This window comes from Algoriphagus sp. AGSA1, assembly GCF_021390545.1.
In the GTDB taxonomy this organism is placed as follows: Bacteria; Bacteroidota; Bacteroidia; order Cytophagales; family Cyclobacteriaceae; genus Algoriphagus.
On record NZ_JAJUWR010000021.1, the window covers coordinates 1 to 57671 of the forward strand.

The following is a 57671-nucleotide window of genomic DNA, read 5'->3' on the forward strand; positions in this document are numbered from 1 at the left end:
TCTTTGCGCTCGATTTGACCCACAATCTGTTTGCGTAACCCTTCACTAAAGGAACGCTTTTGCTTAATTTGATAATCATTTTTCATCCTCATTGGAGTTGTGAACAACAACAAATTGTGACAACTTTTTCAGGTACTATCAATAAATCCTCACTTCCTTAAAATGTGCATAGGAATCCGTCGCTCCCTTAGCCACCAATCCAAGTCGGAATCCCATCCCCCAGGGGACTAAATGCCTCACATCCTGGGTTTCTCCAATTTGAATGGTTTTGCCGTCTATCAAAGCTGAAGTGGTCATTTTATAGCCATCCTTCATGCTCAGAATCAATTTGACTTCTTTGCCTGTTGGTATGGTTTCAGAGGCTATTTCTCTGGTCTTTTGATTGATTGTTTCCCAGAGTATCAGCTGATTTCCTTTTATTGAAATCCCCATGCCAGCCGGGGGTGCCCCAAAACCGTTATTTGCTCCGCCAATTACTGCCAATCCAGCAGCAGCTTCTCCATCTGGCTTCACTGTAGCTTCGTATTGATAATCTAGGGATTTTGTGCCTTGCACCAATAATGTCCCAAGGGTTTCATTTTCCTCCGAAGCCTGAAGCTTAAGCCCTTTTTTTCCTGTTTCGTATTGGATATCCTGTGTTACCCTCCATTGCCAGACTGGATCTAGTCGTTTTTTGAAATTGTCCTTGAATTCTAAAGAAGCTTTACTGCGTTCATAGCCCGCTTTATTTGCCAATATAGGCCAGTTGTCGTCTGTCCAATCGATTTTTTCCAAGACTCCCTGCCGACCCACATACACGCTTCCTTCCGTATTATATGCGTGGTACAGCATCCAAAAATCTCCGTCTTTCTCCACGACGGTTCCATGGCCGGCACATTTCCAGTTGTCATTGTCTTTCAATACGGGGTTCATGTCGTATTTTTCCCAAGGGCCTAAAAGTGTTTTGCTTCTGGCAACTCCGGTCACATAATCACAGGTGATCTCGCAGCATCCACGTGCAGAATAAGTGGCATAGAAATATCCGTTTTTCCGGAAAATCGCCACCCCTTCTACTAATCCTCCTTCCCAAGGCTGGTCATTTTGGAATAGCTCATGCTTTTTTCCGATCAATCTTGTGCGTTCCTTATTTATTTCCTGTGCCCATATGGGGGTTTTCTGCCCCTTGCTATTTCCGTCTTCTTTCCAAAGCACATAGATTTTGCCGTTTTCGTCGCGTGCCTCAAAAGCATCAATGGAACCAAATTCCTGAGCAACTAATGGCCCATGATCGGTAAATTTGCTTTCAGGAGAATTTGCGCTTGCTACAGCTACACTGAGTCTATTACTAACCTTATCTCTAGCAGTATAATAGGCGTAGATTTTTCCCTGATCCTCATCGTAAGCAAGCTCTGGGGCCCAAAAGTTGTTTTTGGCCCAGTCTGGAGCTCCATCTGGAAAAACATAATTCACCAGCTCCCAACTGATCAGATCAGTTGACTTGAAGATAGGAAAAAGAGGTGCCCATTCATTTGATGTGGCAGAGGCATAATAGTGTTTCCCGATTTTGATGACTGTGGGATCCGGACGATCTCCGGCCAAAACCGGATTGTCAAACCCTCGGTTTTGGGCAAGCCCCATATGTGTTATCAAAGCTACAAGCAGTAGAAGCATCGCTACTCTCGGCACTCTAATTGAGGTGTTCATAGGGTTTAGGTTATTTGTCAATTTAGTCAGAAGGACTTTGCTGGTTTTACTTAATACGCTCCGTTTTGATTTTAAATACCAATTCTAAAGATTTGTATCCTCTATTCAGTCCATTAGATCCAGAAACTTTTTTCAAATCCAGGTATAAATATTTTCCTAGTTATTAGGAAGTCGGTTATTCTGAATAGTCTGATATTCCTTTACCAGAATACGAGCGCATAGAAGAAACCTTAACAAAGGTAATACTAAGGTTAAAATGACAATCCAAATAGGCGAAAAGTCAGATTATTTGAAGGATTTGTTCCAGTGCTACCGGGTATGGATTAGTCCTTGGGGTGGGGAGATTCCCTTATTTCCAAACTTGCTCAATTCGGCTAGGTAGAAATTCCCTATAAAAAATCCAATAGACGGGTAAGATACATCTGAACAATGTGAAGTCACTTAATCAGTACGTATATCCTTGCAAGTTTTAGATGGAACACATGATATGCTAAATTTTTAATACTAAAAATCCGGTCATGATTTCATGACCGGATTAGCATATTCATTCTGTGTTCACCCAGTGATTGGGCAAGTAAGGCTTTTTCGGCCCATTTAAACGGGCTTTTTTAGGTTTTTAGATGGTTTTGGAACAATAAAAGTTCCAGAAATGGCTACAGATTGCTTCAAACTAGGTTTGATTTTAGTTGTGTTTCTCGTGTAGGTCTTTTTCATAATAGGCTTAGGTTTATGTTAATAAAACTTCAATGTAATCGACAATATACTAATGAAAATTTATAAAGTACTTGATTTCAAAGGGGAAAGCACAACATTTCCTGTCTTTTATTGAAAAAATGTAATTCCTACGTTATTATGCCTTGCAAAGTAGGTTTAGTTTTTTTGATTCTTTTTCTGTTTTGCTGCAAGCATTTGAGGGTTTGTAAGCCTGGATCTTTCCAGAAAGTAAATGTCTTGCCTCTCAAAATATTTTCTGATAAACCTCCTCCAGTTTGCTCACAGCCATCACTTCGATTTTGTATTTGCCTAGATCGAGACCTTTGACAGCATATTTGGAAACAATTATTTTTTTGAATCCCAATTTCTCAGCTTCTGCGATGCGGTTTTCTATACGATGGACTGCCCGGATTTCTCCCCCCAAGCCTACTTCAGCCGCAAAGCAAACCTGCTCCGATACAGGAGTGTCCTCGTAGCTGGAAATCAATGATGCGCAGACAGCCAGATCCAATGCGGGGTCATCCACCCGGAGGCCTCCCGCGACATTCAGAAAAACATCTTGCTGACCAAGGCGCATTCCCCCCCGTTTTTCTAAGACTGCCAAAAGCATATTCAACCGTTTGGCATCGTGCCCGGTACTACTTCGCTGAGGGGTTCCATAGGTTGCAGGGCTTACAAGGGACTGGATTTCAATAAGCAAAGGCCGATTCCCTTCCATCATGGCTCCTATGGCTACGCCGTTGAGCACTTCTTCCCGCTGCGTTAGGAGAATTTCGGAAGGATTTGCCACTGGACGAAGGCCCTCAACCCGCATCTCGTAGATCCCAAGTTCATGGGTGGAGCCGAAGCGGTTTTTGGAAGTTCTCAGGATCCTATAACTCATATGTCTGTCCCCTTCAAACTGCAAGACTGTATCCACCATATGCTCCAATACTTTCGGGCCTGCAATAGAACCATCCTTTGTGATATGCCCGATCAGGAAGACAGGTGTCCCGGTTTCTTTAGCGAACTTCATGAGTTCGGCCGTACACTCCCTTACCTGAGAGACTGAGCCTGCTGCTGATTCTACATATTGACTTGTTAAAGTCTGAATGGAGTCTATGATCAGCAAATCAGGTTTGAGTGCTTCAATCTGCTGAAAAATCTGCTGTGTATTCGTCTCCGAAAGGACGTAGCATTCCGGATTCTTTGCTGACATCCGATCCGCACGCATTTTTATCTGGGCTTCACTTTCCTCTCCGGAGACATATAAGATTTGCTTTTCTTTGAGAATCAAAGCTATCTGAAGCATAAGTGTGGACTTGCCGATTCCAGGTTCGCCACCGATCAGCACGAGGGAACCAGGCACGATTCCACCTCCCAAAACCCGGTCTAGTTCCGCATCTCCTGTGATATACCGTGGCTGTTCCTCATAATTCACCTCTTGGATTTTCTTGGGGACACTGGCTTTTTTGGTGCCGGAGGAAGGAGTCTTCCACGTCCCTTTACCCGATTCTTCCTTCTGGACAATTTCCTCTACATAGGTGTTCCATTCCCCACAGGAGGGGCATTTTCCTAGCCATTTAGGACTTTGTGCGCCGCAGTTTTGACAGAAGAAGGAGGTTTTTATTTTGGCCATTTTTTAGATTTTAGACGCTAGATTCAAGACCCTAGACATCATCGGGTTTAAAAGGTAGTAAAACGCAGAACAACTTATCCCGAGAATCTAATGTCTTAAATCTTGGGTCTAGCGTCTAATCAATGCGCCTGCAGCCAATCAGTTCCCGTACCCACTTCTACTTCCACGGGTACAGACATTTTGATGGCATTTGACATTAGTCCCGGGACATTGGACTTGAGGATCTCCACCTCGTCCTTGTGTGCGTCAAAGACCAATTCATCATGTACTTGAAGGATCATTTTTGATTTCAACTTCTCCTTTTTCATCCACTTGTGCACATCGATCATAGCTACTTTGATCAGGTCGGCAGCGGAGCCTTGGATCGGTGCGTTTATAGCATTTCTCTCGGCAAATCCACGCATTGTGGCGTTACGGCTGTTGATATCTCTTAGATATCTGCGCCGGCCTAGGATGGTTTCCACATATTCATGGGTTTTGGCTTTTTCTATTGCGCCATCCATATATTGTTTTACAGCTGGAAATTCCTTGAAATAGGAATCAATGATCTCTTTGGCTTCTCCCCTCGGTATAGCTAAGCGCTGGGAAAGCCCAAAAGCAGAGATACCGTAAATAATCCCAAAATTCGCTGTTTTGGCTTTTCGTCGCATATCCGAAGTCACTTCCTCCAGTGGCACCTGGAATATCTTCGCGGCTGTGGTGGCGTGGATATCCCTACCTGTGCGGAAGGCTTCTATCATGGATTCATCTCCGGAGAAAGCTGCCATTATCCTCAATTCGATCTGTGAGTAATCTGCCGCTAAAAGAATGTGGTCTTCGTCCCTCGGTACAAAAGCCTTACGGATTTCACGTCCCCGGTCGGTACGGATGGGGATGTTCTGAAGATTAGGGTTGATAGAAGAAAGCCTTCCCGTGGCAGCCACAAACTGGTTATAAGTCGTGTGGACCCGTCCCGTTTTGGAATTGATCATAGTAGGCAAGGCATCCACGTAAGTTGATTTCAGCTTGACCATCTGGCGGAAATCGAGGATGTGTTGGATGATTTCGTGCTCATGGGCAAGCTTGCTGAGAACTTCCTCTCCGGTAGCATATTGGCCTGTTTTGGTCTTTTTAGCTTTGGGATCGAGTTTTAATTTATCGAACAGCACATCTCCAAGTTGCTTTGGCGAAGCCAGATTAAATCGTACTCCGGCCAGTTCATAGACTTTGTTTTCTATTTCCTTGCTTTCTTTTTCCAGAAGAAGGGACATTTCTGCCAGGCTCCCCATATCGATGCGAACCCCTTCAAATTCCATATCAGCAAGCACATTGATCAGAGGGTTTTCTACTTCATCAAACAGTTTTTGCAGGTTATTTTCCTTGAGCAGGGGATCAAATTCTGCTTTCAATCTGAGCGTGATATCCGCATCTTCAGAGGCATAAGCAGTTACTTCATCCTCATCCACATCCCGCATATTTCCCTGATTCTTCCCTTTTTTGCCGATCAGTTCCGTGATGGAGACAGGCACATAATTCAGGTATTGCTTGGCAAGCCAATCCATGGAATGCTTTCCATCGGCATCAATCAGGTAATGTGCAAGCATGGTGTCATAGAGGACTCCTTTGACTTCTACATCGTAGTTTTTCAATACAAGGATATCATACTTGATGTTTTGCCCTACCTTGACGATGCTTTCATTTTCAAAGACCGGCTTTAACAACTCCAATATTACCAATGTCTCTTCCCTGGTTTCAGGACAAGGAATGTAATAGGCCTCTCCTGGGACATAGGCAAATGAAATTCCGACGAGTTCTGCTTCCATAGGGTTCACGGAAGTGGTCTCTGTGTCAAAACAGAGTTCTTTCTGAATCTCCAGAAACTCCACCAATTCCAGGATTTCTGCCTTGCCTTTCACTTTGTGGTAATTCTGGATGTTGCTATGAATAGTATCAGGCACTTTTTGCTCGGCTACATTCACAGTTTCTTCCGCAAATTCAATTTCTTTAGCAGTTGGGGATGTTGCAGGCGGAGCTTCGCCAAAAAGTCCCAATTGCTCATTTTTTTGAACCCCTGCTTTTTTATCGCTGCCTTTGAATACCCGTGCGGCTAGGGTTCTGAATTCCAGTTCGGTGAATATGGCCCGTACCTTTTCCTCATCTATACCTTCATACTCCAGATGCTCTTTTACATATACGATAGGTACATCGCATTTAATAGTGGCGAGTTCTTTAGACAGAATTCCCTGCGCACCAAACTTCTCCACATTTTCCCGTTGCTTGCCTTTCAGATCAGCTGAATTTTTTATAAGCTCTTCCACTGTACCATAGGTTTTTAGCAACTTTACAGCGGTTTTTTGCCCGATTCCGGGTATTCCAGGAATATTGTCCACAGCATCTCCCATAAGGCCAAGAATATCCCTTACCTGATCTACCCTTTCGATATCCCACTTGGCACAGATTTCTTTAGGTCCCATGATATCTACCCCATTTCCCATAAAAGCGGGTTTGTACAGGAAAATATGGTCATCTACCAGTTGGCCGTAATCCTTATCTGGTGTCATCATATAGACGGTGAAGTTTTCCTTCTCGGCTTGCTTTGCCAGGGTGCCTATGATATCATCAGCTTCGTAACCATCGAGTTCCAAAATCGGGATATTGAATGCCTTCACAATTTCTTTGACCCAAGGAATTGCCACAGCGATATCTTCTGGCTGTTCCTGTCGGTTTGCTTTGTAGGCCTCGAACTGTACATGACGGAAAGTAGGGGCATGGGTATCGAATGCCACCCCAATATGGGTAGGTTTTTCCTTGTCAACGATTTCCAGGAGCGTATTGGTAAAGCCCAGCATCACGCCGGTATTGAGTCCTTTGGAATTTATTCTAGGGTTTTTGCTGAAGGCAAAATGCGCTCGGTATATAAGCGCCATGGCATCAAGTAAAAAAAGCTTGCAGGGCTGTTTTTGGGACATTTCTGGATGATTTTTGGTAAAAAGGTAATCGTGTAATAGCTGCGTAAGTTACAAATTTTCGGCTAGTGGCAGCCCAAAATCCGGCGATATCAAATTTCCTTTGACAGAGTTTGGCGGCAAATTTGGTCTTTTGGAATACCTGACTTTAAACAAACAATCTATGAAAAAATTATTCGTGATTCTTGCAATGATGTTTTCAGCTCAAATGCTGATAGCAGCTCCTGTAAAGGACGAGAACTCTAAGAAGGATAAGACTGAGTTAACTGATGCTCAAAAAGAGCGTCTTGCGGAAATTGAAGCAAGGGTGGATGAAATCAAAGCGATGGACTTTAGTGCCATGAGCAATGAAGAAAGAAAGGATGTACGCATGGAGCTGAAAGAAATGAAGAAAGAAGCCCGACGTGCTGGAGGTGGCGTTTATATTTCCGTTGGGGCTATTATCATTATTTTATTGATCCTGATTCTGGTGACCTGATCAACAGCGTTTAGTCACTTTTTTTGAAGGAAAGCCCACCATAGCTTTCCTTTTTATTTTTCCAGGTTTTCTGCCAGGTAGCTTTTCACCTGACACCCTCGCAGGAAAACCATTATTAACGGGATAAGCCAAAGGATTTCATTGAAGATCAACTGAAATGCCGTGCGCTTGTTCCAGCCTAATTCAGGGATGAAGCCCAGGCCAAACCAGATGGCTAGAATGATTTTTCCGGTAATGCCCGCAATAATCAGATATACCCAGCTGACAGGATAAAAAGCGCTAAAAAAAAGCAAAAGACCTACTACAATTCCAAGGCCTCCATAATAGTTGGTCGGTAAGGAACCTTCGAAAGCATTTCCGTCTGCAAGCCATTCCACTAATGAAGCTCCCATCAGTTGGAAGATAGCAGCCCAACCAATGGCATACATGCCTGCAAGTAGGAGAATTCCACGAAAGTGCATAGGAAATACTGGAAAGGGGGATTTTTGATCCATAGGTTGATTATATTGGGTGATAGGGATTGATGCCTTAGACTGAATTATTACAAATCTATTCAATGGAATCAAAAAACACAGTTACATCAAGGGCTTTTATATGGATAGCTGCGGTATCCTGCTTGCTTCTCGGTTTTACATTGGGGCATAATACAGGCGAAATCACCCCTCTTTCCATCCAAAGAGCTTCTGAGATCTTCGGCTTGTCTTTTACTCTTGCCGAAAAAGATAGTATGATCGGGGCATTACAAAGCCAGCGTAGTAGATATGAGTCACTGCGGGAGATCACCGTGGATAATTGCGTCTCGCCTTCCCTGGTTTTCAATCCCCTTCCTGTAGGATTTCAGCCTGATCTATTGCAAAGGCCACTGGAATGGGGATTAGCCAAAGAAGTAATTCTCCCGGAAAAAGACGCTGATATCGCATACCTACACTTGCATGAACTTGCAGTGTTGATACAATCAAAGAAACTTTCCAGTGTTCGGCTTACTCAAATCTATCTCGACCGAATTGATTCTTACTCAGATACTCTTCAGTGTTTGATTACTTTGCTGGAAGAATCAGCGATGGAAAAAGCCAAAGCAATGGATGAAGAGATCGCAGCAGGCAATTATCGTGGTCCGTTGCATGGTATTCCTTACGGGATAAAAGATCTTTTGGCGGTGAAAGGGACGAAAACCACCTGGGGAGCAATGCCATACAGGGATCAGGAGATCGATATGACTGCGACTGTGGTGGATAAACTGAATGATGCAGGAGGGGTTTTGGTGGGAAAATTTACACTGGGAGCTTTGGCCATGGGTGATGTGTGGTACGGAGGCGTGACTAAAAATCCATGGAATCTGGAGCAAGGATCCAGTGGTTCTTCTGCAGGGTCGGCTGCAGCAGTGAGTGCGGGATTGATTCCTTTTGCCTTAGGAACAGAAACACTCGGCTCCATTGTTTCCCCCTCCACCAGAAACGGAGTGACAGGATTGAGACCGACGTATGGCCGGGTGAGTAAGAACGGCGCAATGGCTTTAAGTTGGTCTATGGATAAAATAGGGCCAATTTCCAGATCAGCGCTGGATAATGGGATTGTCCTTTCCATCATCAATGGGAAAGATGCCTTTGATGCGAGTACCATACAGGCAGCGTTTAATTATTCTTCTAAGTCGGAGGTGAAAAAGCTGAAAGTTGGCTATTTCAAAGAGTACTTTGAAGAAACTGATGCTGATATGCAAAACAGCAAGGAGGTGCTTGACTTGTTGAGAAATCAGGGATTTGAGCTGCATCCAGTAGAGCTAAAAACAAGCGTAAATCCCAGAGCCATACAGATTATGCTTTCTGTAGAAGCTGCTGCAGCATTTGATGAATTGACTAGATTGGGTTGGGATGATCAGCTGGTAGCCCAGCATAAAAATGCCTGGCCGAACACCTTCCGAGCGGCAAGATTTATCCCTGCGGTGGAATACGTGCAGGCAGCTCGACAGCGCACTATACTTATCCAGGAGATGCACGAGATCATGAAGGATTATGATGTGATAGTCACCCCGAGCTTTGGAGGGGCGCAGCTTCAGATTACCAATCTTACAGGCCATCCAGCTCTCTGTCTTCCCAACGGATTCAATGAGGAGGGCGGACCAACCTCAATTACGCTACTGGCGAATCTTTTCGAAGAAGAAAAATTGGTGATGCTGGGGAATCTAATCCAGTCAAACAGCGATTGGCAGGAGCAGCGGCCTCCGATGTTTGATAAATAAATAAAAAGGCAAGAAATGAAGATGTCTTCCACTCTTGCCTTTATTTATTTGACCTGTTAACCTACCTTACAAAAGCGAGTTCATAGTCCGGGTTAAGCTTATCCTTTCACTACCACTGTTCCTTCGATTCTCATGTTGTTTTGTTCCAAAAACCAAATCTTCTGGCTTGTCTGGATGGAATAACTCTCAATCAAATGGGTAACAGCATTTAAATTGATCTCTGCCAGCGTAGTAGCAGAATAGAACAGATTGTCCTCAGCTATTTTAATGGAAACCCCAGAGACTTCACCATTGTAATAGGAGATTTTGAGGTATTTCAGTTTTCCTTTTGCCTTTGGCAATAGCTCATGGGCGAGCAGATCATCGGATTTGGTAGTGCCGTAGGATTGTAGCATGGAGGCTTTATTGATGTCGGCATCTTTAAATATGCTGAATTCCTCTGTCCAATCCTGGATAGAATAAATTAATCTTACCTGATTTTCCTCTCCCTGGATTTCTGAGCGTTTCAGCACTTCCAGACTATCGACTTCTTGGACTTTCTTTTCGATGAATCCTTTGAGGTCAAAGTATGGTGTGGTTTCAATTGTGCCTGTGGATTTCTCTGCACAGGAAAAAAAACCGGCGATCAGTAGCAAGAAAATCCCGAAGGAAAGCCCTTTTTGATAGTTCATTAAGTCAGTAGAATATTCCCACTCATATCTTCAGGCTTCTCTATACCCATCAGCTTAAGTATAGTAGGCGCCAAGTCACCTAACTTACCGTCCTTGATTGAAAGCCTGTCATTTTTGTCTACCATGATGCATGGCACTAGGTTAGTGGTATGGGCAGTATTTGGTGTCCCGTCCTCGTTGATCATCATGTCACTATTGCCGTGATCCGCAATGACAATGGTGGTATAATCGTTGGCCAAAGCCGTGGTAATCACACTGTCAGCACATGCATCTACCGCTTCACATGCCTTCACGGCAGCATCGAAATCTCCTGTATGACCGACCATGTCTGCATTGGCGAAGTTGAGACAGATGAAATCGGCACTTTTCTTTTTTAGCTCTCCGTTGATTTTGGAGGCGATTTCAAAGGCACTCATTTCAGGCTTCAGATCGTAAGTCGCCACTTTAGGGGATGGACAAAGCAATCTACTCTCTCCGACGAATTCTTTTTCCCTGCCTCCTGAAAAGAAGAAGGTGACATGTGGATATTTCTCTGTTTCCGCTATTCGTATTTGTTTTTTGCCTGCGCGTTCCAGGACTTCGCCAAGTGTGTTGTTCAGATTGTCCTTTTCGAATAGCACCTGTACACCTTCAAAAGTAGCATCGTAATTTGTGAATGTGATGTACTCCACATTCAGTTTTTTCATATTAAAGTCTTCGTAATCCTGTTGGGTAAGTGCCTGGGTGATTTCCCTGCCCCGGTCAGTGCGGAAGTTGAAGCAGATCACCAGATCTCCCTCTTCTATAGTGGCCAAGGGTTTATTATCTGGCCCCACATGGATGATTGGGCGGATAAATTCGTCAGTTACTCCATTTTCATATGATTTGCGCATGGCAGCAAGGATGTCTTTGGATTTTTCACCTTCGCCCTTCACCATGGCATCATAGGCCAGCTTCACACGTTCCCATCGATTGTCCCTGTCCATGGCATAGTATCTACCTACCACAGAAGCTACCTTGCCACTGGAATGGGTTAAGTGTGCCTGTAGATCCTCCAAATATCCTATGCCGCCTTTGGGATCGGTGTCTCTTCCATCTGTGAAAGCATGGATGAATACATCCTCTAGGCCGTGGAATTTGGCTGCGTCACACAGGCCTTTTAAGTGTTTGATATGGGCATGTACTCCTCCATCTGAAAGTAAACCCATAAAATGAGCCTTCTTTTTAGAAGCTTTGGCTTTGGCAAAAGCAGCTGCCAAAACCGGATGGGAGTTCAGCTCTCCGTTTTCCACAGCGAGATTGATCTTCACGAGATCCTGATATACCACGCGTCCGGCACCTATATTCATATGGCCTACTTCAGAGTTGCCCATTTGGCCTTCTGGCAAACCTACCGCAAGACCGGAAGCTTCCAAGGTAGCATGGGGATATTTGGTGTAAAGGCTGTCGACAAAGGGTGTTTTCGCTTTGTCAATAGCAGAAACCGCGGGGTTGGTGGCGATTCCCCAACCATCCAAAATCATTAAAAGTACTTTCTTATCCATACCGCAAATATATTATAATTCAGAGTAAAGTAGTCCCGAAATCGCGATTAGACAAAACTTCATGGACCTACACCTTTTAAACTTAAAAACGAAGGACATAATTCCTGTTTTGGCTTAGTATTTGCCTAGCATGGCCAATGACCTCAGTATTAAGTTTAATCATTTCCATTTTCTTTCTAGTCCAGCCATCTGAGCTGGAAATAGCCATTCCGGACTCCATAGAAATAGTTATTGCGGCCATCGATAGCGGTTCCAGCAGCGATTTGGCAAAATATTTCGATTCCAGTGTTTCTCTTAATGTTAACGGTTTACAGGGGGATTATTCTAAAAACCAGGCAGAACTTGTGTTAAAAGATTTTTTCAAAAAGAACCCTTCCATGGGCTTCAATCTGGTATTCCGGAGTGAAAACAATCCGAGTTTGAGTTCTTATATAGGTGATTACCAGACAGGCCAAGGGGTTTTTAAGGTCTTCATTAAAGTTTCTCAGCAGGCTTCTGATTTTAGGATTTATAGCCTTGAATTTGTCAAAGGGTAAGAAAGCATTTTACGGAATATTCCTGCTGGTAAAAGAAAATTGCTGTTTTAGGACTTTGCGGGAGCTCCAAATGCCTATTTTTGGGCATGAAACCTTCCTATCTAACAGAAGAAGCCATCTCTTCTTTTATAGCCACTGCCTTGGCCGAAGATATCGGACCAGGGGATTATTCTTCTCTATCGGCTATCCCGGCAGGCAAAACAGGCCAGGCGAAATTGTTGATTAAAGGCGATGGGATCATTGCCGGAGTGGAATTGGCTGAACGGATTTTTAAGACTTTCGATGCTGATCTTCAGATTGATCTGTTGGTTCAAGATGGGGATAAAGTTGCTTATGGAGACCTGGGGCTTGTCGTATCAGGTTCCTCAGCCTCGATCCTTTCTTCAGAGCGTTTGGTGCTGAACTGTATGCAGCGGATGAGTGGTATCGCTACCGTTACTCACAGCCTGACTGAGAAAATTCTGCACACAAAAGCCCGCCTGATGGATACCAGAAAGACCACCCCTAATTTTCGGTTGATGGAAAAATGGGCAGTCCATATAGGAGGGGGCGTAAATCACCGTTTTGCACTATATGATATGGTGATGCTGAAGGACAATCATGTGGATTTTGCAGGAGGGATACGGCAGGCCATTGAAAGCTGCAAGTCGTATCTAAAAGCGAACAACCTGAATCTCAAAATAGAGGTGGAAACAAGAAATCTAGATGAAGTAGCCGAGGTAATTGAAGTTGGTGGAATAGATTTTGTCATGTTAGACAACATGGATTATGATACCATGAGAGAGGCGGTAAAAATGGTTGGGGATAAATTTAAAACGGAAGCCTCAGGAGGGATCACCGAGGAGACCTTGGTTGATGTGGCTGAATGTGGGGTTGATTTTATCTCCATGGGTGCTCTTACTCACTCCATAAAAAGCCTTGACATCAGTTTGAAGGCTATCTGATCCTCTTAAGTGACCATTTTGAATTAATCGTGTCTAAAAAGTATGAACCCCAGTATGTGCATGGTATTTGCTGCGTAGAGCTGAATGGCTATAAGGGACAATCAATTGAATTGATGAAATTGACCGCCAGTCGCTAAGGATGGTTTCTTATACTTTCTGCTCATCCTGAGAAGTCTAATGCATAATGCGGGATAAACAAAACCAACTATGAAAAACGTATTGTTAATCTTATCTCTTTTTATTTTCGCAAGCTGTAGCCCCGATTCTTTTCCGAATAGCAAGTGGTATGGGAAACATCTCACCGTAGTAGAGATGATGGGAGCCCCCGTACAGACTTCCGGTTCCACGAGTGACGCACATCTGATATTCAACGCTGAAAACGGGGTTGTCAATGGCAGTGGCGGTTGTAATAGAATCTTTGGACAGGAAAAACGCTATCCGGTTCTCAGAAGTCGGTGCCACCCGCATGGCCTGCCAAAACATGAATTTCGAAAACAGGTTTCTCGATTTGCTCGATCAAGTGAGGTATTATGAATTTAAGGATAACATGATGCTGCTGAAAAACGGAAGGAAAGATGTGATTCTGAAGTTGCAATAATTCTAGATCCAATTCTTCCTTTTAAAAAAATACAGCATTCCAATAATTACAAGCCCCATTCCCCCCAGCACATAGAAATAGCCATATTTCCAGTGGAGTTCAGGCATATTGTCAAAGTTCATTCCATAGACACCTGCGACAAAGCTCAGGGGAATAAAGATCGTGGAGATGATGGTAAGGACTTTCATGATGTTGTTCATGCGGTTGGAAAGACTATTCATATATAGATCCAATACTCCAGAGGACATATCCCGGAAGACTTCCATAGTCTCAATGACCTGGATTGTGTTCTCATAGAGATCACGGATAAATGGTCTTGTCTCAGCACTGATTTTGTCGTCTGCATATTTGTCAAAAGAGCCGATTACTTCCCGAAGTGGATAGACTGTTCTTCTCAAATCCATCATCTCTCGTCTTTGACCGTAAAGCGCATTCAGTGTTTCACTGCCAGGGGCGGTCATCGCCTGGGATTCCAGGTTTTCGATCCGCTCACCTACATTTTCCATGACGATAAAGTAGTTGTCAATGACCGCATCGAGAAGTGCATACAGTAGGTAGTCCGTCTTGCGCTGACGTATGGCACGCTTGGGATCCGTCAGACGGCTACGTACAAACTCAAATACATCGCCCTTTTTCTCTTGGAAAGTCAACAAAATCCCGTCTTTGAGGATAAAGCTGATCTGCTCATCATCAATAGGGGACTCAGGAGTAGCGCATTGGATCATCTTCATGGCCGCAAAAAGATAATTATCAAAGACTTCCATTTTGGGACGCTGATCCACATTCAGTATATCCTCAAGGGTAAGTTTATGTATGCCGAAAAGCAAGCCTATCTTCTCCATTAACTCCACATCATGCAGGCCGATGATGTCTATCCAGATTACCTTTTTCTTCAGTTTCAGATGCCCTTCTAATTGCTCTAGATGAATAGTTTCTTCGTAGAAATCAACTTCATCATAGGTGATTAGATTTATTTCAACGTTCTCAAGCTTTTTGTCTCCGGTGAAAACCAAAGCCCCGGGAGGTAAACCAATTTTATGGGTCTTTTTGTTTTTCTTTTTCTTGGGCTTGAAAAGCTTTTGTACAGCTTTAATATTTGACAAATTGGAGCTCATACATTTCCTGGCTTGAGTTATTTCGATTTGATAAAGTCGATATTTCTTTTCAGTCCAGCAAGTTTAGTGCGCTTTACTGCTGATTTTTTGAAGACCTTACGGAAAGTCTCCTCGGTGATCTCCTGCCAATCTGAGCCTGACATTCCCTTCAAGTCTTCATTAGGCTGAAATCTTGGTTCTTGGTTGGGCTTGGCAAAACGGTTCCACGGACATACATCCTGGCAGATATCGCAGCCAAAAGCCCAGTTTTCCATTTTTCCTTTGAATTCAGCGGGAATGGAATCTTTCAGCTCGATGGTCAGGTAGGAAATACATCGGGAGCCGTCAATCACTCCATTATCCACAATGGCATCCGTAGGACAGGCATCTATGCAGGCTGTGCAGGTACCGCAGTAATCTTTGGCAAGAGGAGTATCCGGAGTTGCTTCCAGATCGATGATGAGTTCGGCCAGAAAAAAGAAACTGCCCATTTCTCTGTTCAGCAACAAGCTGTTTTTGCCCAGCCAGCCCAAGCCGGATTTCTGCGCCCATTGGCGTTCCATTACCGGAGCAGAATCCACAAAACCACGTCCGTCGATTTCACCGATTTCCTCCCGTAGTATTTCCAGAAATTCATTGAGTTTGTCGCGAATGACAAAGTGATAATCCTCTCCGTAGGCGTATTTGGCAAGTTTGATAGAATCTGCTGATTCTGGAAGTTTCTGTTCTGGATAATAATTGTATATCAAAGAAACCACCGTTTTGGCGCCTTCTACAAGTTTGGTTGGATCGAGACGTTTGTCAAAATGATTCGCCAGATAGCCCATTTGGCCGTGGTAATTACGGTTTAGCCAGTCTTCCAATCTAGGCGCTTCCTCCTCCAGAAAACCCGCTTTCGCTATCCCGCAAAAGTCAAACCCCAGCCGCTTGGCGGTGGATTTGATCAGGGAGGCACTTTTCTCTGAGGAAGTCATGGGGCAAAGATAGGGGAGTTAAGTTTCAGGGAAGAATCATAAACAATTATGAAACTATTTCATACAAAATACACGTATATTTATTCTAAACACGTGTAACTATGAAGACCAAACTTACGCTCACTGTAGAAAAAGATATTGTAGAAAAGGCCAAGCTCAAAGCTGCCAGCAGGGGTATTTCGCTTTCCAGGATGTTTGAGGAGATTTTTGAAAAGGAAAATCCAGGTATCGAGAAAACTCCAGAACAGCTTGCTGCTGCTCGTTTTTTGGAAAGATTAAAAAGGGAGACTCCTATCAAAGCCCTTGAGAAGTCAGACAAAGATTTAATCCGCGAACACCGGGATAAAAAATATGCATAGGATATTTTTGGATACAAATGTTGCACTCGATTTGGTGGCAAATCGGGAGCCATTTATTGAGGATTCTAAGCCATATCTTTCTCTGGTAGCTGAAGGAGAAGCTCAACTTTATATTTCTGAAGTTTCTTTAGGTCTGTTGATTTACATGTCCTTTGACCGGTACAAGCTAGTAGATGCTAAAGAAAAGTTGATTCAATTTATGGGGTTTTGCGGAGTGATTTCAGGAGGAAAGGAAGCATTTTTAAATTCCATGAATTCAGATTTCAAGGACAAAGAGGATGGACTTCAGTATTTTACTGCCGTTGACAACAAAATGGATTTTTTAATAACACGGGATAAGCAAGATTTCAAATCAGCAGATAAAATTCCCGTAATGACACCAAAGGAATTTTTTTCAAGTTAAACCTCTTTTTAAATCCGGCCTGTCCTGATACCACTGCTCCTCAAAGGTCTCTTCGACGACCACATCTGCGGTCAATACTGACCACACCATCCACAGGATCAATATAGGGCCGGAAAGAAACAGCCCCCACAGTAGAAGAGGGGATAGATTAAGTTGAATTGCGGTGACAAATATTACTAGCACTCCCGTGACGATGCCCACCGCTGCCAGGTAGTTTTTCATCTTTTTTGGGTTTTTGTTCTATTTATTAAACTCCCAACACCTTCTGTTTGTTACCAACATGGCTGTAATGAAAAGAGCCCGAAATAAATTGGATAGGGACTTTTTCCCATCTACTTTACTTTCAACTATCCAAATCAAAGTCTTGCATCTTGCTTCTTGCATCTAACATCTAAAAAATGAAGGGATTTCGATTTACTCAGTTTGTACCTACTCAAGATCCTGAGAAGAATACGTTTGATAATCTGTTGAATATATTTCTACAGCTCGTCACCATGACCGGCGGTGATGTGGCGGAAGCTTTGAGTTGGCTGACCAACTTGGACAATCGCTATAATATGACCAATCCCGGGTATGGGATCGGGGACTTTATAGAGGATCTGAAAAGCAAAGGTTACCTGACCGAGGAAAATCAAAAAGGTGAGTTTAAAATCACAGGAAAATCCGAGCAGACGATTAGAAAGTCGGCATTGGAGGAGATCTTTGGCAAACTCAAACGTGGCAAATCAGGGCAGCATAAGACCACCCATTCCGGCCAAGGCGAAGAGCGTGGAACAGACCGCAGAGCTTATGAATTCGGGGACAATCTGGATCAGATAGCCTTAACGGATTCTCTAAGGAACGCACAGGCTAACCATGGTTTTTCCGGAGATTACTTGCTCACCGAAGATGATTTGGAAGTGGTGGAAAATGAATTTCGCTCCCAGACTTCCACTGTGCTGATGATCGATATTTCCCACTCTATGATTCTCTATGGAGAGGATAGGATCACGCCAGCCAAGAAAGTAGCGATGGCTTTAGCAGAACTCATCAAAACCAGGTATCCCAAAGACACACTCGATATCATTGTATTTGGAAACGATGCATGGCAGATAGAAATCAAGGATCTGCCTTACCTGCAAGTGGGGCCCTATCACACAAATACTGTAGCCGGGTTGGAATTGGCGATGGATCTATTGCGAAGAAGAAAGAACCCAAACAAGCAGATTTTCATGATCACCGATGGTAAGCCAACTTGCCTGAAAGTGGGAATCAAATATTATAAAAACGCTTTTGGGATAGATAGCAAAATCCTCGGTGAGACGCTGAAACTTGCTGCGCAATGCCGAAAATTGAAGATCCCAGTGACTACTTTTATGATTGCTTCAGATCCGTATCTGAAGGAATTTGTAAAGGAATTCACCAAAGTAAATAACGGGAATGCCTATTACAGTAGCCTGAAAGGGCTTGGCGACCTGATTTTTGAAGATTATAGAAGAAATAGAACGAAACGCTTTTAAGCACTATGGACTACCAAAAACTGACACCAAAAGAACTCATCCAGATAAAAACACTCGGTCAACTCAAAGCCGCCGGATACCAGCCCAAATCCATCAAAGAAGAACTTCGTGACAATTTGATCCTAAAGATCAAGCGCAAGGAAAATGTATTTGAGGGAATCTGGGGATATGAGGACACTGTGATTCCTGATATAGAGCGGGCTATTCTTTCCCGACACAACATCAATCTGCTCGGACTCCGCGGTCAGGCAAAAACCAGGATTGCCCGAATGATGACTCAATTGTTGGATGAGTACGTTCCGGTGGTTTTTGGTTCAGAGCTGAATGATGATCCACTGGCACCCTTAAGCACTTATGCCAAAGAGAAAATTGAGGAGAAGGGAGATGTTACACCCATTATCTGGTGGCATAGAAATGAACGCTACACTGAGAAATTGGCCACACCGGATGTTTCTGTGGCCGATCTGATAGGAGATGTGGATCCGATCAAAGCCGCTACCATGAAACTGAGTTATAACGATGAGCGCGTAATTCATTATGGTCTCGTGCCGAGGTCTCATCGATCCATTTTCGTGATCAATGAATTGCCGGATTTACAGGCTAGAATCCAGGTGGCATTATTCAATATTTTACAGGAAGGTGACATTCAGATCCGTGGGTTCAAATTAAGATTGCCATTGGATATTCAGTTTGTCTTTACTGCAAATCCTGAAGATTATACCAACCGGGGAAGTATTGTTACACCGCTGAAAGATAGAATTGAAAGCCAGATCATCACGCATTACCCTAAATCAATCGAGATAGGAAGAAGAATCACTGAACAGGAAGCAAATCTGAAAGGTAAGCCTGTGGATAATATCTACGTGCCTGAGCTTATGAAGGACTTGATCGAGCAGATTGCAATCGAAGCCAGAGGATCTGAATATGTGGATGAGAAAAGTGGGGTTTCTGCTAGATTGACAATCTCTGCATATGAGAATTTGATCTCAGCGGCTGAGCGAAGAATGTACATGAATGGCGAGAGCAATACTATTGTACGGATTGCTGATTTGATCGGGGTTATTCCTGCCATCACAGGCAAAGTGGAGCTGGTCTATGAAGGCGAACAGGAAGGCGCAGGGTTGGTTGCGTACAATTTAATTGGAAAAGCTATAAGGACACAGTTTGTCAATTATTTCCCTTCGCCTGAGCAGAAGAAAAAGGAAAAACAAGGGAATCCCTACGTGTTGCCTTTGGCTTGGTTTGGTGAGGGTAACGCACTCGATATCATTGCTTCGCAAGGAGACAAGGACTACAAATCCGCACTTCATTCCGTCCCGGGATTGGAAGAAGTAGTGACGCAACTCGTGAAAAACATACCTGAAAAAGAGAAAGAATTCTTTATGGAATTTGCGTTGCATGGCTTGGCTGAATTCTCCCAGCTCAGCAAAAAAGTATTGGACACAGGGTTACAGTTTAAGGATTTGTTCAGTTCCATGTTTGATATGGGAGCGGGTGATGAGAATGATTTTGAGGAGGATGATTTATAGGGTTGATCACCGCGGAGGCGCAGAGGGCGCAGAGTTTAATTACTACGACTTTGCGCCTTTTGTGTTAGGGAAACTGGATCTTTTTACAAGTTATTGGCAACCCTTTTTACTCCATCGATCAATTTGATGGAATTGAAGTTGATCAGTAATCCAAGTTTAATTCCCATGAGCTTTAAATATGTCAGCAATTGAGCTTTGTGAATAGCTGCCATTTCAGAGACGGTCTTGACTTCTATAATAACTTTTTCCTCAACTAGAATGTCAAGTCTATAGCATACATCGAGCTTAATTCCTTTATACAAAACAGGAACCGGAACTTGAGTTTGAATAGTTAAGCCGATCTGGGACAATTCAAAAGCTAAGCATTTTTCGTAGCTGCTTTCCAATAAACCGGGGCCAAGTTGTTTATGAACCTCAATTGCAGCACCTATAATTTTGGAAGAAATTTCATTTTCGATCATGATAAAAAAAATATAAAACTTTTATAAATAAAGAGTTATGAAGTTAAGATATTTTGGAAAAATCTCTTAGCCCTCTCTCTTGCGTTCTCCGCGCCTCTGCGGTAAATCACTTCAAATGCACCAAAATCAACGCAATCAGCGCCGGGAATCCCTGAACCCAGAAGATTTTTTTACTTGCCGTCAAGGCACCAAAGATGCCGGCGGCTAGTACACAACCCAGAAAGAAAATAGCAACATAATCAGTCCAGACCGGATCTGAAATCAAGAGAGACCAGACCAATCCGGCAACCAAGAACCCATTGTATAGTCCCTGGTTTGCGGCCAAACCCTTGGTTTTGGGAAATAATTCAGCAGGTAGTTGTTTGAACGTCCTTCTGCCGATAGTTTCCCATGCAAACATTTCGAAGTAGAGAAAATAAAGATGGAGAGCTGCAATCGCAGCAATCAGGATATCAGCAAGGAGTTCCATAATGTCAGATTTTCTGAATAAGATAAGCATTAGTACTCAGTGTACAGTCTCAGCACCCAGAATTTTGGATAAATCAGATAAGCTCAAATCCCAATTAATACGGTAGGTTTAATCTATTACTGGGACTGATCACTGCAGGTTGATCGCTATCTTTGTCTCATGCCAGAAACCAATCTTCCTATCGACTTCGAGTCTCAGATGCTCGGATTACTCGGTAAAGCCGAATTTGAGCAATTTAAAATCGCAATCAATAGCCCTTCCCGTACCTCAATCAGATTAAATTCTGCCAAAAATTTTTCGCTTTCTTGGGAAAATACGTCCATCCCTTGGTCTTCAACCGGTTTTTTTCTTGATGAGCGACCCTCGTTTACACTTGATCCGGCAATTCATGCAGGAGCATATTATGTGCAGGAAGCATCCTCGGTTTTTATCGAGCATATCCTTCATTCCTTGAGTATTCCCAGGGGAATTTACCTGGATTTGGCGGCTGCTCCCGGCGGCAAATCTACTTTACTTTCTTCATATCTGGGAAATGAAGGAATGCTGATTGCCAATGAGGTCATCCAGCCCCGAGCTCAGATTTTGAAGGAAAATATCATCAAATGGGGATTGGGAAATACCGTGGTAACCAATAATGATCCAGAACATTTTGAAGCTTTGGAAGGTTTTTTCGATTTGGTTTTGGTGGATGCCCCTTGCTCAGGTGAGGGAATGTTTCGCAAGGATCCGCAGGCTCGAGAGGAATGGTCGATTGACAATGTACAGCTGTGCTCCGCACGACAAAAGCGGATTATGGATCAGGCAGGGGTCTTGGTGAAGGCGGATGGGTACTTGGTGTACAGCACTTGCACATTCAATGAGCGGGAAAATGAGGATATGATACGGTTTTTGACGGAAGAGTTTTCCTATGAACCTGTCAGGATCCCAATTGATACAAGCTGGAACATAAGGGAAACGTCCGTAGAATCTGATGGGAAAACTTTTTATGGCTATCGTTTTTTTCCTCATTTGGTGGAAGGAGAGGGCTTTTTTATCACTGTTTTTAGGAGATCAGCTGAAGCATATATCCAAGAGCCAAAGCGTGTGAAAGACTTCAGACATCCTTATTTGAAGGAAGTCTGGGATAGAGAATCATCCGATCTGGATGAAGAAATGGGATTTGATGGGATCGGAAAATACTATACGTTGAATGATTCCTATTTCAGGATTTCAAAAGACTGGAATCTGCATTTTCAGAAGGCTTCACAGCATTTGAGTTTAAAATATTTTGGCGTGGAGCTGGGCAAAAAGCAAAAGAATGATTGGATTCCAACTCATGAATGGGCCGTCTCAGTTTTGCCTAAAAACAATTTTCCGACACATGAACTTTCGGAAAGAGAAGCAATTGAATTCCTTAGAAAAAATGACTTCGAAGTTGGTGATTTGCCGAGCGGCTGGGTATTGATAACCTACAAAAATCTACCGCTTGGTTGGATAAAAAATCTCGGAAACCGTGTGAATAACTATTACCCAAAGGAGTGGAGAATCAGAATGTGATTTTAATCGAGTAGCTAGTAGTTGGTATCAAGTATCAAGACTTTTCAAAATGTCGGATAAATCTTAATTTTTGGAATGGGAAGGTATCGGGCATCTAACACTGAACCCCAAACTAACTAAATGCAATTGCCATATTGTTGCTTTTCTGCCGGTAAAGAGACTAAAGCAATATAGGATTCGGAAAACACCAGCGTCAAGGCCACTTCGGTCACCCGTCACTTGTACTGAGCTAAGTCAAAGTATCGTTCTTCCGTCCAGTAAAGCAAAGAGAATAGGGTTACTGGCATCATTGCGGATAATTACAAAATATAAATTTCATTCAATAAAATTCACTACTTTCACCGCTGAAATAGTTCTTAACTTTATTTCTTTATCATTCGGAAGAGGTTTTACTTAGCTGTAGATTAATAGGGAATCGTGTGAAAATCACGAACTGTCGCGCAACTGTAAGTAACACACCAAAGACCTTCATCCTCGCATGTCCACTGTCTTCACCACCACGGAGATGGGAAGGACGATGAAAGTCGTTACAAGTCAGGAGACCTGCCTATTCCGACCTGCCTGCCGTCAGGCAGGATTGACGTTGCTTCCGCGAATTGAGGCTTATAGTCAAGTTTGATACGTTTTTCTTAGTGGTATGCATCTGTGTCCAGCGGCTCAGACGTTACCTGCTATGTGCGTGTTACACTTTACTTTTTGTCCCAATTCGCAGCACGGGAAATCAAGCCAAAGAGCTTTTAACTAATTATTCATCATTAAAAGTTAAAAGAAATGCAAACGCATAATCTTGGCTATCCGCGAATTGGTAGCCACCGAGAACTTAAAAAAGCCTGTGAGCAGTATTGGTCAGGCAAAATTGGATTTTCTGAGCTTCTTTCTGTTGGGGAAAGCATCAGAAAGGAAAACTGGACACTTCAAAAAGAAGCAGGAATCGACTTGATTCCCTCTAATGATTTCTCATTATATGACCAAGTCTTGGACATGTCTTTGATGGTCGGAGCCATTCCGGAGCGCTATCATGAGGTGATTTTGCAGAAAGGTGGAAACGAACTGGACTTATACTTTGCGATGGCCCGGGGATATCAGCAAAATGGTCTGGACATCACCGCCATGGAAATGACCAAATGGTTTGATACCAATTATCATTATATCGTACCGGAATTCACCAAGAATCAGGAATTCAAGCTATTTTCGACCAAGGCCATTAAGGAATTCGTCGAAGCAAAACAGTTGGGGATTGTGACTAAGCCTGTGTTGATAGGGCCAGTATCCTATTTGCTTTTGGGCAAGGAGAAAGAAGCTGGTTTTGACAGGATCGACTTGATCAAGAACCTGCTTCCTGTGTACTTTGAAATTCTGAAAAAACTCGATCAACTACACGTAGAGTACGTGCAGTTTGATGAGCCGTTTTTAGCAATGGATCTGACTGAAAAGGAGCAGAATGCTTATTCTTATGTGTATGGAGAAATCAAAAAAGCTTTTCCATCGCTCAAAATTATCCTTGCCAATTATTTCGACTGCTTCGGGGAAAATCTCGAAATAGCACTTTCTCTTCCTGTTCATACCCTTCACTTGGATTTGGTACGCTGCCCGTCCCAATTGGATGATATTTTGGATTCGGGGAAATTGAAAGCCAACGTCAACTTGTCTTTGGGGGTAGTAGATGGCAGAAATATCTGGAAGAATGACTTTCAGAAATCCCTTTCTCTAATTGAGAAAGCTGTTCACAAAATAGGTGCGGCCCGTATTTGGATAGCACCTTCTTGTTCATTGATTCATTCTCCCTGCGATCTGGATTTGGAGACAAATGAAGCAACTCTCCCGGCTGAAGTAAAGCAATGGCTGGCTTTTGCGAAGCAGAAAATCGCGGAGGTAGTGGCCTTGAAAAAACTTGCGGAAAACAATAAGGAGTTAGAGGTTTTGGAAGAATTTTCGCAAAATGTGTTAGCAATCGCCAGCAGAAAATCCTCAACACTTATACACAACCCACAGGTCAAAGATCGGGTAAAAGCTATTGTAAAAACTGATGATCAGCGCAAAAGTGTGTTTTCAATTCGCCAAACGAAACAAAAAGCAGCATTAAACCTCCCACTTTTTCCCACTACGACAATTGGCTCTTTTCCGCAGACTACCGAAGTAAGATCCTGGAGAGCTAGATTTAAGAAAGGCGATTTGACCAAAGAAGCCTACGAAAAGCTACTGGAAGATGAGACCAAAGATTCTATCCTGTGGCAGGAAGAAATCGGTATGGATGTGCTCGTGCACGGGGAGTTTGAGAGAAATGATATGGTTGAGTATTTCGGTGAGCAATTGGCGGGATTTGCTTTTACCAAGTTCGGTTGGGTGCAGAGCTACGGCAGCAGATGTGTGAAGCCGCCGATTATTTATGGAGATGTGTACAGACCTGAGCCAATGACGGTGCGCTGGTCAGCTTTCTCGCAGTCACTTACCGAGAAGCCTGTAAAAGGAATGCTAACTGGTCCGGTGACGATCTTGCAGTGGAGTTTTGTGCGTAATGATCAGCCTAGGTCTCAAACGTGTACTCAGATTGCTTTGGCTATCCGTGACGAAGTAGTGGATCTGGAGAAGGCTGGAATAGGTGTAATCCAGATCGATGAGCCTGCAATCAGGGAAGGTCTTCCACTTCGAAAAGCTGACTGGCAGACGTATCTGGGATGGGCAGTGCGTGCATTTAGGATTTCCGCCAGTGGTGTTAAAGATGAGACGCAGATCCATACACACATGTGTTATTCGGAGTTCAATGATATCATTCAGAATATCGCTGACATGGATGCGGATGTGATTACGATAGAATGCTCCAGATCCCAGATGGAGTTGCTGGATGCTTTTGCAGAATTTAATTATCCAAATGAAATCGGCCCGGGAGTATATGATATTCACTCACCAAGGGTGCCGTCTAAATCCGAAATGATCGCATTGATGGAGAAAGCGAAGGCAGTAATCCCGGCAGCCAATCTATGGGTGAATCCGGATTGTGGCTTGAAAACCCGCCATTGGGAAGAAACCAGAAAAGCGCTGATCGAAATGGTGTCCGCTGCGAAGAAACTGCGTGAAGCAGTGGCTGAGCCTGTGAGCTAAAAATAAGTTGCCTGGCGGAGTAGGATTCCGCTGGGCGATTTTTTCTAACCGCAGTGAGCACGGAAGTTTACGCAGAGAGAACGCAGGTTAATCATTGAGGGACTTGTTTTATCTAGTGAATTCCAAGCTTCCTCTGTAAAATGGATTCTCATTTATTTAGTTTCTTGGACATTCTTCTCTTTATTTCCTCAATATCCATTACTCTACCATATTTTATATCCTCCTCGCTTACCTGTGCAGTAGAATTTAATCTTGCCTCATAGTCTGCTCGATTGGCCAAAAATAGTTTGATTTCTTCAAGCCATTCTTCGCTCTCCACATCTGCTATCATGGAATATATATCTGATCTTAATTTTTCCTTTTTCATAATCTGCTGATTTTTGTCTCTCTAATTTAAGGCTTTTACCAATCAAATCTCCTCAATTACACTTTCTCCTTTTGATCGGTCACCCGAAGTCCATTCCCAGGTTTCGTGGAGGCGGATTTTCCCGTTTTCCAAGATTTCAGGCTTAGAATGGCAAATTCCCGTCATCAATTCGCCTTTGTTGTTCACCTGATGATAGCTCATGTTGATGTTTCCGGACTCGTCCACCAAACCGATCAGATGACCCTTTAGGATTTTTCCGCCGGCATATTCCGCAGTCAGAATGTTACCTTCCTGCCTATAACGAAAAATAGTCTCTGCGGATGTTTCTCCATTTGCGGAGTTTTGGAGCGCACGGAAGGAACGGTTGTTATAATTGATCAGCATAGAGTCCTCTGGCTTTTGCATAGGTTGAGGTTATATTTTTGATCAAAATTAAGCCCTTTCGTGGAAAATTATGGGTTTTCAATTAATCCATCCCCGTATCTTGTGGTATCAAATCCCAAATTTCAACTTCCCCATGAGATCCATTCTTGTTAGTTTTTGTCTTTTATTTTGCTTTGGTGTCCAAGCCCAAATGTTCCCTCACGGGGAAGAGTTTACCAGGCAGGACACCCTGCGTGGCACTATTACTCCCGAGCGAGCTTGGTGGGATTTGCAGCACTATCATCTGGAGGTAAAAGTAGATCCTGAAACAAAGTCCCTTTCAGGTAAAAACACAGTAAGATACAAAGTGCTTGAAGCTCCCCATCAAATGCAGATAGATCTTCAGCCGCCCATGCAGCTGACTAAAGCTGAACAAGATGGTGTAGAATTGGATATTGAACACGATGGTAATGCGCATTTTATCACATTGAAAGCAGCGCAGAATGTGGGAGAAGAAAAAGAAGTCGTATTGACTTTTTCAGGTAAGCCTGTGGAAGCAGTCCGTCCTCCTTGGGATGGTGGCCTCACTTGGCAAAAAGACAGCAATGGGTTGCCTTTCATCGCTAATGCCAATCAGGGAATCGGTGCGAGCATCTGGTGGCCAAATAAGGATCATGGCTACGATGAGCCGGATCAGGGGATCTTGATGAGTGTCACTGTACCGGAAAATCTGATGGATGTCTCCAATGGTCGTCTCATTGGAACTGATCATGACAAGGCCGCCAAGACAAAAACTTATCATTGGGAAGTTAAAAATCCTATCAACAACTACGGAGTAAATATCAACGTAGGCGATTACGTGCATTTCGGCGAGAAATATGCAGGAGAAAAAGGTGAGCTGGACATGGACTACTACGTGCTCCGTGAAAACCTGAAAAAGGCAAAGAAGCAGTTTCAGGACGCTCCTAGATTGATGGAGGCATTTGAGCATTGGTTTGGTCCCTATCCATTCTATGAAGACAGTTATAAATTAGTGGAAGCACCCTATCTAGGCATGGAGCATCAGAGTTCTGTGACTTATGGCAACGGATACATGAACGGATACCTCGGACGTGATTTAAGCGGGACGGGATGGGGATTAAAGTTTGATTTTATCATCATTCACGAGTCTGGCCATGAGTGGTTTGCGAACAATATCACTTACCGTGATGTTGCGGACATGTGGATCCACGAGAGCTTCACGGCTTATTCAGAAAATTTGTTTCTGGATTACTTTTATGGCACGGAGGCCAGCAAAGCATATGTGCTCGGTACCAGAATGGCGATCAAAAATGATATCCCCATCATCGGTACGTATAATGTTAATTCCGAAGGCTCCGGCGATATGTATTACAAAGGTGCGAATATGCTTCATACCCTTCGCCAAATCGTCAATAACGATGAGAAGTGGAGGGGAATTCTCAGAGGGTTGAATGAGGAGTTTTATCATAAAACTGTCTCTACGCGTCAGATCGAAAACTACATCAGTCAGAATGCCGGAATCAACCTGACTCCTGTCTTTGATCAGTATCTGAGAGATATCAGAATACCGATTTTCAGCTATAATCTTGTAGATGGCAAGCTAAATTACCGTTGGGAAAATGTAGTGTATGGCTTCAATATGCCGATCAGGATTTTCGTGGGGGATATGGAATTTGACCTAAGCCCTACAGAGGATTGGAAATCCATGGATGTACCCCAGAAGAACGTACAGGTGAAGGTAGATGAAAACTACTATGTGGGTACCCTGAATATTTCGGGCAATTAAAATCCCATGGTTCTTGGCCCGGTATAGAGTGTTAAATACATCTCTTGAGATAAAATAGGGAATGCACGTGACTGCATTCCCTATTTTATTTGCTCTGTTTTGAAATAAAGCTAACCCTTCATTTTGTATATTTTCCCTTCTGTTTTGCTCATTATATACACGTTTCCTTCAGCATCTTGGCCAAATTTGAGATCGACCCGCTGACCTCCGCAGAGCTCCAGGAGGCTGATTTCTTTGCCTTCAAAAATCACTCCCCAGCTTTTTATGCCTACATTGGGCACATCATCAAGATCGGTGAAAAATAGTCTGCCAGAAAGAATGTCTCCAAAAACAAACATTCCCTGAAGCGGTCCATCGGGCATCACATAGCCGGCAATAATTGCGGCCAGCTCGTCGTGATCCAATTGGATATGAGGATAGGTGACTCCAAAGCTTTCATCATTTTCCTTGAGCTCGAAGATTTCATTGAACTTGCCATAAGGATTGATAATAAACCGTCCCTCTCTGATCGGCCAGCCGTAGAATTTACCCTTTTCTATTTTGTTTAGTTCTTCGATAGTATGCTGACCGATATCGGTAGCATACATGTTGCCCTTTGGATCCCAGAAAACCCTATTGGGATTGCGGAAACCATAAGCGTAAACTTCACCTGCCTTGCCCTCCATTCCAGCAAATGGATTGGAGGCCGGTATTCCGTAGTTGCCATTTGGGCTATCATTTCCTGAAGGATCGATTCGCAGAATGCTGCTATAAATGTCGCTGCCTTTATTATCAGATAGATGTGCGAATCCTTGTTCCGTTAAGCCTCCGTCCCCGAAGCCGATATATAGAAGACCATAGTCTTCATCACCTTTTTTGGCATGCGGATTAAAGGTGATTTCTTGCATGCCATGAGCTTGGGACGGAATATCCACCCTTAAAATTTCCCGATTTTCACCTTCGAATGTATTGGCATTGGGGTCTGCAGCTTTCCACTCCGTCAATATCCATTGCATAAAATGCCGGATGCTGTCCGGATAGCTATAATCCGCTTTTTGGGTGTGGCCTGGTTCGGTATGTGCTGTGTATAATTTTCCATTCTCACTGAACTCCGGGTGAAAAGTGAAGCTGGCCATACCGGTAGCCCATCCTGGACTGCTTACCAGCTCAGGCTTTAGCTCTTTGATGGGCAAATATAACCTTGGTTTTTTATCAATAAGTTCATAGAGGCCGATACGTTGATCGTTAATAAATAGACGGTCTGAAGCTGGGGTAGTTTCCATTTTGGTCATTTTGGCCAAGGGATGGGACGCATCGGAAGCTGGCAGCTGGCTGTACAATTCCAGTTCTATCCTTATTCCTGAGTCGGGGATTGTGTCGGGAATTGGATTTTTGATTCCCCTGAGTGGTAAAGTATCCGGGAGGTGTTTGAATGTATTTAGGTAAGCTAAGATAGCATCCAGCTCCATTTCCTTCAAGTCGGGAAAGGGGGGCATATACACTTTGTACTTTTCGAAAAGCATTACTGCTCTAGGATCCCCGGCTTCAATAATTGCAGATGGATCTTTAATAAATCCTCTTATCCAAGATGATTCTACCGTATGGGTAAGACCACTCAAATTCGGGCCGATTCCGTCATGATCAAAACTATGGCAGGTACTGCAATTATTTTGAAAGAGCGTTTTACCTGCCTCAATCTGTTCTGTTTGGGTGCTTATGTCACTTCCAAAGTCTTTTTTCTGAGTGCAGGAAACAATGGTCAGTGAAGTTGTAAAAAATAAGATTATCAGTTTTTTCATTGGCGCTAAGATGTAGGTTTTTATGGATCGCTCCAAATAAAATTTTTTATCCAAAACATCTGTCCTGTGTTGTCTTTTGTCCATCTTGATTAGGCCAACAGGAAAGTTTTGAAGCTAATTATGAAAGCAATTCCTACCCTGTCCCACTTTCAGCTTCTATAGCTCCTACTATACTTTGCCCAGAATAGCTGAAAGCCTCTACCACCCGTAGGAAGTTATAGAATACATCCCAAAAAAAGTTGGCTATCGGTAGATCCCAATAGCCAATACAACATGTTATTTCTCAATACTAAAGGTTTCATCCTCCAAATAGTGCGGATATATTTTACGGTGCTGTTTTTTCACTTCGGTAATCAGAGACTGGCGAAATCCCTCTACATTCTCCCCATTTGCCGCAGCCATAAATACGGGGGGGATTCCGGTTTTCTTCTCATAAGCATCTGCCAGTGAAGCAAAGTCCACAAAATCGGCTTCTTCCAATTCCAATTCGGTCATTTTCATGCTTTCCTCCTCGCTAGGCATAGTTTCCACCAGATCTATTTTATTAAATACCAGCAGTATAGGCTTGTTTCCAGCATCGATTTCTGAAAGCGTTTGGGTTACCACGGCGATGTGATCCTCAAAATTCGGATGGGAGATATCTACCACATGTACCAATAGGTCTGCCTCTCTGATCTCGTCCAAGGTAGATTTGAATGCGGCTATCAGGTGAGTTGGGAGTTTCCTGATAAATCCGACCGTATCTGATAGCAAGAATGGAACATTGTCAAAAACGACCTTTCTGACCGTGGAATCCACCGTGGCGAAAAGTTTGTTTTCGGCCAGAATATTGGTTTTGGTAATGAGATTCATCAAAGTACTCTTACCTACATTGGTGTAGCCTACCACCGCTACCCTTACTATTCCTTTTCTTCCTTTTCGCTGGGTTTCACCTTGTTTTTCGATTTCACGAAGTTTCTCTTTGAGAAGAGTGATCCGGTTTCGGATATCACGCTTATCTGTCTCTATTTCTTTTTCCCCGGCCCCACCACGGGTAGTGGTGCCACCTCGCTGTCGCTCAAGGTGGGTCCATAGATTGGTCAGGCGTGGAAGCAGATATTGGAAGCGGGCAAGTTCCACCTGTGTCTTGGCCTGGGCGGTTTGTGCCCTTTTCAGGAATATATCTAGAATGAGCAGAGATCTGTCGTAGATCTGCACCTTGAGTTCGTTTTCCAGGTTTCTCATCTGGGAAGGCGACAGATCATCGTCGAAGATGACCATATCCACTTCAAAATGCTTGATATATGCCTGGATTTCTTCAAGTTTTCCGGAACCCACAAAGGTTTTGATGTCCGGCTTTTCCATTTTCTGGGTAAATCGATACACAGTCTTTGCGCCGAGTGTCTCCGTAAGGAAAGCCAATTCATCTAAGTATTCCTCCGTTTGCTGATCCATCTGGTGCTGACGGACCACACTTACCAATATGGCTGTTTCTTCTTTTGGTGCGGTTTCGTGGAGTTTTTGGAGTTTGCGCGAATGTTTACTCATAAAGTTGTGTGCTATACCAAAACAATGCAAAAGTTGAAACTTTAGTTTCGCATTTCGTTAGAAATGGTAATTTGTAGCAATGTTTTTACAAATTGTCCGGTAAGATTCTGTAAAGTTCGGCATATTTCCTTAGAATTGATTAGGATAGTCTTCTTACTGGTGGTTATTTTGCCTTTTATTTGCAGAACCAATATATACCTAGATGGCTCAATTAAAAAAAGCAACCTTAGCGGGTGTGATAGAGATATTTCCCAGGATTTTTGAAGATCAAAGAGGTTATTTCTTTGAATCCTATCGTGCTGATTGGTTGGAATCTGAGGGGATAGCACATAATTGGGTTCAGGATAATCAGAGTTTTTCGCAGAAGGGGACTGTACGTGGACTACACTTTCAGCGTGGGGAATTTGCCCAGGCTAAACTGGTCAGGGTGATTCAAGGGAAAGTATTGGATGTGATTGTCGATTTGAGAAAAGACTCTTCGACTTTCGGACAAACATTTTCTACGACCCTTGATGCCAGCATAAACAATCTACTCTATGTGCCTCCGGGGTTTGCACATGGTTTTTCGGTTTTAGAGGATGCTATCTTTGCTTATAAGTGCTCTAACTATTATAATAAAGAAAGCGAAGGGGGGATTCTCTGGAATGATGCTGCCTTAGGAATAGAATGGCAGGTACAAGAGCCGATTATTTCTGAGAAAGATGCCGTCTGGCCTACTTTGGAGGAATTTAAATTAAGCGAGGGAGGATTATAATGGGGTTTTTAGATTTATTTAAAAAAAAGCCGGAGGTCTATGAAGACTTTGGGCTGGATTGGCTTGAGGTGGATATGCATTCCCATTTGATTCCCGGTATAGACGATGGGTCTAAGAGCATGGAAGAATCCTTGCATTTGATTAAGCGCATGTCAGATTATGGCTTGCGAAAGATCATCACCACTCCCCATATCATGTCCGAGTATTACCGCAACACGCCCGAGATTATCCGGATGGGGCTTGAAGATCTTCGGAGAGCCGTCAAAAATGAGGGGATCTCCATAGAAATAGAAGCTGCTGCGGAATATTACATGGATGAGATTTTTCTGGAGAAAATCAAAAATGGTGAGGAAGTACTGACCTTTGGTGATAATTATATTCTGGTGGAAACCGGTTTTATCAATAAGCCACAAATGCTTTTGGAGATTATTTTCCAATTGGAAATGGCCGGATACAAGCCCATCCTTGCTCATCCGGAGCGTTATCAATATCTCATTGGCGATAAAGAATTGCTTCAGGATCTGACGGACAGGAAGATTCTTTTTCAAGTTAACTTGCTTTCCCTCACGGGCTTTTATTCCAAGCCGGTAAAAGACTTTGGCGATATGCTGGTGGAGAAAGGGTTAGTCAGATTTTTCGGGACTGACTGTCATAATGTGCGCTATTTGGATATGATGGAGACTTTGCCAAAATCAAAACTATACACCAAAATCAAGAGTTTGGATCTGCTTAACACCACGCTTTGAGCGGGCCTAAGTCAATGAAAATACTAATTACAGGTATTACGGGATTATTCGGGAGCTACTTGGCTAAGGAATTTTCCGCAAAGGGTGAGATCCACGGTTTCCGGAGAGCCAGCTCATCACTGAGGCTACTTGAGGGTATCGACTCCCCTGTTCACTGGCACGAAGGAGATCTTTCGGATATAGAATCGTTGGAAGCCGCCCTGGAAGGGATGGACTTGGTCGTGAATGCAGCTGGAAAAGTTTCTTTTGACGCTAGGGACGGGGAATCCTTGCATCTGGTGAATGTGGCAGGAACGGCAAACCTGGTGAATGCTATGCTGAATACCGGGGTGAAGAAACTGGTGCATATCAGCTCAGTATCCGCGATAGGGCGGAGCCCTGAGCAGCAGGTGATCAATGAGGACTTTAAATGGGTAGAATCTCCTCTCAATACGGACTATGGGATTTCAAAGTATCTTGCCGAACTGGAAGCATGGCGTGGAGAGCAGGAAGGATTGGATTTGATAGTGGTGAACCCTTCCATCCTCCTTGGGAAGATCAGTGACGGCCGTAGTTCTACCGATATCTACCATTACGTTTTGGAAGAACACTCTTATTATCCAAAAGGAGACCTCAATTACATCGATGTGCGGGATGCCGCGCGGCAAGTCCGTGAATTAGTTGATTTGGAGGTTTGGGGGGAGCGTTTTATCCTGAACAAAGAAAAAATCTCCTACAAGGATTTTTTCGCCAAGTTGGCTACTGCTTATGGGAAAAGAGCCCCCTCTAAGCCAGTGAATGCATTTATGATTGATTTGGCGGTTTTTTTCAACGGGGTTCTCAGAAAGATAGGCCTTAGTAAAAGCCCTCTAAGCAGAAAAACAGCGTTGATAGCCCAGCAAAAAGCCTTTTTTGACAATACGAAAGTCAATGCTTTGCTGGGGAGCCTTTATTATGATCTGGAAGAAACCTTAAACTGGTCCAAATAAACTTATTCTTGATCTGGATCGTTTCTTAAAAAACCACAGTTGGGAATAATGATTTATCCCATCAAGTGCATAAAAAAAATTAACAAATCGAGATTTGAGAGACCAATTTATTTGGTAACTTAAATAAACCATAAGACATCCTAATGACCGGAGATCACGAGCATGATTGGGAAAATGAAAAAAAGCTGGTAGAGCGATTTGAAAATTCCCTGCAATCCAATCTGGACCTATATTTTGAAGAAGAGGAATTGGAGGATATTATCCGATTTTATTTTGATCAGCAGAAGTTCTTGAAAGCTCTGCGTGCTTCTGAGTTCTCTTTAGAGAGATTTCCGTTTTCCGTGGAAATTAAGCTCTTGAAAGCACAGTGCCTGATCTTTAATGATGAGATGGAAGAGGGTTTGGACATATTGGAAAACATCAACAATATTTCCCCTAACAATGAAGAAATAATTTTGGCTTTGGCCAATGCCTATATCCTAGCAGGAACGCCAAAGGATGGGATCACACTTCTTGAAAATTTTCTTCCTCTAGCAGAGGATAAAGCAGAGGTGTTTTATTCCTTGGGAAACCTATATCGTGTTCAGGACAACAATGAAAGGGCAAGTTACTATTTCAAGGAAGCCGTTAAAAACCGTATCAATCATGAAGATGCGCTTTTTCAGTTGGCGATGATCACTGAGGAAGAGGGTTCTTTCGATGAAATCCTGGATTTCTATCAGGAGTTTATCGATCAAGATCCATACAGTGCGGGCGCATGGTATAATTTGGGGGTCGTCTATAACCGTTTAGGGAGATTTGAAGAAGCAATCAAAGCGTATGACTATGCCATTTTGATTGACGATACATTCGCTTCAGCTTATTTTAATCTAGGCAATGCGCTGATGAATACGGAGCAATATGAACTTGCTTTGGAAGCCTATCAAAACACCATAAACTGTGAAGGTGCCAATGCCGAGAACTGCTGCTATATGGGTTCAGCTTATGAAAAGCTGGATAAAATGGAAGAGGCTTTCAAGTATTTTAAAAAGGCAGCCAAATTCGATGAAGAGTATGATGACGCTTGGTTTGGCTTAGGAATGTGTATGCTGAAGAAGGAAAAGTACTTCGAGGCCATCCATTATTTTAAAAAAGCATTGAATCTCACAAAGGAAAATTATAATTATTGGATAGGACTCGCCGATGCGGAATTTCACCTTGGCAATATGCAGGCCAGCTCTGAAGCTTACGAAGAAGTAATCAATTTAGAGCCGGGAATAGTAGAAGCCTATGTAAATCTGGCACTTATATATTTTAACCAGAACCGATTCGAAGAAGCAATCGACGTGACTCGCGAGGGAATCGAGGAGCTTCCGGAAGAGGCCGGGCTATATTATCGTCTGGTAGTGTACCTGATCAAAATGGGCAATTACAAGGAGGCGTTTTCATTTTTGGAAATTGGGTTAACTTTGAACTTTGAAAAGCATACCGTCCTGTATGATATGATGCCAGAGCTTAAGCAGCAAAAGGCCTTGTACAAGATTATTGCCCAATTCCGAGAGGAAAATCTCGAGTCTTAACATTAAAACCTCGCTAATGAATTATGTGCTGAATAATATCCCTGTTCGGACTGAAAAGCCACGAACCAAAGGATTTACCATGGCCATGGACAAAGGCCTAAGCCTTCGTGCCACAGAAGATTTTGTTGATAGCTGTTCCGATTTTGTAGATATAGTAAAGTTAGGCTGGGCTACTTCTTATGTCACCAAAGACCTCAATAAAAAGCTAGCAATCTATAAGGAGGCAGGAATTCCTGTTTACCTAGGTGGTACCCTTTTCGAAGCTTTTATTGTTCGGGGCCAGTTTGAAGATTATAGAAAAGTCTTGGATAAATATGATCTTTCTTTTGCGGAAGTTTCGGATGGATCTATTTCTCTTAACCATGACAAAAAGTGTGAATATATCTCTACGCTGGCTAAGCAAGTTACTGTGCTGTCTGAAGTAGGTTCGAAAGATGCTGCCAAAATAATTCCGCCCTATAAGTGGATCGAGCAGATGCAGACAGAACTGGACGCAGGTGCTTGGAAAGTCATCGGTGAAGCCAGAGAGGGGGGGAATGTCGGGCTTTTCAGAGATTCCGGGGAAGTAAGACAGGGGCTGGTAGAGGAAATCCTCACTCAGATTCCGGAAGAGCGGATTATCTGGGAGGCACCTATCAAATCTCAGCAAGTGTGGTTTATCAAGCTGATCGGAGCAAATGTGAATCTGGGGAATATCAGTCCTTCTGAAATAATTCCTTTGGAAACCATCAGACTGGGATTAAGAGGTGATACTTTTGATCACTTTTTAGGCGAAATCAAACTATAGTACAACATAACTTACTACAGGCTGATTGGACTTTTCCGGTCAGCCTTTGTTTTTGGCCATGGATTTTATCAGAAAACACGTACTCACTTACCTCAAAGGTATGGCGATGGGAGCTGCGGACATCGTTCCTGGAGTATCAGGCGGATCGATTGCCCTGATCACAGGGATCTACGAGCGGTTGCTTCAAAGTATCAATTCCTTCAATGCGGAAAACCTCGGACTTTTGCTCAAGTTTGAGTTTAAGGCTTTTTTCCAGGCGGTGAACGGGGCTTTTTTGCTCAGTTTGTTTTTGGGAATTATGACGAGCATCTTTTCCCTTTCCAAGTTGATTACTTACCTGATGGCAGAGCAGCCCATTCCCTTATGGTCTTTTTTCTGCGGGTTGATATTGATTTCTGCTTTTCTGATTCTGAAAGACATAAAGAAATGGAGTTTTGGCGTGGCAGTGGCACTGCTCCTAGGCACTATAGCGGCCTATTACATCACTGAGTTGCCACCTACCAGCAGTCCGGACACACTTTGGTTTACTTTTGTGGCTGGAGCTATTGCGATCTGTGCCATGATTTTGCCGGGGATAAGCGGTAGTTTTATCCTTTTGATTTTAGGAAAATATGAGTCGGTGTTGCAGGCTGTCTCAGAACGGGATTTTCTTACTTTGGCAGTATTTGCACTAGGCTGTGTCGTAGGCCTTCTATCTTTCAGCAGGGTTATTTCATGGTTGCTGAAGCGGTTTTATTCCATCACCATCGGTTTATTGTCAGGCTTTATGCTTGGGTCTATTAATAAGCTTTGGCCATGGAAAACAATCACTGCTTATCGCACGTCCTCCAGCGGTGAGGAAAAACCCTTTCTGACAGAAAATCTTTTCCCGGGGGAATATATGCAGCAAACAGGTTTGGAACCTCAGATTATGCTAGCTTTGGCAGCCTTTTTAGTAGGGATTATTTTGGTGTATGGCATAGATCGCTTTGCGGCATATTTGAAAAAAACATGAGAAAATTTGGATTGATAGGTCACCCGCTTTCACACTCTTTCTCTAAAAAGTATTTTACTGAGAAATTTGAAAAAGAGGGAATCGAAGGATGTTCTTATGAACTGTATGATATCCCCAATGCCCAGGAGCTGGAAGAAATCCTGGAAGAAAATCCGGAAATAGAAGGCATCAACGTCACTATTCCCCATAAGGAAGATGTGATCGCATTGATGGATGACTTAGAGGAGACATGTGAAGAAATAGGGGCGGTTAATTGCATACACATTAAAGATGGAGTACGAACAGGATATAACACGGATTATATAGGCTTCAAGAATTCACTTTCCCCTTGGCTTGGAGATATCAAGACCAAAGCTTTAATATTAGGAACCGGCGGGGCTTCCAAGGCTATCAAGCAGGCCTTGTATGATTTGGATATTGAATTCTTGAATGTTTCCCGATCTGAAGACGAAGATCAGATCACGTATGCGGATTTAGCTGCTGATCCATCGATCATGGATACCCACAAACTGATCATCAATACTACTCCTCTAGGGACGTATCCGAATGTGGAGGGGATACCAGCTATACCGCAGGGACAGTTTACCTCAGGGCATTATGTATATGATCTGGTGTATAATCCTTCGGAGACCCCCTTGATGAAAGCCTGCTTGGATGCCGGTGGGAAAGCAAAAAACGGCCATGAAATGCTTGTTCTTCAAGCTGAAGCTTCCTGGGATATCTGGAATTCATAAAAGCAGTAAGGCAGATGACGGAATACCGAAGCAGCCTAAATTCTTGAGTTAACCAAATACATAATGCTTTTGGCTCTTTACTGTTACCAAACCATCGAACTATGAAAAAAGCCATACTCATAATCCAATGCCCTGACCAAAAAGGGATTGTAGCGGAAGTGTCAAGATTTCTTTATTCTTACGAGGGAAATATCCTAGAAGTGGATCAGCACGTGGACGAGGAAATGGGTATGTTTTTCATGAGGGCGGCCTGGGAATTGGATTCTTTTTCCTTGCAAAAGGACGAAATTGCCGATCGGTTCCGACTAGAAGTAGGGGATCGTTTTAAGATGGATTTCAAGCTTCATTTTAATTTCCCAAAGCCTCGGATGGCAATTTTTGTGAGTAAATTATCACACTGTTTGTTTGATATTTTGGGAAGGCACCATGCCGGCCAATTGGATTTGGAAATCCCTCTCGTGGTTTCAAACCATCAAAATTTAAAGAGTATAGTGGAGGCATTTGGAATACCCTTTCATCATGTGGCTATTTCAGCGGAGAACAAAGCCAGTGCAGAGGAGCGTCAGCTTGACTTGATGAAGTCTCATCAGATTGATTTTGTGGTTTTGGCCCGGTACATGCAGATTCTTTCTGCGGATTTTATTAAGCATTTTCCCAACCGCATCATCAATATCCATCATTCGTTTTTACCTGCATTTGTAGGAGCGAGGCCATATCATGCCGCATACGAAAAAGGCGTGAAAATCATAGGGGCGACTGCCCATTATGTGACCGAAGAGCTGGATGCCGGGCCTATTATAGAGCAGGAAGTAGCTAGGGTCAGGCATCACAATACGGTATCAGAGCTGGTGCAAATCGGTCAAGATGTGGAGAAAATGGTACTTTCCAAGGCCATTAAATACCACTTGGACCGTAAGGTGATGCCGATCCGTAACAAGACGGTGATCTTCTACTAAGGGATGATCTTCCTAGGTATGTCCTTAGGTAGCCTGGTGAGCATTTCGTAGTTGACCATTTGTGTTGATTCGGAAAAGGAAGCGACTGTGATTTCTTTTCCGCCTTGTTTTCCGATAAGAACTACTTCATCGCCAATCTTCAGATCTTTGATTTTCCCTACATTCACTGCTATGGCATTCATGGTTACCGTACCGACTACTTGGCAATATTGTCCTTTGATGAGTACCATCCCCTGATTGCTCAACAGCCTGCTATAGCCATGTCCATACCCAACGGGCACAATGGCAAGCCTGATATTCTCTAATGCCATGTAGCTATTACCATAACCTACAAATTCCCCTGTTTTCACTTGTTTCAGACTCATGATAGTGCTTTTCCAGGTGATGAGGCGCTTTAAAGGATTCTTGTTTCCCTTTGGGAGAGAATTTAGCTTCGCAAAAAAAGTCTCCTTGGTCGGCCAAAAACCATAGCCGGCGATGCCAATCCTCACCATATCCATGATCGTCTCGGGAAAAATAAGGGTTGCGGCAGAGCATGCCGTATGATAGGTTTTGAAAGCTATTTCCTTTCTGGTGAAATAGTCTTTGAATTCGTGATATCGCACGATCTGATTTTTTACCCTTACAAAATTGCTTACCGATTCCGCGCCCGCATAGTGGGTACACAAACCTTCCAAAGAGATAAATTCTTTTTTCTCCTGAAGTAAGTGGGCGAGTTTTTCCCGCTGATCCCAATCAAAGCCGGTCCTGTGAAAGCCTGTTTCTACTTCGATATGTACTTTGGCAGGAATTCCGATTTCCTTGGAAACAGAGATTGCACGATTCAGTCTTTCAAAGTCAAACACATAAAAGCTGATCCCTTTTCTTATCAGATCTTCCAGCTCTTCCAGGTGAAGCATACCCAAAATCATAATTTCCGACCCTTTTTTTGATTTTCCCCATACTTCCCATGCTTCGTCGGAGCTAAATGTGCTGAAATGCCTGATGCCTGCTTTTTCAGCTATTTCCACTAGTTGAGGGATGCCATGTCCGTAGGCATTACCTTTTACTACAGCTGAGATTACAGGGTTAGGGCCTATTTCAGAACGTATGTAGCGTATGTTTTGTCTGTAAGCTTTGGCACTGATTTCAAGTGTGGATGTCGCAATCATTTTAATCTGTCAATTGGAGTCAAAAAGTAAGTTTATCAGCCTCCTTATCCCAACATTTGATTAGTTTTATTCCATAAATTTATTTTTATGATCCATGCCTCATCTCCCGGTCATCAGGAATAGTTATAGTCACCCTCCTGCCTTTCAACAAGTTTGACCATTCAAAAAAACAGTAACAAATGAAAAATACTTTTCAAGTCTCAGATCAGAAGCCCCGATGTCCCTGGTGTCTGAGTTTCGAAGAATATGTCACCTATCACGATACTGAGTGGGGAATCCCTGTCTGGGATGACCGGGTTCATTTTGAGTTTTTGATTTTAGAATCTGCCCAGGCTGGATTGAGCTGGGCTACTATCCTGAAAAAGAGGGAAGGCTATCGCAGAGCTTTTGCGGACTTTGACTACGAAACTGTGGCAGAATTCCCGGAAAGCTATGTGCAGGAATTGCTTCAGGATCCAGGTATCATCAGAAACGTGCTGAAAATCCGTGCCGCGATCAACAACGCACAGCGTTTTATGGAGGTTCAGAGGGAGTTTGGTTCTTTTTCTAATTACATCTGGGGATTTGTCGGAGGCAAGCCCATTCAAAACCGTCTCTCCTCGATGAGCGATGCTCGAGCTACCACCAAGGAGTCCGATCTGCTGGCCAAAGACCTGAAGAAACGCGGGTTCAAATTTCTAGGCAGTACCACGGTCTATGCACACATGCAAGCCACTGGGCTAGTAAATGACCATTTGGTAGATTGTTTTCGGCATCATGAACTAACCTACAAGGGTGATTAATAATGCAAAATATCCGAAAATCACATTTTTAGACCGAAAATGTAAAATATATTGATTGTTATTTCGAGGAGGGTAGTTTAAAATATGTTTAACTTAAATCTTAAATATTATGAAGAAACTACTTTTGTACTCGTTTTTTTCAGTAACAATACTATTAGTAGGCCATAATGTGATGGCTGAGGATCCCTGCCCAAGATTGATGTCAGGGGACTCTGGTACAGTCGGTGAATGTAGGAGTTACACTATTTTTGATAATGAAATAAAATGGTGTGATACTGGGGCAGAAGGCCCTGGGGATTGTTTAGTTAGTGATTAATTCTACTCATAGGGGAGGCGATCAAAGCTTCCCCAAAATTTTAATTTTATTGTTGGATTATGAACTACAATAAATTACTGGCATATCTGGTTTTGATATTATTATTTTCATGCAATAATAAAGGCACAAATGAGTATGATTTTTTAGTTTTTAAGGGGGAACATACATTTGAATTAGATTCTCTGACATCAGGTTCCGTTGCTAATCACTATCAGCTATATGAACAAGGAGACAAGTCCTATCTCTTTATATTAACTCCTCATAAAGGAAGAATGGTTTACTATGACTTTGATGTCCGGGAGAAGATGGGTGAAATTAGAATGGAGGATGGTTTTGGGAATTTTTCAGTAGGAGGTGTGCCTCCTTCAGGATTTTATATTCACAATTTGGATTCTATTTTATTATATGACTATAGACGGAACAACCTTTATCTTGGAAATAGCAAGGGGAAAGTGACAAAAGTATTCGAATTTATGAAGGAGTATCCCACCGACAGGAGCTATTGGGGAGGTATATTTCAAGAATCAAAACCTTATTTTCTCAATGATACCTTATTATCGATTGGTGGGGCAGTTCAATGGGGTGATGCTAAAATTGTGAAAGATCAGAAAGTTGATATACTTTTAAACCTTAAGTCTAACATGGTTACTAGGGAAACTCTGCTACCTGGAGATTACTTGGAAGACCATTTTTATCCTACGACCCGTTTAAGGCCTGCTAGGGCACTCGATGAAAAAAATAATAGAGTTTATTACAGCTACTATAATTCAGATTCACTATTTGTCAGAGATCTTGTAAGCAATTCTTGGGGTTCATTTTACGCTGGTGTTGACGAGAGGTTGCCTTTTCGTGATATAGACAATTTGCAGGAATTTGAAGAGGTGGAAAAGGGGACTGAAAACCAAATGATTTATAATCTTTCTCAGGGAGGTTATTATAATGTTTTGTATGACGCTCATCATGATTTGATCATAAGAATAGGGTTTTTAGGAATTGAAAAATTTGACTATAAAAGGCATAAGGAAGTTCCATATGACTTTAATTTACTTTTAACTTTTTATGATGCAAAGTCATATAAGAATTTGGGAACCTATCAGTTAGAAAAATTTGACTACAGATTTTTAGTTTTTGGAGAGCATAGTATTTTTGTAACAAGGCCAAATTTGAATAGGTCTGATGATTCCTTAATTTTTTATGAGTATGAATTTCCGGAATTTTAGTTTTCTTAGTGTTGTTCTGCTTTTTTTTGTGGCTTGTTCGGCAAAAGATCCTAATTCAGAACAATTCCTTGATAATGAAGGGATTCTCCTTATTGTCCCTCAGAATGGATGCCCCACATGTGTTGAACTTGGGGGGAAAATCGCAGCGGAGATGGTTAATCTGCCTTGTGCTGAAATAGTTTTCACCAAATTGTATTCCCAAAAGGAATTAAAGATTGAAATGGGATATGATTTTTTTGACAAAGAAAATGTATTACTAGATCATACTGATAAATTTTCTGGTTACGTTACATCCTTTCCTAAATTATATAAGGATGGTGTAGTAATAGGTATCGATACTAAGTTTTACTTAAAAAATTCTTATGACTCTTTGATATTGACTTTAGATTGCAAGTAGATTTTGATAAACTCGAAATCAGGTTTTTGTTTATTTATGATCTTTCATATAAATGAGACCTCTCGTTTACACAAACGCAAAGAATACCAGCCAAACCAAGAATAGCAGAGGCAGAAGAACCGGCAGGGAGAATCGGATGATGTAGCCAAAGAAAGACGGCATTTTGATACCGTTTTGCTCTGCTATTGATTTCACCATAAAGTTTGGCCCGTTCCCTATGTAGGTCATCGCTCCAAAGAATACCGAGGCGATGGCTATAGCCATCAGTTCAAAGGCGGAATCATGATAGCCGTCTGCGGCAAACTGACGGACCTCCTCAATATTGTTGATAGTGGCGCCTTTGGAAGCCATGGCCGCGGCAAGGAAGTTCAGGTAAGTGGGAGCATTGTCAAGAAAGCCTGACAGTATCCCTGTTCCCCAATAGAGCGTATTGTGGGAAATTATTGCCGCGCCATCAGGCGATTTGGCAAACGCACCGACCAGCTCCAAAGCCGGCATCATAGTGCCGAAAATCCCTATAAATATAAAAGCTACTTCCCGGATGGGCTCGAAGTTGAACTCATTGCCTTTTATGGCTCGTTGGTCGGCGAACCTGTAGGAGAAGAATGCTACTGAGAGCATGATGATTTCCCGTATATAAGAAAACTTCTGTCCGTCATAGACGATTGCCGGGACACCTTCTATTACATTTGGATCCAGGAATACAGAGCAGATGATGATAAATAACCAGACAAAATTCTTAACTCCAATAAGGGAAAGTTTATTGGAGTATGTGGTCACTTCCAGCTCAGAATCATCATTGGCTCTTCCGAATTTTTTATCAACAAAATAGAAAATTAGCGATAATAATGTGAGTGTAAATAACCATGCCGGCCAGTTATGCTCCAGCGTCCAGAAGAAAGGTATGCCTTTCAAAAATCCCAAAAACAGTGGGGGGTCTCCAATCGGTGTCAAAGAGCCTCCTATGTTGCTCACCATGAAAATGAAAAAGATGATGTGGTATGCTTGAATATTCCCCTTGTTCAGTCTGATAAATGGCCGTATCAAAAGCATGGAAGCTCCTGTAGTCCCGATCAGGTTGGAAACCAATGCCCCGATGATCAATAAAGTGACATTGGCCATAGGAGTGGCTTTCTTGTCAATATCTATCAGGATCCCTCCTGATGCTATATACAAGGATGCCAACAAGGCTATGAACTGTATATATTCTGCCAGGGCATGTACGGGAGCATGGACATTGCCTAGTATAAATAAATAATAGAAAACCACAAGCAAGGCGAATCCAATTGCGATTTTCGGGTAGTTTTTATGCCAAAAATGCTCGTAAAACAGGGGGCCGGTGGCTATCATCAACAGAAGCGCTACAAAAGGGATGACCAACCAAATCGGTGCTGTATGATGTCCATCATCTACTGCCTCCTCTACCAGGTCATCATGAGGAGCTACCTGATCGGCATTTGCATGGTCAGCTTGTGCTAGATAGATATGCTCATTATCAGCAGTTTGGGCAAATGAAGAAGTACCCTCAATACCTCCAAAAAATATAATTCCGAAAAGTAGCGCGAAACAAAAGATAAAGTTATTCATTGAGTTAATAGGATGTGCTTGGTGTTCTTTTCGGTTAATTTAAGCAAATATTTGATTGTGGGAAATCTTGGATGGTTTCTGCTAAACTACAGATTTTGCCTGATTCAGCACAATAGATACATGTGATCCTGATGGATTTAATCAAAAATTAACGCCACCAGGTCAAAGGCAAAGAATAGTTTTACACGAGTTGTGCCAGGGCTATATTAAAGGACGTTTGGGCTAGTTTAACTTTATCGGGGTTTTTGTCATAGACCTTTTTCAAAGCTCTTTCTATGGTCTCACTCACGTCGTTGAATATTGCTTTGTCGGTGACCTCTGCATTATCGCTCATCAAATAAGCAAAAACTCTGGCCATGCCACAGTTTGCGATGAAGTCCGGAATAACCGAAACCCGCTGATCGGTCCATACACCTGTTGGGCCAAAGAAAATTTCAGGATCCGCAAAGGGGACGTTTGCCCCACATGATATTACTTCAAGTCCTGCTCCTACCATCCGCTCTGCTTGATCCTTGGTGACCAGCCTGGAAGATGCTGCAGGGATAAAGATCTCACTTTTTATATCCCAGATTTTCTGGTTGACTTCTTCAAATGAGAGCTGGTCTTTGGCTACAAGTTTGTTGCCAGCCCTATTGAGGAAGAGCTCTCTTACCTCATCAAGAGAATACCCGTTTTCGTTGATAATTCCCCCATCACGGTCGATAATACCGACGATTTTCACACCCTCTACCGCAAGAAAACAGGCTGCCGCGGCTCCCACATTTCCCCATCCCTGTATGACTGCCAGTTTGTCTTTGAGGCTCCCTCCCCAGATATTATAATAGTGTCTCACTGCCTCAGCCACACCAAATCCTGTAATCATATCGGACACTGTGTATTTTCTGGCCCCATTTGGTGTGAAATCCGGATCCTCCAGTACTTTGGATACTCCTTGTCTCAACTGACCGATTTTCCGGATTTTTTCAGGTTCAGTAGCATGGTAGTGACCGTTTACAACACCTTCTTGCGGGTGCCAGAGACCATAGGATTCCGTGATGGGGATTACTTCATGGATCTCATCTATATTCAGATCCCCGCCAGTGCCGTAGTAGCTCTTTAATAATGGAATCACAGCTTTGTACCAGCGGCGGAGTACTGCATCTTTGCGGGGATCGTTTGGATCAAAGTTGATCCCTGATTTGGCACCCCCTATTGCCGGTCCGGAAACGGTGAATTTTACTTCCATGGTTTTGGCAAGGGATTCTACTTCGCGCTTGTCCAGCCCTTTTCTCATCCGGGTGCCACCACCGGCGGCCCCACCTCTGAGGGAATTTATTACTACCCAGCCTTCAGCTTCAGACTCGCTGTCACTCCACTCGAAGGTGATTTCCGGCTGTTGGTTCTCAAATTTTTTGAGTAATTCTTGCATCTAATTTGGGTTTATAACTTGACAAAAATAGGAAAATAAACTACTCCAACTACAGGAAGTCTGACGGACGGTCAGCCATAAATTACCCCTCCGGAGGAATCTCTCTTAGCTCCGGTAACAGAGGCCAAGCAATTGTTTTCATTGCAGAGACGCAACACCCCGAGAAATCCGAAAACCAATGCTTCTTTAAATTCAATCAATTCAGAGGAAGCGGAAACCATATCCCACATAGAACCCAGATACTTGTCCAGACATGAGATAAAGAAAGAATTGTACGCTCCTCCTCCGGTGACCAAAACTGCCGGCACTTTCTTTTTTTTGTGGGTGCGGATAACTGTGGCGATCTGATAAGCATAATGTTCTACCAGCGTCCGTAGCACGTCTTTTTCAGATAGGCCACTCGAATTTATGAGTGGGATGAAATCATTTTCCAAATCTTCCCTTCCCAAGGATTTCACATCTGATTTGGAATAATAGGGAAGGGAATTCAGTGCGTTCAATAGGTTTTCATTCAAGGCACCTGCTTTTGCCCAGTCTCCATCGTGGTCGTAGTCAGCTCCGAGCTGAACTGCTTGGGCGTTCAATAGTAGGTTGAAAGGGCAAATATCAAAGGCAAGCCGCTGACCTGCCGATTCCATGCTGATATTGGCAATTCCCCCTAGGTTGATGCAGAAATCGGCTGTGGGAAAAAGCAGCCTATCTCCTATGGGCACCAAGGGTGCGCCTTGTCCGCCAAGCTGTACATCGAGCATCCTGAAGTCATTGATTATTTTTTGTCCGGAAGCCTGATGTAGTGCCCATCCATTGCCGATCTGTACACTAAGCCCTCTTGCAGGCTGGTGAAAAACGGTATGGCCATGTGAGCAGACAGCTAAGGGTTTGTACTGGTTTTCATTGCAGTAGGCTTTTACTTTTTCACCCATCCATGTTCCAAACTCTACATCCAAAAGTGCCAGTTCCAAGGCAGAGAGCTGATGGCTGCTCATAAGTTTTTTGCCTAAAACGGCAGGAAAGGGAATCGTCACTGCACCAGTGATTTCGTAGGACCAGGTCTCTCTTAAGGTAAAGTTGCAATAGGCAAGATCCAGTCCGTCACCGGAAGTACCGGACATCAATCCTATCATGGGGTAGTGTGCAGGTCTCATGGGTTAAAGTTTGTTAAGTGAAGTATGGCACAAAGATAATTTAACAAGGATAGAAGGGAGGGCTTTTCTTGAATGGCTATTTTGCGCAATATTAACTATACTGGATGAGGAATCTAATAATAGATATTGGAAACACTAGAATTAAGTCAGCGGTCTTTGAGCAGGGGATTTTGCTTGAAGATAAAGTTTTTGATGAGTTGACGGACGCCATAATCTATTGGGAAACATTGTTTTTTGATCAAAGTTTGGTGAGTTCAGTGAGGTGGGGCGAATCAGATCTTGCAAAGAAGTTGCCTTTTAGTTTTATATACTTGAACCACGAGACCAGTCTTCCGATCGCCAACATGTATGGCACTCCGGCTACCTTGGGTTTGGACCGTATAGCCGGGGCTATAGGTGCATGGTCTATGAGACGTAAAGGCCCGGTACTCGCAATTGACTTAGGCACCTGTATGACATTTGATCTAATAGACGGGCAGAACGCATATCTGGGAGGGGCGATAAGTCCTGGCCTTGCGATGCGGGCCAGAGCTATGCATGAGCAGACAGCAAGATTACCACTGGTAGATCTTCATGTCAAGCCTGATGAATTGATTGGAGCCAACACAATCACCTGTATGCAAATCGGTATTTGGCTGGGGGTGGAATTGGAAATACTCGGCCAAATCGAGGCATATACCAAAAAATATCCAGAAATCGAGGTCTTTATTAGCGGAGGAGATGCCCAATCTTTTGTTTCATTGGCAAAAGACCTCATATTTGTAGTCCCAAATTTGGTCCTTTACGGATTGAATTCTATTCTAAACCACAATGTTGAGTAAAATCAAATTGCAATTGCTGGGTGTACTTTGCACCCTTTTCTTATTTACCGAAGCCCAGGCCCAGTCCAGTGCCTCTACCTACAGTGCGCTGGGTATAGGGGAATTTAATTATTCCGGTCTTACCAATAATCAAGCTATGGGAGGACTTGGAATCAGTTTTGGGAGTGCTTGGAACCCCAACTATGTGAACCCTGCACTTTCTACCAAAAACACGATTTTTAATTTTGAGGCAGCTTTGAATTATAAAATGATCGGTGCCAATAACGGCTCGGAAACATCTGAAGTGGACGGGGGGGGGTTGTCCTACCTTGCATTATCCTTACCTGTCAAAGTAAATAAAGCCACTGTAGGCTTAGGCCTGAATCAAATCACCAGCGTCAACTATCGATTGATGATAGAAAGCACCGTGAGCAATGCCGACGTGAGGGCCTTTAATTCTATAGAAGGTGATGGAGGGATATCAGAAGCATACCTCAGTTTTGGATATGTAGTAGCTAAGAATCTGAGTTTGGGCGTTCAGGGATCCTACCTGTTCGGCTCTACGATCCGCACTGATCAGCTCGGACTTTTTGATGAAAATAGTAATCCGATAGGGATCACCACGGAATATTATGAAAGATTAACAGTTAGCGATTTTGGCTATAAATTAGGAGCTTATTACTTCCTGCCCTTAAACCCGAAAAGCAAGTTGCATCTGGGTGCCATTTATCAGCATTTAGGGGATGTTAATGGAAAAGCTTTTGCCAAGCTGGCAGCTTTTGGCCAAGCTAGCAAGCCGGATACACCGGGTGACCTGATAGCAAATGATGAACCGGGGAGCATTTACATCCCTAATCGCTTCGGATTCGGGGTTTCTTATGAAAAAAACAATAAATATGTGATCGGTCTGGAGGGCCAATATCAGGATTTCAAACAGTTTAAAAATCTCTTTGATGATCCGCTCAGATTGCAGGAAGCGATCAAGGTAGGGTTAGGGTTCCAGATTGTGCCGGATTATTCGGATGTGGATAGTCCCCTCAAACGAGGTACCTATCGCTTCGGATTGGAATATCAGCAGACTCCATACTACTTGAACGCGACCAATATCAATGATGTTGGCATTAACTTTGGAGCTTCGCTTCCTGTAAATCAACTTTCCTTGGTAAACTTCGCAGTGAAAGTCGGACAGAGGGGAACCACCGATAATGGCCTCATCCGGGAAAATTATGTAAACATCACCTTAGGCTTATCACTGAACGATAACAGCTGGTTCTACAAACGAGTATTTGAATAATAATTAACCAAACAAAACCATACAATCGACTGGTTAAAGACGAGTCCCAAACTTGGATTTAAACGTCAGATTTAATTGTGCCGAATTAAACCGTTATGAAAATGAAAATCAAATCTACAATCCTTGGGCTAGCTGCCCTGCTTTCAGCCGGCATGGTCCAAGCTCAGGATGGATGGAACTTCCCTTCTGATCCTGCACAAGAGAAAAAAGCCAGAGAATTGAATGCTGCTTATACAGATTATCTGAGTTCGGAGCAATTTGTGGAAGCCACGCATCCATTGAACTGGTTGCTTGTGAATGTTCCTGAGCTGAACGAATCTATTTACCAAAATGGAGTGAAAGTATATGATGGGGCCTCTAAAGCCACCACAGATGAAGCTCAGAAAAGAATTTATCAGGATTCAGTGATCGCTATTTATGAAAAAAGAGGCGAGATCTATGACAATGAGAAAAACTGGATAGAAAACAAAGCGTACTACGGTTATCAGTATTTTAAGGATGATAAGGATAAGCTGGCAGGCCCCATTGCTGATTTCGAAAAAGCGATCGAGTTGAATGGCACTCTCAATCCTACACTGACAGCGGCATACTTTAATTTAGTATATAGAAACTATGCCTATCATCAGGCATACACTGGTGAGGAAATACTTGCAATCCATGACAAATTGCAGGCTATTTTGGATAAGGCAGCAGCCGAAGGTACAGACGTATCAAGCCCTAAGAGCAGCCTGGAGCAACTCTTGGTGGCGATGGAATTGATTGATTGTGATTTCATCGAAAACACCATGGGGCCGAAATTAGCTGCAGATCCTACCAATGAAGCCTTGGCTGACCAGATTTTCAAGTACTCTGTGCAGTACAAATGTTATAGTTCAAAATCATTCTTGCAGGCTTTGGAGATCAAGCACGCTAAGGAGCCTTCTTTCTCAACTTCTCAGGTGATCGCCATGAGATATGTGCAGGACAACAAACTGACAGAAGCCGAAAATCTTTGGAAGCAAGCACTGACACTTGCCGAAAATGATGCCCAGAAGGCAGAAGGCCACATGGAACTGGCTACGGTCTATGCAAAGCAAGGCAAAAAAGCCGCTGCAAGAAATGAAGCGAAAACCGCTGCGAATATCGATGCATCTAAAACCACTGAGGTTTACTCTATGATCGCCGGCATGTATATGAACTCCTTCAATGATTGTAAAGGAGGAGTAAGTAAGATAAAAGATAGGGCTATCTATATTGCTGCTTATAATGCATACCAAAAAGCCGGAGATAATGCAGGCATGGCAAATGCAAGATCGCAGTTCCCATCTAAAGAGGAAGTCTTTACTGAGGGAATGCAAGTTGGACAGTCATTGAGCACAGGATGCTGGATAGGAGAGACTGTTACTTTGGCGACTAGAGATTAACGGAATTGATTTAATAAAGAGGCTGTCTCAAAAGTAGCTAGTTTAAAAGGCTAGTCGATTTCTCGGCTAGCCTTTCCTGTTTTAACTCAAAACATGTATTTTGAGGTGTGCAAAAACAAGACTTAAATGTAGCCTTTAAGGACTACAATCCCAACCAATTGATGCTTCTTCCTCCTTCGCTGGAAGAATTTATTGCCCCCAACCATCCAGGACGCACAGTCAACCAGATCATAGAACGAATTGACCTCACCCCGGTTTACCTCAGCTACTCTGACAACGGAGCCAGTAGTTACCATCCCAAAATGTTGTTGAAGATTTTGGTTTACGGTTATCTGGAAAACTGTTTTTCGTCCCGTAAGCTGGAGAAATCCACCCGTGAGAACATTGTGTATATGTGGCTGGCAGGCATGCAGCGGCCTGACCATCATACCATCAACCGCTTCCGTTCCGAGCGCCTCCGGGGGGTGATCGGTGAGGTTTTTGCCCAGGTAGTCCTGCTCCTTCATGAGGAAGGCCTGCTGGATATCAAGGAAGTGTACACCGACGGTACCAAGATCGAAGCCAATGCCAACCGGTATACCTTTGTCTGGGGCAAAGCCATTAAGAAGAGCAAAGAGCGGATCAGTGCCCAGCTCAAAGAACTCTGGGATTATGCAGGTTCGGTAGCTTCAGCCGAGTTGGGGACCGAGGAGCCGGATTTTGTCAATCCAAGCCCCGAGAAAGTCACCCAGACCGTTGAAAAGATCAACCGGGCACTGGAAGGAAAAGCCGTGGACAAGAAAGTAAAGCAGAAGCTGGACTATGCCAAAAAGAACTGGCCTGCCAAGCTGGAGGAGTACACGCAGAAGGAACAGGTTCTGGGTGAACGGAACAGCTGTTCGAAAACCGATCCTGACTCCACCTTCATGCGGATGAAGGAAGACCACATGAAGAACGGCCAGCTCAAGCCCGCTTATAATCTTCAGCTCAGTACCCACCGACAGTTTGTGGTCAATTACTCTATCCATCCCAATCCCAACGACACCCTGACACTCAAGCCCCATCTGGAACTATATCAGAGCCGTTACGGCTTTTATCCAAGCATCTGTACGGCCGATGCGGGATATGGCAGCGAGGAAAACTATTCCTACCTGGAAGGCAACAGCATCAAGCCCTTCGTCAAGTACAGCCTGTTCCACAAAGAGCTCAGCCAGGAGCGCAAAAGAAACAGGGCCTATGGACTGTTGGAGAACCTCTACTATGACCCCGAAAAAGACCGCTATATCTGTCCGATGGGACAATCCATGGAGGCAAGCGGGGAAAGCACCCGGAAAACTTCGACCGGATTCCTGCAACACTTCCGGCATTACCGGGCCAAGAACTGTGCAGGCTGCCCGCTGGCCGCTTCCTGCAAACCGGGTAAAGAGGGCAAAGTCCTCAAGGTAAACCGGAACCTTCAAAACTACAAAGCCAGGGCAAAGACTCTACTCACTTCAGCCGAAGGAATAGAAAGAAGAAAACAGCGGGCTACCGATGTAGAACCTGTTTTCGGACAGCTCAAATACAACAAGGGAAGGGGCAGATACATGCTCAGAGGCAAAGAAAAAGTCGAAATCGAGACCGGACTATTGGTCATTGCCCACAACCTGGCCAAAATGACTGGGTAAACCGGGCAACCTCATTTTTTTATCCATTCCATTCCAAAAGACAGAAATATCCGCCCAATCCGGAAATCAATTGGGAGAATCCCGATTCCTATAAAATTAAACGGTATTCAAAAAAATAGAGGCCGAAATCAGGAAATCGGCCTCTATTGAATAAAAAAGGCTGTCTTCAATTATCAAACATCAATATGAGACAGCCTCTTTTCATTTATATGCGTAAACCATTTTTCAAGTATCTTTGGACTGTGAAAACAAGAACAATCCCATTTGCTTTTTTGGTGACCTTAGTTTGGCTGTCCACTTCCTGTAGAGAGGATGTGGATGCGTCCCTGCTGGAAGTATATGACGGCCCCACGAATATGGCGATCAATATTCATCTGATAGAAAGTGACTCAGCCATCGTGAGATCGGATATTAAGGCCCCCAAGCAGCTTGAGTTTGCCAATGGCAACCTGGAATTCCCAGATGGGATAGAAATCGAAATTTACGAAAAAGATGGCCAGCTAAGTACCACTCTCCGGGCGGACCGGGCTTATTTTATACGAGAGGAAAACCTCTACCGTGGTGAGGGGGATGTGCAGGTCCATAATATACTGAAAGATCAAAAACTTCAGTCAGAAGAGCTTTTTTGGGACATCAGAAAAAAAATAATCTATACTGAGAAGTTTGTTCGGGTGCAGAGTGGAGGCTCCTATTCCTATGGATCCGGCTTCGAAGCGGATGAGACCTTTACCTCATATACGCTTAAAAGCCCGAGGGATGCACGGATGGAATTGTCAGAAGATGGTCTTTAGGATCAGGTTAGTAAATGGAATTCAAGATGAAATTAGCTGACGCATTACTATTATCTCTTTCACTTGCCTTGATTATAGTGGGCATACACCAGACGCTCACCCATGGCGTACAGGCTTCCTATGCTATTTTTATGTTTGCAGTAGCCTTGCTATTTTGGTTTCAGTACCGCAAAATGCAAAGACCCGAAGAACCTCCCGCACCTAAGAAAAAGACAAAATCTGGCAAAAAACGCTAACCATGGAAATTAGTTATTTAGTCTATGTGATTTTCACCTTGGTCTTTTCAGCCTTTTTCTCTGGGATGGAAATCGCATTTATCTCCTCCAACAAGCTGCAGATTGAGCTTCAGAACAAGCAGGGAGACATGACGGGGAGAATACTGAGTGTTTTTGTCCAGCGTCCTGGGCAATTTATAGGCACCACGCTCATGGGCAATACCATCTCCCTGGTGCTGTACGGTATCTTCATGGCATACCTGATGGAGGATCCGTTGAAACTATGGCTTCCAGAAGGGTTTAACAACGATGCGATAGTCTTAGTGCTGCAAACCTTGATTTCCACCATTGTCGTGTTGATCACTGCCGAGTTTTTGCCCAAAAGCCTTTTTATGCTGAATCCTAACAGCATGCTTAATTTCTTTGCGCTGCCTTTTTGGATCATCTATATTCTCATCTATCCTGTGGTTTGGGCTGTGGTCGGATTGTCCCGGTTTTTTATTACCAAAATCCTTCGGCTGGAATATAGTGAGGACAAGCCCGTGTTCACCGTGACGGATCTTAACAGTTTTGTCCAAAACCATATCCACAAAGGCAAAGAAGAGGGGCACGTGGAGATAGACACGAAGATTTTTGACAATGCGGTAGAGTTTAAGACTGTCAGGGTACGGGAATGTATGGTTCCTAGAACAGATATAGTATCGGTGGAAGTGGATGATACTATGGAGGAATTGAAGAAAGTTTTCGCGGAGAGCGGACACTCCAAAGTGATCGTCTATCGGGAGTCCATCGATGATGTGATCGGCTATTGCCATCAGCTGGAGCTGTTTAAGAAACCCAAAACGATCGAAGAAATCCTTACCCCAATTATAATAGCCCCTGAATCAGCACTGGCAAATGAGCTGCTTATCCAGTTTATCCAAGAGCGAAAAAGCCTGGCTTTGGTAGTAGATGAGTTTGGCGGGACTTCAGGAATCGTATCAATGGAAGATATTATAGAGGAAATTTTCGGGGAAATCGAAGATGAATACGATAGTGATGACTTGGTCGAGCAGAAAATTTCCGATCAGGAATATCTCTTGAGCGCACGTCACGAAATAGATTACCTCAATGATAAATATGGATGGGAATTGCCTATTGGAGACTTTGAGACCCTATCCGGGCTTATTCTTTCACTTATGGAGAATCTGCCAAAGAAGGGCGAATCAGTTACTTTCGAGGGATATACTTTTACAGTAGTGACCAAACAAGAGCATAGAATTGAGACAGTTCGGCTAAAAATCAACACTTCAGGTATTTTCTAGTTAAGCGTTTGATTCAGAATATATTTTGAATTTCGTTAGTAATGCTATTATTTTGCGACTCTCTAAAAAAGCGTAGTAACAATAATGGCGTTAATTAAACAAATTAGGCAAAGGACAGGTCTTATGATCGGCGTGATTGCCGGCGGATTGATTTTATTCCTTCTCGGAGGAGATTTATTAAGTCCAAATTCCACCCTTCTCAGTTCCAGTCAGAATATAGTAGGTGAGATAGCGGGAGAAGACATCACTTATAATGAGTATATCGATCGTGTGGAAGATTTCAAAGTTGCTACTCAGCAGCGTACCGGCAAGACTCCTTCTGAAGTGGAAATGTATTCCATCAGGGAGCAGGCATGGCAGGCTATGATTGTGGAACGCGTATTCAAAGAAGAATATGAGAAACTGGGATTGACGATTTCGGATGCGGAGCTGATAGATATGGTTCAGGGTAAAAACATCGTTCCTGAATTACGCCAGCAATTGGTGAACCCAGAGACCGGCCAGTTTGACAAAAGCCAACTGGTGTCTTTTTTACAATCATTGGAAACAGCAGATCCTGCTCAGCAGGCTTTTTGGAACCAGCAGGAAAGACTTTTTGCAGACTCAAGGCTAAGAATCAAATATGATAATTTGCTCGCAACATCAGAATTTGCTACTCAGGCTGAAGCTAAAGAAGAATATAAAGCTGCCAATACTATAGCTGATGCTTCCATCCTTTTTGTGCCATTCTACGCTGTAGCGGATGCAGATGTGACGGTTTCTGACAGTGATCTTAAAGATTACTTCTCTAAAAACAAAGGCAAGTTCAAATCTGGAAATACGGTTAACCTAGAGTACGTAAGCTTTAGCATACAGCCTAGCGGAGCCGATTCCGCAGAAGTGATTTCAGCTATTAAGGAATTGACCCAAGAATTAAGAACCGCGGAAAATGACTCGCTTTTTGCATTGAGAAACTCAGAGGGGCAAAATCCATTTGTAACACTGAGACCGGGCGACGCACTTCCCACAAACCTGAGCAGCAACGTCAGTGATATCCAGGCAGGGGAAACATACGGGCCATTTATTACTACAAACTCCACTTACGTATCTTATAAGGTCACCGACCAATACCAGGGTACACCTAGGTTGAGGGCTTCCCATATCCTGTTCAGTACAGAAGGTATGGATGATGCCGGTAAGGAAGCTGTAAAAGCTCAGGCCGCAACTGTTCTTGCTGAAGTAAAAGCAGACGGTAACTTTGAGGTAGCAGCCAGACAATATGGACAGGACGGTACCTCACAGACAGGTGGAGATCTCGGATGGTTTGCCAAAGATGATTTTGTGACCGAATTTGCCGAAGCAGCCTATTCGGCAAAATCTCCGGGGATTCTTCCTAACCTTGTAGAAACAGAATATGGCTACCATATCATCAAAGTAACGGAAATGCCCAAAAGCACTTACACCAAATTGGCAACTGTAGAGTTGGAATTGGTGGCAAGTGATATGACTAGAAATGAAGCATTCAGAAAAGCGGATTCTTTTGCGGCTAATTCCGGAAACAGAAATGAATTCACAGAAAATGCCACAGCTTCCAACTATAGGGTTCTACAGGCAAACAATGTGGATGCTAACGCCCGCAATATCAACAACCTGCAGAATGCAAGGGAAGTAATTCGCTGGGCATTTGATGATGGGACTTCCAAAGGTGCCGTCTCTTCAGTATTTGAGCTGGACAATGCTTACGTGGTAGCCAATTTGATTGGCAAGAAAAGTGAGGGTGAGCTGGCTTTGGAAGACGTGAAAGAGCAGGTAACGGCTCAGGTTAGAAACGAGAAAAAAGCTGAGGTAATCAAATCCAAATTAGCAGGAAAGGCTTCTCTGGATGAAATGAAGGCTGAATATCCAAACGAAGCTTCTCTGAATGAGGTTCCTGATCTCAAGCTCAGCGCAAACGTGATTCCTGGAGTAGGATTTGCACCAAGAGCGATAGGCGCTATTTTCGGAGTGAAGCAAGGAGAGATGACTCAGGCAGTACGCGAAGATGTAGGGGTGATTGTGGGTAAGTTAAATGCCTTGACTCCGGCTGCGGAAATCGGAGACTATTCGGCTTACCAAGGTCAATTGACCCAGAACGCTTCTCAAAGAACCGCTTATTCAGTAATGATGGCCCTGCAAGAGCTAGCCGGGGTCAAGGACTATAGATATAAATTCTTTTAACAGAAAATAGATTCGGAACCCATGCTGCTCAGCATGGGTTCTTTCTTTATATTCAAAAAGTATTTTGGAGGTACTTAGATGCTATGGAAAAGAAACCGTTCGATAAAGAGAACTTTAAGGAAAAATTGGAGTCCAGTGGAGAATTCCCCCAACTATATATGTTTAAATTTATAGTTCCTGACGGCAAGGAAAATGAGGTGGCAGCACTGTTCCCAAAACACGAAGTGACTACAAAGAAAAGTTCAGGTGGAAAATATGTCAGCACTACTATTCAGGCCATGATGAAAGATTCTGATCAGATTATTAAGATTTATGAGCAAGCCTCTGAGATAGAAGGATTGATCTCACTTTAAATTCATAGGATTATGTGGAAAGAAGAAGATAATAAACTTAAGAAGACTTTTAAATTCAAGAATTTTCAGGAAGCGTTTGCCTTTATGACCCGTGTGGCTTTTCTGGCCGAGGCCAGACAGCATCATCCAGATTGGAGCAACTCCTATGACAGAGTGGAAATAGCACTTACCTCACATGATCAAGGCAACATCGTGACAGAAAAAGACCATGAACTGGCCAAGGCTATTGATGAGCTCTTAGCATGAGTGGAACTTCTCCTAATTTATTCCTAGTACCGACACCTATAGGCAATCTGAAGGACATTACCCTTAGGGCTATAGAAGTGCTGAAGACCGCTGATGTGATTCTGGCAGAAGATACCCGTACCAGCGGGCAACTGCTCAAGCACCTGGAAATTTCCCGTCCGCTTCAGAGCTATCACATTTTCAACGAACATAAAACCGTAGAGAAATTGGTAGAGCGCATGAACGGGGGGGAAGTTTTTGCCTTGATCTCTGATGCTGGCACTCCTGCTATTTCAGACCCTGGTTTCCTATTGGTCAGAGAAGTACTTGCAGCTGGGCTAGAGGTGCAGTGTCTTCCCGGGGCCACAGCTTTTGTCCCTGCCCTGGTGAACAGTGGCTTGCCAAATGACCGATTTGTGTTCGAAGGTTTTTTACCTCATAAAAAAGGAAGAAAAACAAGGATAGAAGGACTGGTGGAAGAAGTGCGGACTATTATACTTTATGAATCCCCCCATCGCCTGCTAAAGACCTTAGGACAGCTTGCGGAAGCTTTCGGCGCTGACAGACTGGCTTGTGTGTCCAGGGAGCTCACCAAGCTTCACGAGGAGAACGTTAGAGGTACCTTAGCCGAGTTAATAGATTATTATCAGACCAATACCCTCAAAGGCGAAATTGTCCTTACTGTAGCCGGTAAGAACCCGAAAGCCTAAGGTTAAATCCCATTGACTA

The 57671-nt window shown here is 43.3% G+C and carries 54 protein-coding genes and 1 riboswitch; of the genes, 35 read left to right on the top strand and 19 right to left on the bottom strand.

Going from position 1 to position 57671, the window contains the following annotated elements; all coding sequences use genetic code 11:
- Nucleotides 1–138: 138 nt before the first annotated feature.
- The 3 genes from LZF95_RS16650 to polA form a co-directional block, all read right to left on the bottom strand.
- Nucleotides 139–1683 (bottom strand): glycoside hydrolase family 43 protein, encoded by a 1545-nt coding sequence (locus tag LZF95_RS16650; RefSeq protein WP_233756155.1) that lies wholly within the window; start codon nt 1681–1683, stop codon nt 139–141.
- Nucleotides 1684–2641: 958 nt separating this feature from the next.
- On the bottom strand, nt 2642–4015 hold the full coding sequence (gene radA / locus LZF95_RS16655) for a DNA repair protein RadA (RefSeq protein WP_233756156.1): 1374 nt from the start codon (nt 4013–4015) through the stop codon (nt 2642–2644).
- 119 nt (nt 4016–4134) lie between these two features.
- Entirely contained in the window at nt 4135–6963 is a 2829-nt protein-coding gene (polA, locus tag LZF95_RS16660; RefSeq protein WP_233756157.1) for a DNA polymerase I, read from the bottom strand.
- Nucleotides 6964–7123: 160 nt separating this feature from the next.
- Here polA and LZF95_RS16665 point away from each other — a divergent pair, with 160 nt between their 5' ends.
- A complete protein-coding gene (locus tag LZF95_RS16665; RefSeq protein WP_233756158.1) occupies nt 7124–7438 on the top strand; it encodes a hypothetical protein in 315 nt (104 codons plus the stop codon).
- Nucleotides 7439–7491: 53 nt separating this feature from the next.
- On the opposite strand, the gene LZF95_RS16670 is transcribed toward LZF95_RS16665, so the two are convergent.
- Entirely contained in the window at nt 7492–7932 is a 441-nt protein-coding gene (locus LZF95_RS16670; protein ID WP_233756159.1) for a hypothetical protein, read from the bottom strand.
- Between the two features lie 62 nt (nt 7933–7994).
- Here LZF95_RS16670 and LZF95_RS16675 point away from each other — a divergent pair, with 62 nt between their 5' ends.
- Nucleotides 7995–9674: an amidase gene (locus LZF95_RS16675; protein ID WP_233756160.1), complete on the top strand. Its 1680-nt coding sequence runs from the start codon at nt 7995–7997 to the stop codon at nt 9672–9674.
- Between the two features lie 98 nt (nt 9675–9772).
- On the opposite strand, the gene LZF95_RS16680 is transcribed toward LZF95_RS16675, so the two are convergent.
- Entirely contained in the window at nt 9773–10345 is a 573-nt protein-coding gene (locus LZF95_RS16680) for a hypothetical protein (protein WP_233756161.1), read from the bottom strand.
- Nucleotides 10345–11868 (bottom strand): 2,3-bisphosphoglycerate-independent phosphoglycerate mutase, encoded by a 1524-nt coding sequence (gene gpmI / locus LZF95_RS16685; protein WP_233756162.1) that lies wholly within the window; start codon nt 11866–11868, stop codon nt 10345–10347. The genes LZF95_RS16680 and gpmI overlap by 1 nt, the downstream gene beginning before the upstream one ends.
- Before the next feature lie 137 nt (nt 11869–12005).
- Between gpmI and LZF95_RS16690 the strand changes: the two genes are divergently transcribed.
- The 3 genes from LZF95_RS16690 (at nt 12006) to LZF95_RS16700 (ending at nt 13946) form a co-directional block, all read left to right on the top strand.
- Nucleotides 12006–12404: a DUF4783 domain-containing protein gene (locus LZF95_RS16690; RefSeq protein ID WP_233756163.1), complete on the top strand. Its 399-nt coding sequence runs from the start codon at nt 12006–12008 to the stop codon at nt 12402–12404.
- Between the two features lie 86 nt (nt 12405–12490).
- Nucleotides 12491–13348: a carboxylating nicotinate-nucleotide diphosphorylase gene (nadC, locus tag LZF95_RS16695; RefSeq protein WP_233756164.1), complete on the top strand. Its 858-nt coding sequence runs from the start codon at nt 12491–12493 to the stop codon at nt 13346–13348.
- A gap of 391 nt (nt 13349–13739) precedes the next feature.
- Nucleotides 13740–13946, top strand: coding sequence for an META domain-containing protein (locus LZF95_RS16700; protein WP_233756165.1), 207 nt, complete (start codon nt 13740–13742; stop codon nt 13944–13946).
- Nucleotides 13947–13948: 2 nt separating this feature from the next.
- On the opposite strand, the gene corA is transcribed toward LZF95_RS16700, so the two are convergent.
- Nucleotides 13949–15061 carry a magnesium/cobalt transporter CorA gene (corA, locus tag LZF95_RS16705; protein WP_233756166.1) on the bottom strand — a complete coding sequence of 371 codons (1113 nt, stop codon included), beginning with the start codon at nt 15059–15061 and terminating at the stop codon, nt 13949–13951.
- A gap of 17 nt (nt 15062–15078) precedes the next feature.
- On the bottom strand, nt 15079–16014 hold the full coding sequence (gene queG / locus LZF95_RS16710) for a tRNA epoxyqueuosine(34) reductase QueG (protein WP_233756167.1): 936 nt from the start codon (nt 16012–16014) through the stop codon (nt 15079–15081).
- Between the two features lie 101 nt (nt 16015–16115).
- Between queG and LZF95_RS16715 the strand changes: the two genes are divergently transcribed.
- Both LZF95_RS16715 and LZF95_RS16720 read left to right on the top strand, forming a co-directional pair.
- The gene (locus LZF95_RS16715) at nt 16116–16373 is read left to right on the top strand and encodes a DUF6364 family protein (protein WP_233756168.1); all 258 of its coding nucleotides are present in this window, start codon (nt 16116–16118) and stop codon (nt 16371–16373) included.
- Nucleotides 16366–16776: a PIN domain-containing protein gene (locus LZF95_RS16720; protein WP_233756169.1), complete on the top strand. Its 411-nt coding sequence runs from the start codon at nt 16366–16368 to the stop codon at nt 16774–16776. The genes LZF95_RS16715 and LZF95_RS16720 overlap by 8 nt, the downstream gene beginning before the upstream one ends.
- Here LZF95_RS16720 and LZF95_RS16725 read toward each other — a convergent pair.
- Complete coding sequence (locus LZF95_RS16725; protein ID WP_233756170.1) at nt 16768–16998, bottom strand: hypothetical protein; 231 nt, start codon at nt 16996–16998, stop codon at nt 16768–16770. The two genes, LZF95_RS16720 and LZF95_RS16725, sit on opposite strands and share 9 nt — an antisense overlap.
- Before the next feature lie 176 nt (nt 16999–17174).
- Between LZF95_RS16725 and LZF95_RS16730 the strand changes: the two genes are divergently transcribed.
- Together LZF95_RS16730 and LZF95_RS16735 are read left to right on the top strand one after the other, a co-directional pair.
- Nucleotides 17175–18275, top strand: a complete 1101-nt coding sequence (locus LZF95_RS16730) for a VWA domain-containing protein (RefSeq protein WP_233756171.1) — start codon at nt 17175–17177, stop codon at nt 18273–18275.
- A 5-nt stretch (nt 18276–18280) separates the two neighbouring features.
- Entirely contained in the window at nt 18281–19804 is a 1524-nt protein-coding gene (locus LZF95_RS16735) for a magnesium chelatase (protein WP_233756172.1), read from the top strand.
- 83 nt (nt 19805–19887) lie between these two features.
- On the opposite strand, the gene LZF95_RS16740 is transcribed toward LZF95_RS16735, so the two are convergent.
- Complete coding sequence (locus LZF95_RS16740) at nt 19888–20265, bottom strand: GxxExxY protein (RefSeq protein WP_233756173.1); 378 nt, start codon at nt 20263–20265, stop codon at nt 19888–19890.
- 106 nt (nt 20266–20371) lie between these two features.
- The gene (locus LZF95_RS16745) at nt 20372–20734 is read right to left on the bottom strand and encodes a DUF1304 domain-containing protein (protein WP_233756174.1); all 363 of its coding nucleotides are present in this window, start codon (nt 20732–20734) and stop codon (nt 20372–20374) included.
- A gap of 159 nt (nt 20735–20893) precedes the next feature.
- Here LZF95_RS16745 and LZF95_RS16750 point away from each other — a divergent pair, with 159 nt between their 5' ends.
- Together LZF95_RS16750 and metE are read left to right on the top strand one after the other, a co-directional pair.
- On the top strand, nt 20894–22270 hold the full coding sequence (locus tag LZF95_RS16750; RefSeq protein WP_233756175.1) for a tRNA/rRNA cytosine-C5-methylase: 1377 nt from the start codon (nt 20894–20896) through the stop codon (nt 22268–22270).
- A 367-nt stretch (nt 22271–22637) separates the two neighbouring features.
- A riboswitch (cobalamin riboswitch) is annotated at nt 22638–22836 on the top strand.
- A gap of 205 nt (nt 22837–23041) precedes the next feature.
- Complete coding sequence (gene metE, locus LZF95_RS16755; RefSeq protein ID WP_233756176.1) at nt 23042–25369, top strand: 5-methyltetrahydropteroyltriglutamate--homocysteine S-methyltransferase; 2328 nt, start codon at nt 23042–23044, stop codon at nt 25367–25369.
- Between the two features lie 148 nt (nt 25370–25517).
- Here metE and LZF95_RS16760 read toward each other — a convergent pair whose 3' ends face one another.
- Both LZF95_RS16760 and LZF95_RS16765 read right to left on the bottom strand, forming a co-directional pair.
- Nucleotides 25518–25736, bottom strand: coding sequence for a hypothetical protein (locus LZF95_RS16760; RefSeq protein WP_192347594.1), 219 nt, complete (start codon nt 25734–25736; stop codon nt 25518–25520).
- A 42-nt stretch (nt 25737–25778) separates the two neighbouring features.
- Nucleotides 25779–26141, bottom strand: a complete 363-nt coding sequence (locus LZF95_RS16765) for a n-acetylglutamate synthase (protein WP_233756177.1) — start codon at nt 26139–26141, stop codon at nt 25779–25781.
- A 169-nt stretch (nt 26142–26310) separates the two neighbouring features.
- On the opposite strand from LZF95_RS16765, the gene LZF95_RS16770 reads away from it, so the two are divergent.
- Nucleotides 26311–27906, top strand: a complete 1596-nt coding sequence (locus tag LZF95_RS16770; RefSeq protein ID WP_233756178.1) for a M1 family metallopeptidase — start codon at nt 26311–26313, stop codon at nt 27904–27906.
- Between the two features lie 110 nt (nt 27907–28016).
- Here LZF95_RS16770 and LZF95_RS16775 read toward each other — a convergent pair whose 3' ends face one another.
- Together LZF95_RS16775 and hflX are read right to left on the bottom strand one after the other, a co-directional pair.
- Nucleotides 28017–29684 (bottom strand): PQQ-dependent sugar dehydrogenase, encoded by a 1668-nt coding sequence (locus tag LZF95_RS16775; RefSeq protein ID WP_233756179.1) that lies wholly within the window; start codon nt 29682–29684, stop codon nt 28017–28019.
- A gap of 276 nt (nt 29685–29960) precedes the next feature.
- Nucleotides 29961–31211 carry a GTPase HflX gene (gene hflX / locus LZF95_RS16780; protein WP_233756180.1) on the bottom strand — a complete coding sequence of 417 codons (1251 nt, stop codon included), beginning with the start codon at nt 31209–31211 and terminating at the stop codon, nt 29961–29963.
- 202 nt (nt 31212–31413) lie between these two features.
- Between hflX and rfbC the strand changes: the two genes are divergently transcribed.
- From rfbC to purU, 8 genes are all read left to right on the top strand, one after another.
- Nucleotides 31414–31965, top strand: coding sequence for a dTDP-4-dehydrorhamnose 3,5-epimerase (gene rfbC, locus LZF95_RS16785; protein ID WP_233756181.1), 552 nt, complete (start codon nt 31414–31416; stop codon nt 31963–31965).
- Entirely contained in the window at nt 31965–32711 is a 747-nt protein-coding gene (locus LZF95_RS16790; protein ID WP_233756182.1) for a tyrosine-protein phosphatase, read from the top strand. The genes rfbC and LZF95_RS16790 overlap by 1 nt, the downstream gene beginning before the upstream one ends.
- A 14-nt stretch (nt 32712–32725) precedes the next feature.
- Nucleotides 32726–33679: an NAD-dependent epimerase/dehydratase family protein gene (locus LZF95_RS16795; protein ID WP_233756183.1), complete on the top strand. Its 954-nt coding sequence runs from the start codon at nt 32726–32728 to the stop codon at nt 33677–33679.
- A 143-nt stretch (nt 33680–33822) separates the two neighbouring features.
- Nucleotides 33823–35238: a lipopolysaccharide assembly protein LapB gene (locus tag LZF95_RS16800; protein WP_233756184.1), complete on the top strand. Its 1416-nt coding sequence runs from the start codon at nt 33823–33825 to the stop codon at nt 35236–35238.
- Nucleotides 35239–35254: 16 nt separating this feature from the next.
- On the top strand, nt 35255–36025 hold the full coding sequence (locus tag LZF95_RS16805) for a phosphosulfolactate synthase (RefSeq protein ID WP_233756185.1): 771 nt from the start codon (nt 35255–35257) through the stop codon (nt 36023–36025).
- 58 nt (nt 36026–36083) lie between these two features.
- A complete protein-coding gene (locus tag LZF95_RS16810) occupies nt 36084–37019 on the top strand; it encodes a DUF368 domain-containing protein (protein WP_233756186.1) in 936 nt (311 codons plus the stop codon).
- On the top strand, nt 37016–37753 hold the full coding sequence (locus LZF95_RS16815; RefSeq protein WP_233756187.1) for a shikimate dehydrogenase: 738 nt from the start codon (nt 37016–37018) through the stop codon (nt 37751–37753). The genes LZF95_RS16810 and LZF95_RS16815 overlap by 4 nt, the downstream gene beginning before the upstream one ends.
- A gap of 101 nt (nt 37754–37854) precedes the next feature.
- Complete coding sequence (purU, locus tag LZF95_RS16820; RefSeq protein WP_233756188.1) at nt 37855–38709, top strand: formyltetrahydrofolate deformylase; 855 nt, start codon at nt 37855–37857, stop codon at nt 38707–38709.
- On the opposite strand, the gene alr is transcribed toward purU, so the two are convergent.
- Entirely contained in the window at nt 38706–39860 is a 1155-nt protein-coding gene (gene alr, locus LZF95_RS16825; protein ID WP_233756189.1) for an alanine racemase, read from the bottom strand. The two genes, purU and alr, sit on opposite strands and share 4 nt — an antisense overlap.
- A gap of 179 nt (nt 39861–40039) precedes the next feature.
- On the opposite strand from alr, the gene LZF95_RS16830 reads away from it, so the two are divergent.
- The 4 genes from LZF95_RS16830 (at nt 40040) to LZF95_RS16845 (ending at nt 42575) form a co-directional block, all read left to right on the top strand.
- Nucleotides 40040–40642: a DNA-3-methyladenine glycosylase I gene (locus LZF95_RS16830; protein ID WP_233756190.1), complete on the top strand. Its 603-nt coding sequence runs from the start codon at nt 40040–40042 to the stop codon at nt 40640–40642.
- Nucleotides 40643–40751: 109 nt separating this feature from the next.
- Nucleotides 40752–40958, top strand: coding sequence for a hypothetical protein (locus LZF95_RS16835; RefSeq protein ID WP_233756191.1), 207 nt, complete (start codon nt 40752–40754; stop codon nt 40956–40958).
- 59 nt (nt 40959–41017) lie between these two features.
- On the top strand, nt 41018–42178 hold the full coding sequence (locus LZF95_RS16840; RefSeq protein WP_233756192.1) for a hypothetical protein: 1161 nt from the start codon (nt 41018–41020) through the stop codon (nt 42176–42178).
- The gene (locus LZF95_RS16845; protein ID WP_233756193.1) at nt 42159–42575 is read left to right on the top strand and encodes a hypothetical protein; all 417 of its coding nucleotides are present in this window, start codon (nt 42159–42161) and stop codon (nt 42573–42575) included. The genes LZF95_RS16840 and LZF95_RS16845 overlap by 20 nt, the downstream gene beginning before the upstream one ends.
- Before the next feature lie 66 nt (nt 42576–42641).
- On the opposite strand, the gene LZF95_RS16850 is transcribed toward LZF95_RS16845, so the two are convergent.
- The 3 genes from LZF95_RS16850 to LZF95_RS16860 form a co-directional block, all read right to left on the bottom strand.
- Nucleotides 42642–44162, bottom strand: a complete 1521-nt coding sequence (locus LZF95_RS16850; RefSeq protein WP_233756194.1) for a sodium:proton antiporter — start codon at nt 44160–44162, stop codon at nt 42642–42644.
- 181 nt (nt 44163–44343) lie between these two features.
- Nucleotides 44344–45570, bottom strand: a complete 1227-nt coding sequence (locus tag LZF95_RS16855; RefSeq protein WP_233756195.1) for a Glu/Leu/Phe/Val dehydrogenase dimerization domain-containing protein — start codon at nt 45568–45570, stop codon at nt 44344–44346.
- Nucleotides 45571–45641: 71 nt separating this feature from the next.
- Complete coding sequence (locus tag LZF95_RS16860; protein WP_233756196.1) at nt 45642–46715, bottom strand: anhydro-N-acetylmuramic acid kinase; 1074 nt, start codon at nt 46713–46715, stop codon at nt 45642–45644.
- A gap of 104 nt (nt 46716–46819) precedes the next feature.
- Here LZF95_RS16860 and LZF95_RS16865 point away from each other — a divergent pair, with 104 nt between their 5' ends.
- The 11 genes from LZF95_RS16865 (at nt 46820) to rsmI (ending at nt 57652) form a co-directional block, all read left to right on the top strand.
- The gene (locus tag LZF95_RS16865) at nt 46820–47536 is read left to right on the top strand and encodes a type III pantothenate kinase (protein WP_233756197.1); all 717 of its coding nucleotides are present in this window, start codon (nt 46820–46822) and stop codon (nt 47534–47536) included.
- On the top strand, nt 47526–48809 hold the full coding sequence (locus LZF95_RS16870) for a hypothetical protein (RefSeq protein ID WP_233756198.1): 1284 nt from the start codon (nt 47526–47528) through the stop codon (nt 48807–48809). The genes LZF95_RS16865 and LZF95_RS16870 overlap by 11 nt, the downstream gene beginning before the upstream one ends.
- A 101-nt stretch (nt 48810–48910) precedes the next feature.
- Complete coding sequence (locus tag LZF95_RS16875) at nt 48911–50212, top strand: hypothetical protein (protein ID WP_233756199.1); 1302 nt, start codon at nt 48911–48913, stop codon at nt 50210–50212.
- A 107-nt stretch (nt 50213–50319) separates the two neighbouring features.
- Complete coding sequence (locus LZF95_RS16880) at nt 50320–51858, top strand: IS1182 family transposase (protein ID WP_368670785.1); 1539 nt, start codon at nt 50320–50322, stop codon at nt 51856–51858.
- A 209-nt stretch (nt 51859–52067) separates the two neighbouring features.
- The gene (lptC, locus tag LZF95_RS16885; RefSeq protein WP_233756200.1) at nt 52068–52649 is read left to right on the top strand and encodes an LPS export ABC transporter periplasmic protein LptC; all 582 of its coding nucleotides are present in this window, start codon (nt 52068–52070) and stop codon (nt 52647–52649) included.
- Nucleotides 52650–52675: 26 nt separating this feature from the next.
- On the top strand, nt 52676–52885 hold the full coding sequence (locus LZF95_RS16890) for a hypothetical protein (protein WP_233756201.1): 210 nt from the start codon (nt 52676–52678) through the stop codon (nt 52883–52885).
- 2 nt (nt 52886–52887) lie between these two features.
- Entirely contained in the window at nt 52888–54168 is a 1281-nt protein-coding gene (locus LZF95_RS16895) for a hemolysin family protein (RefSeq protein ID WP_233756202.1), read from the top strand.
- 84 nt (nt 54169–54252) lie between these two features.
- Complete coding sequence (locus LZF95_RS16900) at nt 54253–56364, top strand: peptidylprolyl isomerase (RefSeq protein ID WP_233756203.1); 2112 nt, start codon at nt 54253–54255, stop codon at nt 56362–56364.
- Between the two features lie 83 nt (nt 56365–56447).
- Nucleotides 56448–56717 carry a DUF493 family protein gene (locus tag LZF95_RS16905; RefSeq protein ID WP_233756204.1) on the top strand — a complete coding sequence of 90 codons (270 nt, stop codon included), beginning with the start codon at nt 56448–56450 and terminating at the stop codon, nt 56715–56717.
- A gap of 12 nt (nt 56718–56729) precedes the next feature.
- On the top strand, nt 56730–56963 hold the full coding sequence (locus tag LZF95_RS16910; protein ID WP_233756205.1) for a 4a-hydroxytetrahydrobiopterin dehydratase: 234 nt from the start codon (nt 56730–56732) through the stop codon (nt 56961–56963).
- On the top strand, nt 56960–57652 hold the full coding sequence (rsmI, locus tag LZF95_RS16915; protein WP_233756206.1) for a 16S rRNA (cytidine(1402)-2'-O)-methyltransferase: 693 nt from the start codon (nt 56960–56962) through the stop codon (nt 57650–57652). Before LZF95_RS16910 ends, rsmI begins: the two co-directional genes overlap by 4 nt.
- Nucleotides 57653–57671: the final 19 nt, after the last annotated feature.

Coding starts and splice junctions, on each gene's coding strand:
- LZF95_RS16730 (WP_233756171.1), top strand. CDS start 17,175: ATGAAGGGATTTCGATTTACTCAGTTTGTACCTACTCAAGATCCTGAG.
- LZF95_RS16845 (WP_233756193.1), top strand. CDS start 42,159: ATGAATTTCCGGAATTTTAGTTTTCTTAGTGTTGTTCTGCTTTTTTTT.
- LZF95_RS16770 (WP_233756178.1), top strand. CDS start 26,311: ATGTTCCCTCACGGGGAAGAGTTTACCAGGCAGGACACCCTGCGTGGC.
- LZF95_RS16700 (WP_233756165.1), top strand. CDS start 13,740: ATGGCAGTGGCGGTTGTAATAGAATCTTTGGACAGGAAAAACGCTATC.
- LZF95_RS16675 (WP_233756160.1), top strand. CDS start 7,995: ATGGAATCAAAAAACACAGTTACATCAAGGGCTTTTATATGGATAGCT.
- LZF95_RS16835 (WP_233756191.1), top strand. CDS start 40,752: ATGAAGAAACTACTTTTGTACTCGTTTTTTTCAGTAACAATACTATTA.
- LZF95_RS16850 (WP_233756194.1), bottom strand. CDS start 44,162: ATGAATAACTTTATCTTTTGTTTCGCGCTACTTTTCGGAATTATATTT.
- rfbC (WP_233756181.1), top strand. CDS start 31,414: ATGGCTCAATTAAAAAAAGCAACCTTAGCGGGTGTGATAGAGATATTT.
- LZF95_RS16860 (WP_233756196.1), bottom strand. CDS start 46,715: ATGAGACCTGCACACTACCCCATGATAGGATTGATGTCCGGTACTTCC.
- lptC (WP_233756200.1), top strand. CDS start 52,068: ATGCGTAAACCATTTTTCAAGTATCTTTGGACTGTGAAAACAAGAACA.
- LZF95_RS16810 (WP_233756186.1), top strand. CDS start 36,084: ATGGATTTTATCAGAAAACACGTACTCACTTACCTCAAAGGTATGGCG.
- radA (WP_233756156.1), bottom strand. CDS start 4,015: ATGGCCAAAATAAAAACCTCCTTCTTCTGTCAAAACTGCGGCGCACAA.
- LZF95_RS16840 (WP_233756192.1), top strand. CDS start 41,018: ATGAACTACAATAAATTACTGGCATATCTGGTTTTGATATTATTATTT.
- LZF95_RS16760 (WP_192347594.1), bottom strand. CDS start 25,736: ATGAAAAAGGAAAAATTAAGATCAGATATATATTCCATGATAGCAGAT.
- LZF95_RS16895 (WP_233756202.1), top strand. CDS start 52,888: ATGGAAATTAGTTATTTAGTCTATGTGATTTTCACCTTGGTCTTTTCA.
- LZF95_RS16855 (WP_233756195.1), bottom strand. CDS start 45,570: ATGCAAGAATTACTCAAAAAATTTGAGAACCAACAGCCGGAAATCACC.
- LZF95_RS16665 (WP_233756158.1), top strand. CDS start 7,124: ATGAAAAAATTATTCGTGATTCTTGCAATGATGTTTTCAGCTCAAATG.
- LZF95_RS16905 (WP_233756204.1), top strand. CDS start 56,448: ATGGAAAAGAAACCGTTCGATAAAGAGAACTTTAAGGAAAAATTGGAG.
- LZF95_RS16830 (WP_233756190.1), top strand. CDS start 40,040: ATGAAAAATACTTTTCAAGTCTCAGATCAGAAGCCCCGATGTCCCTGG.
- LZF95_RS16735 (WP_233756172.1), top strand. CDS start 18,281: ATGGACTACCAAAAACTGACACCAAAAGAACTCATCCAGATAAAAACA.
- LZF95_RS16910 (WP_233756205.1), top strand. CDS start 56,730: ATGTGGAAAGAAGAAGATAATAAACTTAAGAAGACTTTTAAATTCAAG.
- LZF95_RS16805 (WP_233756185.1), top strand. CDS start 35,255: ATGAATTATGTGCTGAATAATATCCCTGTTCGGACTGAAAAGCCACGA.
- rsmI (WP_233756206.1), top strand. CDS start 56,960: ATGAGTGGAACTTCTCCTAATTTATTCCTAGTACCGACACCTATAGGC.
- polA (WP_233756157.1), bottom strand. CDS start 6,963: ATGTCCCAAAAACAGCCCTGCAAGCTTTTTTTACTTGATGCCATGGCG.
- LZF95_RS16670 (WP_233756159.1), bottom strand. CDS start 7,932: ATGGATCAAAAATCCCCCTTTCCAGTATTTCCTATGCACTTTCGTGGA.
- gpmI (WP_233756162.1), bottom strand. CDS start 11,868: ATGGATAAGAAAGTACTTTTAATGATTTTGGATGGTTGGGGAATCGCC.
- LZF95_RS16865 (WP_233756197.1), top strand. CDS start 46,820: ATGAGGAATCTAATAATAGATATTGGAAACACTAGAATTAAGTCAGCG.
- LZF95_RS16875 (WP_233756199.1), top strand. CDS start 48,911: ATGAAAATCAAATCTACAATCCTTGGGCTAGCTGCCCTGCTTTCAGCC.
- LZF95_RS16650 (WP_233756155.1), bottom strand. CDS start 1,683: ATGAACACCTCAATTAGAGTGCCGAGAGTAGCGATGCTTCTACTGCTT.
- LZF95_RS16765 (WP_233756177.1), bottom strand. CDS start 26,141: ATGCAAAAGCCAGAGGACTCTATGCTGATCAATTATAACAACCGTTCC.
- LZF95_RS16725 (WP_233756170.1), bottom strand. CDS start 16,998: ATGAAAAACTACCTGGCAGCGGTGGGCATCGTCACGGGAGTGCTAGTA.
- LZF95_RS16740 (WP_233756173.1), bottom strand. CDS start 20,265: ATGATCGAAAATGAAATTTCTTCCAAAATTATAGGTGCTGCAATTGAG.
- LZF95_RS16815 (WP_233756187.1), top strand. CDS start 37,016: ATGAGAAAATTTGGATTGATAGGTCACCCGCTTTCACACTCTTTCTCT.
- LZF95_RS16800 (WP_233756184.1), top strand. CDS start 33,823: ATGACCGGAGATCACGAGCATGATTGGGAAAATGAAAAAAAGCTGGTA.
- LZF95_RS16870 (WP_233756198.1), top strand. CDS start 47,526: ATGTTGAGTAAAATCAAATTGCAATTGCTGGGTGTACTTTGCACCCTT.
- LZF95_RS16690 (WP_233756163.1), top strand. CDS start 12,006: ATGACCTCAGTATTAAGTTTAATCATTTCCATTTTCTTTCTAGTCCAG.
- nadC (WP_233756164.1), top strand. CDS start 12,491: ATGAAACCTTCCTATCTAACAGAAGAAGCCATCTCTTCTTTTATAGCC.
- LZF95_RS16795 (WP_233756183.1), top strand. CDS start 32,726: ATGAAAATACTAATTACAGGTATTACGGGATTATTCGGGAGCTACTTG.
- queG (WP_233756167.1), bottom strand. CDS start 16,014: ATGACTTCCTCAGAGAAAAGTGCCTCCCTGATCAAATCCACCGCCAAG.
- alr (WP_233756189.1), bottom strand. CDS start 39,860: ATGATTGCGACATCCACACTTGAAATCAGTGCCAAAGCTTACAGACAA.
- metE (WP_233756176.1), top strand. CDS start 23,042: ATGCAAACGCATAATCTTGGCTATCCGCGAATTGGTAGCCACCGAGAA.
- purU (WP_233756188.1), top strand. CDS start 37,855: ATGAAAAAAGCCATACTCATAATCCAATGCCCTGACCAAAAAGGGATT.
- LZF95_RS16900 (WP_233756203.1), top strand. CDS start 54,253: ATGGCGTTAATTAAACAAATTAGGCAAAGGACAGGTCTTATGATCGGC.
- LZF95_RS16745 (WP_233756174.1), bottom strand. CDS start 20,734: ATGGAACTCCTTGCTGATATCCTGATTGCTGCGATTGCAGCTCTCCAT.
- hflX (WP_233756180.1), bottom strand. CDS start 31,211: ATGAGTAAACATTCGCGCAAACTCCAAAAACTCCACGAAACCGCACCA.
- LZF95_RS16680 (WP_233756161.1), bottom strand. CDS start 10,345: ATGAACTATCAAAAAGGGCTTTCCTTCGGGATTTTCTTGCTACTGATC.
- LZF95_RS16715 (WP_233756168.1), top strand. CDS start 16,116: ATGAAGACCAAACTTACGCTCACTGTAGAAAAAGATATTGTAGAAAAG.
- corA (WP_233756166.1), bottom strand. CDS start 15,061: ATGAGCTCCAATTTGTCAAATATTAAAGCTGTACAAAAGCTTTTCAAG.
- LZF95_RS16720 (WP_233756169.1), top strand. CDS start 16,366: ATGCATAGGATATTTTTGGATACAAATGTTGCACTCGATTTGGTGGCA.
- LZF95_RS16750 (WP_233756175.1), top strand. CDS start 20,894: ATGCCAGAAACCAATCTTCCTATCGACTTCGAGTCTCAGATGCTCGGA.
- LZF95_RS16790 (WP_233756182.1), top strand. CDS start 31,965: ATGGGGTTTTTAGATTTATTTAAAAAAAAGCCGGAGGTCTATGAAGAC.
- LZF95_RS16775 (WP_233756179.1), bottom strand. CDS start 29,684: ATGAAAAAACTGATAATCTTATTTTTTACAACTTCACTGACCATTGTT.
- LZF95_RS16890 (WP_233756201.1), top strand. CDS start 52,676: ATGAAATTAGCTGACGCATTACTATTATCTCTTTCACTTGCCTTGATT.